We start from the raw sequence: 57,671 nt of genomic DNA, 5'->3' as shown, positions 1-57,671 counted from the left end.
ACCAACAGAATTAACTTATAACACAAAGTATTATTATACGGTTAATGCCTATAATGCTACGATTTCATCAACAGGATGTACAGAAAGAACATTTACTACACTTTCTATCTGTCCTGCACAGTCTGCGCCTGCAGCATCTGCCATTAATGTTCCGCTTACACCTACCTTTACATGGACGGCTTCTTCCTCGTCTGCAGTTACAGGCTACAAACTGAGAATAGGAACAACGCCGGGCGGAAATGATGTGCTTAATAATTTTGATGTAGGAAATGTAACCACATACACGTTGCCTACTTCTCTCAATTACAGTACGGTATATTATTGGTCCGTAGGAGCATATACGGCAACTCAAAACTCTTTAAACTGTACGGAAAGAAGTTTTACAACTGTTTGCCCGGCTGTAACCTCTCTTCCTGTGTCTGAAAATTTCGACACTACAGCTACGGGAAGCAGCAGCAATACAAATGCGCCTACCTGCTGGAGATATTTAGAACCGTCGTCTTGGGCGGGATATGGCTATGTAAATACATCGTATAATTCTTCTGCTCCAAATGGCTACTATTTATATAATGATACAGCTACTACAGCAGGAGGAATGTTGGTTTCACCACAAATTACACCCCTTTCAAACGGAGCAAACAGGGTTCGTTTCATGGCTGCGGGAGGATCTTCAGGCTATACGCTTCAGGTGGGAACGTTAAGCAATCCTGCTGATGCTTCTACTTTTACACAGATCAGTGCGGTTACTTTAACGTCAACTATGGCTCAGTATACGGTAAATATTCCGGCGGGAACAGATCAGTATCTTGCGTTTAGACACGGTGTAGGAGGAACTTACAGAGGAATCGGGATTGATGATATTAATATTCAGCCTATTCCAAGCTGCGATAATCCGACATTAATTACCGTAGCATCCACTTCAGCTAACGGAGCTGCGATTAGCTGGACTGCACCTTCTTCTACGGTTGGAGTAGGGTATGATGTTTATTACAGTACCACCAATACACCACCGACAGCGACAACTGTTTTAAATGCTTCAAATTCTGTAAGTACAAGTGGAACGGGTACAACTGCTAACCTGACAGGACTAACCAGTGATACCTTCTACTACGTATGGGCAAGAGCTAAATGTACCGCGACTGATAACAGTGCATGGGAAGGCGGAACAAGATTCTATACAAGCAATTACTGTACTCCGGTAACTTCCAATCAGAATTCATGGATCAGCTCATTTACATCCACGACAGCGAATACCAATATGGCTTACAGTTCTGCAACGGCAAACAGCGCAGCAACCTTTGGGTATAAGAATCTGATGAGCTCAAATAATATTTCCATTACAAAATCTACGTCTAATACGGTTATTCCTATTTCGATAACAGCGGGAGGACCTACGGTTGGGGTTGCTGTATGGGTAGATTTAAATCAGAATAATGTTTTTGATGCTTCCGAAAAGCTGTTTGCAACAACAAATTATACTACAACGACAAGCGGTGCAACACTTACCATCCCTGCAAATACATCTGTAGGAACTTACAGAATGAGGGTTCTGATCAATTACAACAACAGTGCACCAACGGATCCTTGTTTAGGTTTCTCAAGGGGAGAAATTATTGATTATTCATTCATTGTAACCGCTCCGCTTGCCACAAACGAATTATCCGGTACGAAGGACGAAATTAAAGTATATCCGAATCCTTTTACGGATATTTTGAATGTATCTGATATTTCTAATGTGAAAGCCGTTTATGTGACGGATGTTGCAGGAAGGTTAATTAAAACCATTGCTAATCCTGAATCATCGGTTAATCTAAATGAATTAAAGCAGGGAATGTATTTAATTACTTTAGATATGAAGGATGGATCTAAAAAGACTTTCAAAGCAATTAAAAAGTAAATTTTATTAACCATACTCAAAGCATGAATTATAGAGGCTGTCCCAATGGACAGCCTCTGTTTTTTGATAAATGTTTCATGAAAATTCTCTACTATGAAAACCTTATCGCAGCTCAAATTTTGAAATTGTCTAAAATTTTTTTCGTAAAATATACCTGAACAGAAAAACGCTTTCAATTTTTTTATAAATTAGCCCTTTAAAATTTTAAAATAACACAATGATTACAACCGCCAATCTGGAAAAATACCGTAACGGAGATTTTCTGCAATTCGTAAACAATGTACTGGAACTTTTGCCTCAAACTACTGCCGACCAATTAAATATTGGCAGCCAAAGAACAGTTTTGCAAACAGCGGCACAAAGTTTTAATAATGCTTATCTGCCTTATACGGGAAGCGATATTACACCGGAAATTCAGGCTCTGGATGCGCAGAGAGACAACGCTGTTATCGGGATCAAGATGATTTTGGAAGCATGGCAGTACCATTTCGATCCGGTCACCAAGAACAATGCCTTTGCACTTTTAGATATTCTCAACCGTTTTGGGGAGCGTATCTATAAGCTTCGGTATCAGTTGGAAACTGCAACTATTAACAGCATCGTAGCAGAATGGGAAGAAAAGCACAGCGATAAAATCTCCCAGCTTCAACTTGCTGACTGGGTAAACGAGCTGAAAACTTCTAACCAAAATTTTAACAACAAGTATATTGCCCGTACCGTACAGCTTTCGGAAGTAGAAACAGGTGTATTAGCCACTGCCAGAACAGCATCTACGGAAGCTTACCGAACGCTGAAGCAGCATATAGAAGCTCATGCCCTGCTTACCCCGAATGCAGAATACGATCAGTTGATGGCAAAGCTCAGCAGTCTGGTAAACCAATATAATCTTGCCGTTACCAAATACAGCAGTACGGAAGAAAGCGGGGGAGAAGATCAGAAACCTGAATCTCCGGAAACGCCTTCCTAGAGCCACCGCCGAAGGGAGGGAGCTGTCGGGAACAGCCGAAACCGTCCCGCCTAAAGGAGCAGACTTTCGGAACCCGCCGGGTGTATTCCGCCAAAAGGAAAACATTTTCGGGGAGTTCCGAAATTGTTTCGCCCAAAGGAATGTGTTTTCGGGAGCATCCGAAGATAAAATGCCTTAGGGAGCATATCATCTTTTATTGCTTCTTACAATGAAATTCATTTTGAATTATTAAAATAATTATTGTATAATTAATTACTTTTTTGAATATCCGTTAAACAACCTGTTACTATGCATTGATATGAAAATCAATTATTTATAACAGGTACTTCGACAAGCTCAGTGTGACACCTCTAATACTAAACGCTTGATTTCTAACGATGTCAAGCTGAGCCTGTCGAAGCTTTAGGTTAATAAACGGACAATCAATTTGCTTTTAGAAAAAACACAGATTCAATCTGTTTTAAATAATATAGCTTTGCTATTTATTGTTAGAGAAAATTGGTAATAAAAAATCGAATAGACAGTATAAAATATTTCAATGGCAGGACAATCCGAAAACCTGCCTTCTTAATTAAGAAGATAACATCTTCTTTTGAAAGTAAAGTCTGGAAATTACCTTTTTGGGATTCCGGATGAAATAAGTAGGGATTAAAAATTATTTAAAAAAAACATTTTATTATGAAAAAGAAACTTTTAATAGGTGCTTTAGGATTAGCATCTGTATTTACATTATCATCCGCAACAAGTAAAGGTGGGGATTCTTCTGAGACTGAGAGAAGATTTTGGGGAAGTGAAACAATTGGCAGTGGAAACTGTTCTCCTACAGGCGAAATTCAAGCAGATGGTACTGCAAAATGTGAATGTGAAGTATATCATGTATACTATGTAATGTGGATCGCTGTTGACACTTATACTACATCAGAATTTAGACCATGTTAATGTATAATTTTAAGAGTTATAATTATTGGAAAAGAGCATTGCTCTTTTCCTTTTTATTCTTTGTAACCATTTTCAAAAGTCAAATTTTTATTAGAAATTCAGATTATAAAACATTTGCAAATGTTATTGTAAAGCATCAAGGTAAAAACATAGAAATAAACAAGGCTAATTTTAAAAATATATCTTTTGAGCCTGATGATAAAATTGTTTATAACAACAGATTATTGGACTTTTCGGTAAGCCAAGACACGTTGTTTTTTTTTGATAAGGTAAAAGAGATAGAAGAAGTTCACATCTCAAACGATGAAAATGTTAATAGGAAAGAAAAGACAATTAAGAGTAACGAATTAAAGCGTTCTTCTGCATCTATTTTCCCTAATAATCTTAACGCTACTTTTATTAAAATAGAAGTATCCAAAAAAACATTTGTAAAATCTATTATTTTTTTTCCAAATCTTATTTCCTTTCCTCACGATATAAAAGGAAATATAGATATTCAAATTTTACCTAATATCAATGGATTTCCAGATATTGATAATCCAATTATGTCTTTCCAAAGAGATATTTCAGAGACAGTAAATAAAAAATGGGAAATTATCCTGCCAAAAATCATGAAATATCCAGATAACGGCTTTTTTGTATCATTTTATTATTTATCCAGAGATACTACAAAAACAGCTTTATTGAAAATGAATAAAGATACTTATATGTATTCTTATTTTCCACAGTATAAGGCATGGAAAAAGTCAACGATTAATGGTTACTTTTATAAGCTTAAGGTTTTACAGTAAACAATTAATACTTTAAAATGAAAAAATACGCAATCGTAGCATTTGTCTTTTTGCTTTCTTGCAAAGAAGAAAAGAAAGTGAAAAGTAATAACTTCAATCTTAAGAATAGTGATGAAATTTACAAAAGAGTCTCAAAAATTCCCGAAAATCAATTAACCAAAATAGAAATTCCTGAGTTTATAGATTTAGACACGATAGAAGGAGAAAGTAAAAAGATTGATATTACTATTAAAAACAGAGGGCAAAGGAATTTAAGATCCCTTATAGTAAAGCCTCCCTGTTCCTGTAATGAAATATCAAAGTATGATAGCATCATGCTGCCTAATCAATCACAAACGATCTCTGTAAACATGAAATTTGAAAAACTGGGTAATTTTTATCAGGGTATTACGGTTTATGGCAGTTTTTATCCGTATATCAAAAAGATATATATTGAAGGGTATAGAAGAAAATAAAAAGTTTAAAATTTTATTTACGTCAATCCGCCTTAGTTATGAGGTGGATTTTTATTAAACAAAGAATGAAAAAAATAGTTACAGCATTATTATTAATCATTTGTAATATCTTCTATGCTCAAATTATAAAAGGAATTGTTACAGATTCAATGACTAAGAAGCCAATACCTTATGCAAATATTGTTCTTATTAATGGAAAAGGTATTTATTCGGATGAAATAGGACAATTTGAATTAGATATAAGAAATAGTATTTATGATACATTGAAAGTATCTACATTAGGATATAAGCCAAAAAAAATTCCTCTATCCGGTTTTAAGAATAAAGAGAACGTCATTCTAAGTATACCGCTTGATATAAAAGTTTCCAATATTGAAGAGGTGGTGCTATCTCAAAAGAAAATTGACTACAATAAAAAGGAACTGCTTGGAGAAAGCAAAGAAGGTAATGTTGGAATGACTTCATTAATTGGATATGAAACTTGTGTATATATCGAAAACTCGGTTTCTGAGAAGAGCGGAAAAGTTAAAAGAGTGTATATTGATTTGAAAAGAAGAGATAATGTGGACTATGTAGCTATGTTTAATATTAAATTTTACAAATATGATGAGACTAATAATAAGCCCGGAGAAGAGCTATATAGTAAAAATGTATATGTGAATCCTAAAAACCAAAAATATAGGCTATGGATAGATGTAGAAGATTATAACATTAGGTTCCCCAAAAATGGGATTTGTATTGGTGTTGAATTGATTAATACACAAGGTAAAGTAGACAAGTATGCTCGATTCGGACCCATGTTTCGATACACTATAAGCAAAAAAAACAAACCTATAACCTGGTCTAATTATCATAACACAGGATGGAGGAATGGTTCAACAGGAAGCAATATGGGATTTGTTAATCCAATGATTGGTTTAGAAGTTTTGTTTCCATCTAATTAATTACATTTATGAAGAAAAAAAGTTTTATCATAATTATAGGCTTAATTTTAGTCATGTTAATAATAGCTTTAATAACACACAAAAGAGAAAAGTATTATTATATTGAGCTAAAAGGAAAAGCTGATATACCTGTCAGAGAATATGACTTTGGAAATATTACCTATCTAGATACTGTTAATTATAATTTTGTAATAAAAAATATTGGGGATGAACCTCTAATAATTAATAAAGTACTTCCAAACTGCAACTGCACCGTTGTTGATTATAAAAAAATTCCCATTTGCCTAATCAGCAAACTGAAATAAAGGCTCGTTTTATTCCTAAAAAAGCAGTTTTAGGAAAGAACTCTGCTACAATATTAGTCGAGGGTAATTTTAATGATGGAGTTACAGAGTTAACCTTGAAAGGGAATGTTACAGATATTAAATGAAAAAGAAAAGAAATTTAAGCTGAAGGTTACGATATTGAGGGGTATCGAAAGGAGTCAGTAATTTATTGGTATGTCAAAAGATTATTTGATAGGATAGGACTCACTAATTCTATGTAATATAGACTGTCTCAAAAGGACAGTCTATATTTTTTTATGTTAAGTTTTATATTATTGTAAATCAATTATTTGGGAGTAATTTTTAACTGTTTGATATACAGTTTCTTATGGGTTGTTATTTAATTGTGATAAGTTTAATTATTCAAATGATTGTTTAATAATAATGTATTTTATTTCATGTTTTATTATTAAATGTTAAATATTTGTGAAATTTTGGTTAATTAAATTAAAAATTATTTATACTTTTACAGTACCTAATTTTAATTTGCTAAAGAAATGAAAAAGCTCAATTTTCTGTTCTTGCTTTTGATGTGCTTGTTTGTATATCAAAGCTATGAGGGACAAAATTTTACTGTCACGACCTGTTCAACAGGGATTGGATCTAATACTTACGGACCAATGAACAGTACTACCACGACTAATAACAAAAACAGGACTGCTTTTATTCTTCCTGCTTCACAACTTGCAGCTATAAACGGAGGAACAATTACTGGAACTTATTTCAGAAGGATTGCTACTTCCGGTTCTCTTCCTGCAGGTACCAATTTTAAAATTTATCTGAAACTTACTACGGCGACTGATTTTGGCTCTGCTTCTCCGGACTGGGCTACTGAAATTTCAACTGCTACATTGGTTTACGATTCAGATCCTGCCGCCGCTGTTGGTTCTGCTGCTGGATTTAAGCAGTTTGCTCATACAACTAATTTTTCTTATACTTCCGGAAGTAATTTAGCAGTATATCTAGAGTACACTCAAACAACTGCTCCTTCTTCAAGTATTACATGGGATTATGAATATGGAACAACCTGTATCTCTACAACAAACAATAATACCACTAAGTATCTAAACACATCCAGTGCTTTTACAGCAACACTTGCCAGTTCGAACTACAGAAGACCTGTAATTGGATTTGATGTTACATTCCCTCCTGCTGTTGCAGCTCCTGCATGTACTACAATTTCTGCTCCTGCTGCCAATGCTACGGGTGTTTCTGTAACTCCTACTTTTACGTGGGCTGGTGTTTTAGGACAAAATGGCGCTACGAGTTATCTGATTAACTTAGGAACAAGTTCTGGAGGTACGGACGTTATGAATGGAGTAGATGTAGGAAATGTTACTACTTATACAGTGTCCTCAGGTACACCTCTCAACTTCAATCAGCAATATTATCTTACTGTAATACCTAAAAATTCAATAGGAAGTGCTACCGGATGCACCGAAAGATCTTTTACTACGGCAAACATTAGTTGTCCTTCTGTAAGTGCTCCTGCAGCTGCTGCAACGGGAGTTTCTACAACACCTACAATTACCTGGGCAGCTACTACCGGTGCTACAGGTTATAAAATATCTATGGGAACAACTTCCGGAGGAACTGATGTTTTAAATAATGTAGATGTAGGAAATGTTACTACTTATACATTAAGTACGGCACTAAATACTTCTACCACTTACTATTATACGGTAAATGCATATAATGGAGGAACGATTTCTTCTTCATGTACTATAAGAAACTTTACGACAGTTTGTGGTGCTTATACTCCAAGTTACACAAATAATTTTTCTACATTCCCTGGAGCATGCTGGTCTCGTTTAAATGGAGGATCACCGGCAACAGGACCGGGAACGGGTACTACCAACTACTGGATAGAAGATGGATTCTTAAATTCCGGTTCTACAGGTGCGGCAAGAATAAATCTGTATTCAACTGCTAGAAATGGTTGGTTGATTTCTCCTGCGTTTAATTTGTCTGCAGGGGGGTACAGAGTTAAATTTGATTATGGTTTAACAGCATATGGTGTTACGACTTCAAGTCCTATGGGATCTGACGATGTTTTACAGTTTGTAGTATCAACTGACGGTGGTACTACATGGACGGTTCTTCAGACTTGGAATGCTTCTAATGCTCCTGGTAATACTTTAAATACATATACTCTTAATTTAACAGCCTATAATGGGAATAATGTAATTTTTGCAGTGTATGGAAGTGATGGAACAGTAGATGATGCTCCTGATTATGATTTCTTTGTAGATAATTTTGTGGTAGAATCTATTCCTACATGTGATGTTCCTACAGGTTTAAATACGTCTGCGATTACGAGTTCAGGAGCAACATTGGCATGGACTTCTCCTGCGACAGCACCAGCTAATGGATATGAAATATACTATAGTACGTCAAACACGGCTCCTACTGGTGCAACCGTTCCTACTATTACTGGGGTTATGACAACGTCTCAGAATTTAGGAAGTCTTTCTGCAGCTACAACCTACTATGTATGGGTAAGATCAAAATGTAGTGCTTCAGATTTAAGTCAATGGTCAAGCTCTGCAGTATTCACAACTTTATGTAGCTCTTTCTCAGCACCGTTTACTGAAAACTTTAATTCAGGAGCTGCTCCGAATTGTTGGTCTACATCAAGCACAAATAACACGGGTTATGCACTTTGGCAATTTGGTAGTTCTACTCAGGACTATGGTACAACTTATAGTGCTGCGGGGCAGAATAATACTGCAGGACAGTTTGCTTATGTGGATGCGTCCAGCCCATATACAGGAGTTCATGATGTTACATTAATGACACCAATGGTTAATTTAACTGGATTAACAAATCCTGCGTTGGAGTTCAGATGGTTTAAGAATCATGGGACGGGAGTAAACCCTACCAGCCAGCCGGCTTATGACAATAATAAACTTACGGTTGATATCAAGGATGTTAATTCTTCTACTTGGGAAACTATTTTTGCAGACACGTCCAATGCATCGACTTGGAGAACAGTATCTTTAGTCTTGCCAGCTGCATATATTGGTAAGACTGTACAGGTAAGATTTGTGGTAGATAAAGATGTAGCGGGTAATGGATACTTCTATGATAATCTATTATTGGATGATATCAGCTTAAAAGAATCTACAATACTTGCAACAAATGAATTAAAAGATACCAAGAATTACATCAAAGTATATCCTAATCCATTTGCAGATGTATTAAACATTTCAAATATAGCGAATGTTAAAAATGTATTGGTTACAGATATCGCGGGAAGATTGGTGAAAACTATTGCAAATCCTATTTCAGAACTTCATTTGGGAGAGTTGAAACAAGGAATGTATTTAGTGACGCTTGAAATGAAGGATGGTTCTAGACAAACTATTAAAGCAATTAAAAAATAAATTTAATTATTTATAATTAATAGAGAATAATAGCGGCTAATTTATTAGTCGCTATTTTTTTTATAAAAATTTTATAAGTTATTCGAAAATAAATTATTATGTTAATTGTTGTAAATTAATTATTGTTACTAATTATTAACTTTTTGATAAACAGTTTATTATATTTAGTTTTAAAATTGTTATTTATTTAACTATTCAAATGATTGTTTAATAATTAGTTTAATAATGATTTGTTTTAGTATTAAATATGAATTATTTATAAAGTTTTGGTTAATTAAATTAAAATTTATTTTTACTTTTACATCACCTAATTTTATTTTTACTTAAACATGAAAAAATTTCTATTATCGTGCATGATGGCTCTTGGAATAGGAGCTTCAGCGCAAATTTCGTATACCTATGACTGGGAACCCACAGGTTTGGGCTCATGGACTACAAGTGGCTCTGGTTCTTTCAGTCGAAATACTACAACCCCATGTAATGGTACGGCAAGTGTAAGAGCAAACAACTATTATAACTTATCTTCTTATCTTGTTTCTCCAGCACTTACAGGAACAAACGGAGGAGATCTTACAGTTGGTTTTTCTTACAAAGTTACACAGTATTCAAGTAACACTACTGGAGCCAGTGCTGCAGATTTTGGTGTAATTAATCTACAATGGTCCACATCAGCTTCAGGTCCTTGGACGACAGCTTACAGTATTAATAGTGGAACACACGTTGTTTCTGCAACTTGTGCCACAAAGACAGCAACCATTACAGGTCTGCCTTCTTCGGGAAATGTTTATTTAAGATTTGAGGCAAAATCAGGACTGTCCACATCAGATAATTATGTTTATTTTGACGATGTTACGGTTTCTCAAGGAGCTGCACCTGCTTGTTTACCTCCTTCTGCACCTACGGTTTCAAATGTTGGTGTTTCAACGGCTGATATTACATGGGCTGCTCCTAGTTCGGCGCCGGCTTCTGGATACGAATATTATGTATCTACTTCTAATACTGCTCCTACGGCAGCGACTTCTGCAACAGGAACTTCTACAACAACAAGTAAAAGTTTAGGAAGTTTATCTTCTAACACAACTTATTACGTATGGGTGCGTTCTAATTGCGGTTCCGGATCTACAAGTTCTTGGGCAGGTCCTTTGAGCTTCACAACTGCATGTACATCTACAAGTGTTCCTTATGTTCAGGATTTTGAAAGTGTAACAACACCTGCATTACCTTCTTGTACTTCTTCAGAAAATGCAGGAACAGGAAATAACTGGACAACAAGTTCTCCGGCTGGTTATGGATTTACTACTAAAGCGCTTACTTATCTGTACAATTTTAGTAATGATGCAAATGCTTGGTTCTATACTCAGGGAATCAACTTAACAGCAGGAGTTTCTTACAGAATTAAGTATACATATGGAAATAACAGTACAACGTATGTTGAAAAACTAAAGGTTGCTTATGGTACTTCAGCAAGTAGTTCTAGTATGACAAATGCTTTAGCAGATCACCCAAGTATTAATACTGCAACTGCAGCAACTAACTTTGTAGACTTTACTCCTACTGCATCTGGAGTTTATTATTTTGGATTTAATGCATACTCAGTAAGTAATCAATATAATTTATACGTAGATGATATTAACATTAATATTACTCCTACATGTTCAGAGCCTTCAGCGGTTACAGTGCCTGCTGCAACTTTAACGTATAATTCTGCTGTTGTAAACTGGACTGCACCAAATCCTGTACCTGCGAATGGTTATGATGTGTATTATAGTACAACAAATACAGCTCCGACTGCTACTACAACGCCTACAATTTCTGGCTTAACTGCTACAACAACTACATTGCCTAACTTAGCATCTGCTACAGCCTATTATTTCTGGGTGAGATCTAGTTGTAGTGCTTCAGATCAGTCAATCTGGGTTCCTGTAACATTTACGACAAAGTTTTTCTGTCCTACTGTTACTGCACCTTCAGCTGCTGCAACAAATGTTTCTGTAACACCTACATTTACCTGGACTGCTGTAACCGGAGTTTCTGGTTATAAACTTTCTATCGGTACTTCAGCTGGTGCTACTGATATTATGAATGCTCAGGATTTAGGAAATGTAACATCGTATACACTTCCAACTGCATTAAGTTATAATACAACTTATTATTATACCTTAAATGCATATGATGCTATGTCTACATCTCAGGGATGCTCTGAAAGAAGCTTTACAACAGCACCTCCGCCTCCTGCAAATGATGACTGTTCTGGAGCAATTGCTTTAACGCTTGGTGGTACTTTTGCGCAAAATGCAATAAATGGTACAACTTCAGGTGCTACAAATACTTCAGCTTTAACAGCTAGCTGTCTTTTCACACCAACCAATGTTGCAGGAAATGTATGGTATAAATTTACTGTGCCAGCTTCTGGAAGTGTAACAATTGAAACTGACGCAGTAAGTGGTTCCTTATTAACTGATACAGTGTTATCTGTATTTGCAGATTGTAGTACCACAACTTCGATTGGATGTGATGATGATTCCGGTAACGGAGCATTTTCTAAATTAACGTTAACAGGTCAAACTCCAGGAGCTGTGTTATATGTAAGTGTTTGGAGGTATTCCAGTTCAGTTGATGGTGCATTCCAGATCTCTGCTTATGACGCATCATTAGTTTTAGCAACAAACGAAGTAAAAGATGCTAAAAATAAGATCAAAGTTTATCCTAATCCATTCTCAGATATATTGAATATTTCCGATGTAGCGAATGTTAAAAATGTATTGGTTACAGATATCGCGGGAAGATTGGTAAAAACTATTGCAAATCCTACTTCAGAACTTCATTTAGGAGAATTGAAACAAGGAATGTATTTAGTTACTCTGGAAATGAAAGATGGTTCTAAACAAACGATAAAAACTATTAAAAAATAATTTTTAATACGTTTTATAAATAATAATAGCGACTAATTTTTTTAGTCGCTATTTTTTTTATCAATAATATTTAAAATTAATGTTAAAATTTAAATATTATTATTAAATTAGTACTCAATCAACAAAATATAGATAGTTTATGACAAAATTTTTACTCTCATGCTTATTATTTTTAAGTATGACTTTTTCAGCCCAGATTACTTTGGGTTCAGGAAGTACAGATGTTGGGGTAGCTCCAATAAGTACGTATTACGGTTATTCTTATGTACAGCAGATTTTCACAAAGCAGGAAATTAACGCCAATGCAGCAGGGAATATTACAGGACTCAAGTTCTATATAGACCCTTCAATGTCAATTTCAAACTCTTCACAATGGGTAGTTTATCTAGGGCTCACCAACAAAACATCCTTCAGCTCCAATTCAGACTGGATTCCCGGAGCTCAGTTAACGCAGGTTTTTTCCGGAACTGTAAGCAATAACAACGGAGTTATCGAAGTAGTTTTTCCAACGCCTTTCGCTTACAATAATACTTCTAATCTTGTTATTGCGGCAGAGGAAAACTCTGCAGGTTATGATAATAATGATTATGATGAGGCAATGTATGTTTACAATGGAGCGCAAAATTCTACGATTTATTATAAAGATGATTATACAAATCCTGATCCGGCTTCACCACCTGCTACAGGAAACCTTGTAAATTATAAATCCGTTGTTACCTTTGAAGGACTGTCTTCCAACCCAGTTCCTGCTTGCCCGATTGTTACCTATCCGGCAAATAATGCTACATTTATTCCTTTAACTCCTACCATCACATGGAACAATACAGCAGGAGCAACGAGCTATAAAGTTTCTATCGGAACTTCTCCAGGAGGAACGAGTATAGCGAATCAGGTTTCTGTAACAACCAATAGTTATACACCTTCAGCAGCATTGGCTCCGAATACAACCCATTACGTTAAAATCGTAGCAGTAGGTTCGGGAGGAGAATCTTCAGGATGTACAGAGCAGATGTTTACTACTGCACCGCCGCCACCGGCTAATGATGAATGCGCCACAGCAATTACAATTCCTGTAAACCCGAATCTGAACTGCGGAACAGTAACTGCAGGGTATACAATTGGCGCAACAGATTCAGGAACTGCTCCAAGTCCGTGTTATGGACAAGCAGATGATGATGTTTGGTTTAAATTTGTAGCCACTGCTACAACTCATAAAATATCTCTTCTTAATATTACCTCTGTAGGAAGTACAGCGGGAGATACAGATACTTATTTTCAGGTATTCAGCGGAGGTTGTGGAGCACTATCAAGTATTTTGTGTTCAGATCCGCCTTCAGGAGTTGTATCGGGTCTTACGGTAGGAGAAACATATCTGGTGAGAGTGTACAGTTATTATGGTGCAGGAAGTAATCAAAGCTTTAATATCTGCGTAGGAACTTTCCCTCCGCCACCGGCAAATGATGCTTGTTCCGGAGCATTATCTGCTACTGCTTTCCCTTATACTTACGCGCAAAACGATGGAGCGGGAGCTACCAATAACTCGGGAATTGTAAGCGTATGTTCTAATGAAATGAATGACGGAACCTGGTTTACTTTTACAGGAGACGGAAGTACATTTAATATTAATGTAACGATGCCTGCAGGAAGTGATTTTGATCCTCAGATTGGAGTTTACAGCGGAAATTGTTCTGCATTAAACTGCGAAAGTACAGTAGATGATGGTGGACAGGGAGGCGCTGAAACAGTTTCTGTTCCTACACTTGCAGGAAATACCTATTATGTAAATGTTGGTCATTACAGTGGTTGGTCAGATGAGCCGGAAGGAGCATTTACCATTAACATTACGAAAAATAATTTAGCAACTTCCGAAGTGGCAGCCAATAAAAATACCATTAAAGTATTTCCAAATCCTTTCAGGGATGTTGTTAATATTTCTGATATAGCAAAAGTAAAATCAGTTTCTGTAACAGATGTTTCAGGAAGACTGATAAGAGTTATCGAAAATCCTACTTCTGAGATTCATTTGGGAGAATTGAAACAAGGGGTATATTTTCTGATGTTGGATATGAAAGACGGTTCTAAGCAGGTCGTAAAAACAATTAAAAAATAAAGAAAATTTAAGCATAATAAAAGGCGGTCTGTAAAGATCGCCTTTGTTATTTTAAATGAAAAAACTTTATTTATTGGGAACAGGCTGAATTTCACCCGTCGTCATGCTATCAAAAATAGCAGGGAAAAACATAACAAGGATAAAATAAACCACGATCACAAGTGCGATCAATGAAATAAGGATAATTACTAAGCTGTTCGGTTTGTTTTTATTAGGTTCCATGATTTTTGTGGTGTTTCGTTAATAGATCATTATATTTTTACTAAGCCAATTTCTTGCCACACTGTTTGCAATACCTTGCATCATCATCAATATCTTCATTTCCGCATCGGTCGCACACTTTTTCCAGATTCTGTCTTTTGTTTCTCATCTCGGCAGTTACAATTCCTGTAGGAACGGCAATAATAGAATAACCGGCAAGCATTAAAACCACGGCAAAAAATTTTCCCATCGGAGTAATCGGGGAAACGTCGCCATAACCAACCGTTGTAACAGTAACCACCGCCCAGTAAATCGCCTGTGGAATAGTTTCAAAGCCCTGTCTTCCGCCTTCCACCATAAACATCAGTGAGCCGACAATTACGGAGAAAATAATTAAAAATAAAAGGAAAATATAAATTTTTCTTGAACTGTTCTTTAATGCTCTCACAATCACGGAGCCGTCATTCATAAAATCTAATAAGTTGAAAACCCGGAAAACTCTAAGCATTCTCAACATTCTGAAAATCAGGAAATATTTGGTAACCGGAAAAATGAAGCTCAGATAAAAAGGAATTAAAGCAAGAAAATCAATAATTCCGAAAAAACTGAAAATATAGTTCCGTTTGTTTTTCACTACGGCAATTCTCGAAAAATATTCCGCCGAAAAAAATATGGAAATAATCCATTCCATAATAATGAATGTATAATGAAACCTTTTATCAAGCTTCGGTACACTTTCCATCATTATAATAGCGGTACTGATGAGGATCAGCAACAATAAAATAATATCAAAAAGCTTTCCGAGCTTTGTGTCGGAGCGGTATATGATGCGATAAAGGTGTCTTTTCCAGAGTGCATCTTCGGGAATAAGATTGTGCTCTTTTTCCATTTTTCGATGTTTTTTTTAAATTAACAAATAATCCCTATTTTCGTACCAAACATAGACAATAAAATGACAATAAGTAAGGTAATTGCCAAAATAGAAGAAAGAATTCCTTTGCAGCAGGCAGAAGATTTTGATAATGTAGGTTTGCTGTGTGGTGTTCCGGACAGAAATGTCTCCGGAATTCTGATATGCCATGATGCATTGGAAAATGTTGTGGATGAAGCCATTGAAAAGAACTGTAACTTAATTGTATGTTTTCATCCGATCATTTTTTCGGGACTGAAATCTTTAACAGGTAAAAACTATGTGGAAAGAGCTGTTTTAAAAGCTATTGAAAATAAAATTGCAATTTATGCCATTCATACGGCTTTCGATAATGATTTTTTTGGAGTAAACCGCGGAATCTGCGATCAGTTGGGATTAAAAAACATAAAAATTCTTCAGCCTAAAAAAAATAATCTGAAACAGCTTACGGTTTTCGTTCCGAAAGATTATTCTGAAAAAGTAAAGGAAGCATTATTTTCGGCAGGTGCAGGAAATATCGGATTTTATGACGAATGCAGTTTCAAAATCAACGGAAATGGAACGTTCCGACCGATTGAAGGTTCAAATCCGTTTTCGGGACAGCAGAACATCCGTGAGAATGCAGATGAGGATATGGTTTCTGTAATTTTTGAGGATTACAAACAGGGACAGATCGTTAATGCAATGAAAATGGCACATCCGTATGAGGAAGTTGCGCACCAGATTTACAGCCTGGAAAATACCAACCATTATTCAGGATTGGGAATGTATGGTGATCTTGATGAGCCGATGGATGAAAAAGATTTTCTGAAATTTGTAAAGGATAAATTCAGTCTGGAGATGATCCGTCATTCAGGATTCAATAATAAAAAAATTAAAAGAGTAGGAGTTCTGGGCGGTTCGGGCGCAAGCGGAATCCGTTCTGCAATTTCCAAAAAATGTGATGCTTATCTTACGGGAGATGTAAAATATCACGATTTTTTCCTTGCCGATTCGAAAATGATGATTTGTGATATCGGGCATTTTGAATCAGAACAATTTGTAACTCAACAATTATTTGAAATATTGTCACAAAAATTTAGTACATTTGCAATCTCAAAATCTATTGAGAAAACAAACCCGGTAAATTATTTCATTTAAAATATGGCAAAAACCAACGATATTTCAGTTGAAGAGAAGTTAAGAGCTTTATACGATTTGCAGATCATTGATTCTAGATTGGACGAAATCCGAAATACAAGAGGAGAATTGCCAATCGAAGTAGAGGATCTTGAGATTGAAATCGAAGGTCTTGAAAAAAGAGCTGAAAAATTTCATGCAGAAATCAAAGATCAGGACGACCAGATCAAAACAAAGCATGAAGTAATAAACCATGCAAAAACTTTAATTGAAAAATACAAATCTCAGCAGGATAATGTAAGAAACAATAAAGAGTTTGAAGCATTAGGTAAGGAGATTGAATATCAGGAGCTTGAAATCCAGCTTGCAGAGAAAAGAATTAAAGAATTCGGTGCTAAAATAGGTCACAAAAACGAAACGTTAAGCGAGTTGAATTCAAAAATTGATGAGCTTAAAAATCACCTGAAATTCAAAAAAGAAGAATTGGAAGGTCTTATCTCTGAAACTCAGAAAGAAGAAGAATATCTTATCGAGAAATCAAAAGAATTCTCTGAAAAAATTGATGAGAGATTATTGGCTTCATACAACAGAATCAGAACAAACTCTCCAAACGGTCTTGCTGTAGTAGGATTGGAAAGAGGCGCTCCGAAAGGATCATTCTTCACCATTCCACCGCAAAAGCAGATGGAAATTGCTCAGAGAAAGAAAATCATCATCGATGAGCATTCAGGAAAAATCCTTGTTGACGACGAGTTGGTAATGGAAGAAAACGAAAGAATGAAATCTGTAATTAAATTTTAATTACTTAGGATTTTAAAGATATAAAGCTGTTTCAAATTTGGAACAGCTTTTTTTTTGGCTTTAAACACTAATTGCGCAAATGTTTCGCAGATAGCACAATTTAATATTGAAGTTTTTTAAAGTAAAAGAGCTTTGCTCCTTTAGGAGCGGAATCTGTGTAGAAATAAGAGCAAGTCTATCAATCAATCCGCAGGGTTGATATCTATAATAGGATAAATGTTCTAAAGATAGCGTTCCTACGGAACGCCGAACGTCCTTCTAATATCATGTCTACACAGATAAAACTCTATAGAGTTTTTAAAAAATAAATATAAACCACATGATAGTAGTGATTATAAAGAAAAAGAATATTTAAAAACATTTATTCAATGGAAAACTTAAATAGCTTTATTTTGAAATAATTAGATAGAGTCATTCGTGAAAATATTTGTGCAATTTGTGTTAAAAATAAAACCGCCTCAAAAAGAAACGGTTTATATTATTATTCCTTATGCTCATACATCTTATTGTAAAGATCGATGAATTTCTCTTTAATCGCTTTTCTTTTCAGCTTTAAAGTTGGCGTTAAAAGACCGGCATCAATGCTCCAGATTTCCGGGGTAAGCTCAATTTTTTTGATCTGTTCCCAGTTTCCTAAATGTTGGTTGATATCGTCAATCTCTTTTTTAATTCTTTCTTTTAATTCCGCACTTTTGGCAATTTCCTGTGGAGTGGAACCTACATTCAGATTGTTTCTGGATGCCCAGCTTTTTGCAAATTCAAAATCTGGCTGTACCAATGCGCAAGGCATTTTTTCGCCGTCTCCGACAACCATGATCTGCTCGATAAACTTTGAAGCTTTTGCTAAATTTTCTATGGTCTGCGGAGCAATATATTTTCCTCCCGAAGTCTTGAACATCTCCTTTTTACGGTCGGTGATCTGTAAAAACCCGTCGTTGTCGATATGTCCGATGTCACCCGTTCTGAAATAGCCATCTTCTGTAAAGACTTCTTTCGTCATTTCTTCATTTTTAAAATAGCCTTTAAAAATAGAAGGACCTTTTACCGTAATTTCTCCGTCTGCCTGGATTTTAACATTCAGATTGTCAAGAGGTAAACCTACGGTTCCGATTTTCATTTTGCTGAAAGAATTTACCGAAATTACAGGTGAAGTTTCCGTTAATCCATATCCTTCCAGAATAGGAATTCCTGCATTCTGGAACATTAAATTCAGTCTTGTAGATAAAGCTGCAGAACCGGAAACCAAAGTAATGATTTCACCGCCTAAACCTTCTCTCCACTTTTTAAACACCAGTTTGTCGGCAATAATTTCCTTTAATCCGGATGGTTTTGAAACACTTTTCTTTTTAGAAATCAGATCCAGTGCCCAGAAAAAGATTTTCTGTTTCAGTCCTCCCGCGGAAGAACCTGTGGCGTAGATTTTATCATACACTTTTTCCACCAGTCTTGGTACCACGCTCATGTAGTGAGGTTTTACTTCTTTTACGTTTTCTCCCATCTTTTCGATGCTTTCTGCGAAATAAATCGAAAAACCGTTGTACTGGAAAAGATAAAAAAGCATTCTTTCAAAAATATGGCAGATCGGAAGGAAACTCAGAACCCTTGTATCTTTATAATCCAGACTTTTCTTTTTAGGGATTCTCGGGATCGAACCCAACACGTTGGAAACGATATTATGGTGAGTCAGCATTACTCCTTTCGGTTTTCCTGTTGTTCCCGAAGTATAAATAATTGTTGCCAGATCTTCAGAATTAATAGTATTGGAAAGATCTTCCACTTCAATCTGGGTAGAATCGTCTTCCCCAAGATCCAGAATTTCTCTCCAGTTGGCAGCTCCTGCGATAGTATCGAATGTAAAAACACCCTGTAACGAAGGAATATTGTGTTTTACCTTTACCACTTTGTTCAGAAGATCCTTATCCGACACAAAACAGTACTTAATTTCTGCGTTGGTAAAGATAAATTCATAATCTTCGGGAGAAATACTTGGATAAACGGGAACGGAAACCACCCCGATCTGCGAAAGTCCGAGATCCATAATTGCCCATTCTGTTCGGGAATTGGTGGTGATTAATGCAATTTTGTCACCGGGTTTTATCCCAAGTTTTAAAAGTCCTCGTGATATCTTATTGGCTTCATTGATAAACTCTTGCGTGGAAGTTTTCTTCCATTCACCATGATATTTGGTTACAAACATATCCGACTTGGGATACGTTTTCAGTGCATATTGAGGAATATCAAATAATCTTTTGATTGTCATGATTTTTTAAGTAATTGTTAAAGGATTTTAAATATAAGCATTTTTTTTAATTGTGGAAATTGGAAGTGATTATTTAGAAATTAATAAAATGTATGCCATAATATATTTAATAATTCAAACTTAATATATATATGATGAAAATTTAAAAATTGAGATATTTCGTTGTTTTTATCTAATTTATGATTCTATTTTCAGATTTGCCCAAAAAGTGTAAATTAGCGACCATCTAATTATTCAATGTTATGGACTTTAATTTATCAGAAGAACAGCTGATGATTCAGCAGGCAGCAAGAGATTTTGCGCAAAGCGAGCTTTTACCGGAAGTAATCGAAAGAGACCGCGACCAGAAGTTTCCTGCAGAACAGGTAAAGAAAATGGGGGAAATGGGACTTATGGGGATGATGGTGGATCCTAAATACGGCGGTGCCGGAATGGACAGCGTTTCTTACGTTCTTGCAATGGAAGAAATTGCAAAAATAGATGCTTCTGCGGCTGTGGTAATGTCTGTAAACAACTCATTGGTTTGTGCAGGTCTTGAGAAATTTGCTTCTGAAGAGCAGAAAGTAAAATATCTTACCCCTTTGGCAAGCGGACAGGTAATCGGAGCTTTTGCTTTGTCTGAGCCTGAAGCAGGTTCTGATGCGACTTCCCAGAAAACAACTGCGGAAGATAAAGGAGATTATTACCTGTTAAATGGTATTAAAAACTGGATTACAAACGGTGGAACAGCATCTTACTATATTGTAATTGCACAGACAGATCCTGAGAAAAAACATAAAGGAATCAACGCTTTCATCGTAGAAAGAGGTTGGGAAGGTTTCGAGATCGGTCCGAAAGAAGATAAACTGGGAATCAGAGGAAGCGATACGCATTCTTTGATCTTCAATAACGTAAAAGTACCGAAGGAAAACAGAATCGGGGAAGACGGTTTCGGGTTCAATTTCGCGATGGCTGTTCTGAACGGTGGTAGAATCGGGATTGCTTCTCAGGCTTTAGGAATTGCTTCCGGAGCTTACGAACTGGCTTTAAAATATGCTAAAACAAGAAAAGCGTTTAAAACAGAAATCATCAATCATCAGGCGATTGCGTTTAAACTGGCAGATATGGCAACTCAGATCACAGCAGCAAGAATGCTTTGCTTCAAGGCGGCTGTAGAAAAAGATGCTGGAAAAGACATCTCTGAAAGCGGAGCAATGGCAAAATTATACGCTTCTCAGGTGGCAATGGATACTACCATTGAAGCTGTACAGATCCACGGTGGATACGGATATGTGAAAGAATATCACGTAGAAAGAATGATGAGAGATGCCAAAATCACTCAGATCTACGAAGGAACTTCTGAAATCCAGAAGATCGTTATTTCAAGAAGCATTGCAAAGTAATTGCTTAATTATACATGAAATAGTAAAAGGCTTCCGAATTTGGAAGCCTTTTTACATTCACACGAACCACAAAATATAATATATAAAATTTTTTATCTGCTTTTATTTATCTTTTTGATGGAAATTTGAGGCTAAAGTTAAATTTTACAAGCTTTTTTCCTTTCTTAATGACTTATCAAAAATATCAATAACATCGGTTAAAAATCAATTTATCCCATTAAAATAATATTAAAATAAAAATCCATCACAAAGGATGGACTTTCGAAATTAATGGGCATCATGATTGGTTGTGTTTTTACCCCTCTTTTTATAAAAATAATATCCGATTCCGGCAATTAAAAACAATGGCCAAAGCGGCAGAATAAATAGGAAAATAGAAGTAATGACACTCCATCCTGAGGAAACGGCGGCTAAAGACTTTTCACCAAAAGTTTCCGGAGCTTTATGAGTGTTATCCAAAAGAGAGATCCTGATCTCACAAAGCGTATTGTTATAATAGTCATTTCCTTTTACTTCTATGTTTTTGCTTTCAATATTGCCGATATTGCTGCTTAAATCATCCATCAGTTGGTCAAAATTCTGCAGAGGAACTTTAATCTGAAGATAATATGCTTTTTGATCCGCTATTTCCGAAGATCTGTCATCGGAAGGTTCTGCTGCAACATAAGTGAGCTCTTCTTTTGTCACTGCGCCGTTGTTTCTAACCGTTTCCTTTCGTATAATTTCCCTTACAATTTCCGCATTGTCTGCATTCATGGTTAAATAGCCCGATTTTACCATTTTATTTTTCAGAACATTAAGTTCGTAATTTTCATTCTTCGGTTTGTCTTTATAAACGATTTTGGTTTCTTTAATCACTTTCGGAGCCGGAACATTCACCACAATTTTTTCTTCTTTTTTAGCCGAATCTTTTTTCTCGGTTTTCGATTCCAGTCTTACGGAAGAAATTTTCTCAGATAAAGAATCTACCATTTTGGAAGTATTTTCAATTTTATCTTTTACTTCATTTTTAGTGTTTTCAAAATCTTTAATTTTTACATTGGCAGAATCCAGTGCAGCATTGGCTTTTTCGCTTACATCATTAATTTTTTCAGAGGTCGCAGAAATCGTACTGTCTGCTGATTGTACTGCGTCTTCAATTTTAGATGTTGCCGCTTCTCCTTTTTTACACATGATAAACGTGCTTGATACAGCAACGAGTAAGATCAACTTTTTCATAACATTAATTTTTTCGATGAGGTAAAATTAGGAGGGAAGTTTTTGTAAAGATTGTAAAGGAATTGTTTTGCTTATGTAAATTGATAAGGGGTTGAATTTTAGTGTTTTGTAAAATAAAAAAATCCTGTTTTACAAAGTTTTTTTAATCTTTGATTTCTTTTTTCTTAATTAAATCTTATCTGAACTTAATTTTCAGCACTGTCATTTTGAGCGAAACAAAGTGGAGCCGAAAATCTAAGATACCCTCAAGATTCTTGATGTTATAAAAGTTTCATTTAATTTCATAAAAAAATCCGCAGAAAAATTTCCGCGGATTATCTATTTAAAGCTGATTTATTTCAATTAAGCATTCTTAAACTCACTGATGAAATGAAGTTTCACATTCGGGAATTTCTCCTGCGTCATATGAATCGTGAAAGAAGAATCAGCAAGGAAAACCAACTGGTTGTATTTGTCTCTCGCTAAAAATCTCTGTTTCAGTCTTGCAAATTCCTTGAATTCGTCTGACTTTTCATCCGCTTCTATCCAACATGCTTTATGCATAGAAAGAGGTTCGTAAGTACATTTTGCCCCATATTCATGCTCCAGACGATACTGGATAACCTCATACTGAAGCGCACCCACTGTTCCGATGATCTTTCTGCCGTTCATTTCCAGTGTAAATAACTGTGCAACCCCTTCATCCATCAACTGATCGATCCCTTTTGCCAGTTGTTTTGCTTTCAACGGATCGTTGTTGTTAATATATCTGAAATGTTCAGGAGAGAAGCTCGGAATTCCTTTGAAATTCAGTTTTTCGCCGCCTGTTAACGTATCTCCGATTCTGAAACTTCCCGTATCATGAAGACCTACAATATCTCCCGGAAAACTTTCATCAACCACCTCTTTTTTATCTGCGAAGAAAGCATTTGGTGAAGAGAACTTCATTTTTTTGCCTTCTCTTACCAAAAGATAATTTTCATTTCTCCTGAAAGTTCCCGAAACAATTTTTACGAAAGCCAATCTGTCCCTGTGTTTCGGATCCATATTCGCGTGGATCTTGAAAACGAATCCTGTAAAACCATTTTCTTCAGGCTTTACAATACGCGTATCACTTTCCTTCGGTTGTGGCATCGGTGCAATATCAATAAAAGCATCCAGCAACTCACGAACCCCGAAATTATTCAAAGCCGAACCAAAGAAAACAGGCTGCAAATCGCCCTTCATATAATCTTCACGGTTGAATTCCGGATAAACCGACTGAACCAGATCCAGTTCCTCTCTTAAAGTAGCGGCAGCTTTTTCGCCAATCACTTCATCAATTGAAGGATCATTAATATTGTCAAACTTTATCGCTTCACCCACCTTCTGTTTCTTCTCTTCCAAAAACAACTGGATATTGTTTTCCCAGATATTGTAAATTCCCTGAAAGTCAGCTCCCATCCCGATTGGCAAAGAAAGCGGACAAACTGTTAATCCTAACTTCTGTTCCACCTCATCCAGCAAATCGAAAGCATCCTTACCTTCACGGTCAAGCTTATTAATGAAAACCAGCATCGGAATATTTCTCATTCTACAAACCTGAACAAGCTTTTCCGTCTGTTCCTCAACCCCTTTTGCAACGTCGATTACCACAATTACAGAATCAACCGCCGTTAAAGTTCTGTACGTATCTTCTGCAAAATCCTTGTGACCGGGAGTATCCAGAATGTTGATTTTGTGGTTTCTGTATTCAAAAGCCAATACCGAAGTTGCCACGGAAATCCCTCTCTGTCTTTCAATTTCCATGAAATCGGAGGTCGCTCCCTTTTTTATTTTGTTGGATTTTACCGCACCCGCTTCCTGAATTGCACCCCCGAAAAGCAAAAGCTTTTCCGTAAGAGTGGTTTTTCCGGCATCCGGGTGAGAGATAATTCCGAAGGTTTTTCTTTTTTCTATTTCTTTGATTAAGTCTGACATATCGTATTTTGAAGTTGCAAAAATCGGGAATTTTGTCGAATCCTGAAAATTTTGTTTGAACACAAATTTTTACACGAAAAGCATGAATTTTATTTAACCGAAATCTCACAAAAGATTATAACACATTCGCAACTTAAGGTTAAATTCTTTGTACGTAAAAGAACCCATTAGTTTAAAAATCTTTGATTTTTTATTTTGAAGTTGTTTGAAGTAAGAGAGTTTGCTCCTTTAGGAGCAGAATCTGTGTAGAAATAAGAATAAATCCGCAAATCAATCCGTAGGATTGATATCTATAAATATGAGAAATTTTTTAAAGATAGCGTTCCTACGGAACGCAAAATGCATTGTGAATAAGGTGTCTACACAGATAAAACTCTATAGAGTTTTCTACCGTTTTACTTTAAACAACTTTTTTTGTTTGCTTTTGCCAAACTAAAAATAGGCTAAAAAAAAATCAAATTCGTGGAATTTGTGAAAACCATTTGTGTTATTCGTGTTTAAAAGATCTACGATAAGTTTAAATTTTATTGGAAAAACGCTAAGGCGCAAGATTTAAATAAGAGTTTTCCAGTCTTAAGACGCAAGGATAAAATCAAAGATTTTATTTTATAATTCTGATGATCAATTTTATCAAAGATAAAATCCTTGCGCCTTAAAAATTTAAGACTAGTAAAAATCCTGCGTCTTTGCGAAAACCAACCTGAGTCGTGTTAATTCTTGTAAAAATTAGTGCTATTTGTGTTTAAGCTTAAGCAAATAAGCCAGTCCCAATCCCACAAAAACCATCGCCGCACTGAAAGGAAAAATATAGCTCATCCCGTAAAGATCGGCAATTCCGCCAATCAGCGGTCCTGCAACACCAAGAGAAAGATCAATAAAAAGACCATATCCCGCCAAAGCGGAACCCTGATTGGATGAAGGCACACTTTTAATCGCCACCACACCCAAAGCCGGAAAAATTAATGAAAACCCAAGTCCTGTAACGCCGGCTCCTACAAGAGCCATTTGTGAATTCGTGGCAAATGAAATAATTAAAAGCCCGATAGTTTCCACCAAAAGACAGGCAATGGCGACTTTAATTCCTCCGTAATTATTGATTACATTATTGAAAACGAGTCTGCCTGCAACAAACAGTACCCCGAAAACACTCAGACATAAAGCGCCGTTATTCCAGTGAAAATAGTTGTAATATAAAGTGATAAAAGTAGAAATACTCGCAAAACCAAGTCCTCCTAAAGCCAGACAAACGCCGAAAGGAGCCACTTTTCCCAAAACTTTCCAGAAAGACTGCGATTCCTTTATATTTGTATTGGTTTTATTGTCTTTGGTTTTTGCAAAAAGAAACCCTAAAATTCCAAGAATAATCGAAAGAATTCCGATTCCGTATAAGCTGAATTCATGCTCAATCGTTACACCCAGAGAAGCTCCGATTGCCAAAGCACCGTAACAGGCAACGCCGTTGTAGGAAATAATTTTTGCCGTATGTTTTTCTCCGACTGCCATAATTGCCCAGTTAATCGGACTTGCACCGATCATTCCTTCCGCGCAGCCTGTAAGAAGACGCGTGATGACCAAAAATGTTAAACTTAACCACGGAGAAAACTTGAAATAATAAGCAATGATCAGGAAAATTCCCGTCAGCGAAAAACTGATCATGCTGAATAAAACGGCAGGTTTCGGACCTTTTCCGTCAATGATTTTTCCGGAATAAGCTCTCAGAAAAAATGTAGAAACATATTGCAGACTGATGACCAAACCTGCAATTACCAGACTGAATCCAAGACTTTTATTAATGAAAATAGGAAGTACCGAAAGCGATAATCCGATAACGAAATACCCTATAAAGGTAAAACTTACATAACTGATTAAAGACAGATTAACATTCTCCGACTTTTTTACCAAACCCTGCATGTGAAAATATTAAGCTGCAAAGTTACTTCATTAAAACAGTATGAAAGAGAAATTTAACTTAAAATCTGTTTAACCTTTTTTATTTAACCGCAAAAGTTATAAAAGATAAGCTGAAATTTTATTCAAATTAAATAACGAAAAATGAAAAAGGCAACAACAGCTTTAAAAATCTTCGATTTTTAGTCTTTTGAGAACTTTGATTATTCTAATTATTGCGGAATAATGTTCTTTTGCAACTTTTGTGGTTAATTTTGAAATTTGTTTAAACATTTTAAAAAAACATAAATGTAACCATGTATTTTAAGGTTAAACTTCTCTGCGATTCTCTTTTCTCATAATTTGAATTATCTTTGTTTCTCAATAAATTCTTAGATTCTATGGAAAAAAGTAAATATCCAAATTTCAAGTTTACATGGATTGGCGGTCTTGTTTTACTGGCAGGATTGTTTTTCGGAACAATGGTGGTTTCGTCTTTTAATGTTTTCTGGATGTTTACTTTCAAAGAAAACCTGCAGTATAGAGACTGGTTTTTTATTATTACCAATGCCGCAGGATTTCTTACGGCGATTGCTTTTTTTGATTTTTTCATTGTGAGAAGAACAACAGGAATGAAGCTGAATTTCAATTTTTCTCCCACTAATTTTTCTACCTATCTCCTGATTTTTCCAATGATGATCGGGATGATGTTTATTGCAGAATTTATTACCGCCCAAATTCCTACAACGGGACCTTTTTTCGGAAAGTATTACGATTTTTTTACTCAGATGATGGAAAAACTTACCGATGATCCGGTTGTGATGATCATTACTGCCGTTATCTGTGCGCCTATTTTTGAAGAAATTATTTTCAGGGGAATTATCCAGAAAGGATTGATTAATAAAGGCGTTGAACCAAAAATGGCAATTGTTTTTGCTTCCGTAATCTTCGGAGCGGTTCACGGAAATCCGTGGCAGTTTGTGGGAGCGGTTCTGTTAGGATGCGTTTTGGGATTGGTATATTACAAAACAAAATCTCTGCTTTTGCCGATGCTTTTGCATGGTTTTAATAATTTATGTTCCACCTTATTAATCACTTATGTAAAAACTGAAAGCTTCGCAGATGCTTTTAAAGTTTCGGAATGGATCATACTGACGATAGGAATTGCACTTTTCTCCTTGTTTTATTTTCTTTTCATGAAAAAATACAAAGTGCATTATTCTGAAATTTAAATCTTAACACGAATGACACTAAATTTTTAAACACTAATTTCACTAATATCATTGGCGTTATTTGTGATGATGATTTGAGATTTAAACAAAATAGAAATTAAATAAATGAAATTGAATATGGAATTACTGGTTGCAACGCATAACATACATAAGAAAGAAGAAATTCAGCAGATTTTAGGCGATGATTTTGTGGTAAAAAGCCTTGCCGATTACGATCTTCATGAAGAAATCGTAGAAGACGGAGATTCTTTCAATGCCAATGCGTTAATTAAGGCGAAATACTGCTTCGAAAAAACAGGAATTCCAAGTTTGGGCGATGACAGCGGACTGGTTGTAGAATCTCTGGACGGAAGACCGGGAATTTTTTCCGCGCGTTATGCAGGAGATCACGATTTTGCCAAAAATATCGAAAAAGTTTTGAGCGAAATGGAAGGTATTGAAAACAGAAAAGCGTATTTTATTACTGTTTTATGCTACTATGACGAAAACGGAGCCAAATATTTCGACGGAAGGGCTCATGGAAATTTACTGAAAGAAAATAAAGGTTTCAAAGGGTTTGGCTACGATCCGATCTTCGTTCCGGAAGGGTACGAAATGACTTTTGCTGAAATGGAACCGCAGGATAAAAACAAAATCAGCCACAGAAAACAGGCTTTGGATCTATTTTTGGATTTTCTGAAAGGGAAAGAGTAGTTTAAGGTTGAGGTTAAGATGTATGGTAAAAACAGAAACAGGAATTTAGATATTTAAATTGGTTTCCACTAAGTAATTTTAATCTCAGCCTAAATCTTAGTCTTAACCTAAATCCGTACATTTGTCACCTTAATAAACCATCGATTTGAGTACTTATTTAACGATATTAGGCTTTAATTCAGCAATTCCTACGGTGAATTCTTCTCCTACCGCGCAGTTTCTGGAGATGGAAGAACGGTCTTTCCTCATCGATTGCGGGGAAGGAACGCAGGTACAGTTGAGAAAAGCCAAAGCAAAATTTTCGAAGATCAATCATATATTTATTTCACATCTTCACGGAGATCACTGTTTTGGTTTACCGGGGCTTATTGCTTCCTTCAGGCTTTTGGGAAGAGAAACGCCGCTTCACGTTTACGGTCCGAAAGGAATTAAGAAAATGCTGGAAACTATTTTCACGATTACAGAGACGCACCGTGGTTTTGAAGTGGTTTATCATGAATTGGATAAAGATTATTCAGAGAAAATTTACGAAGACAGCAGGGTAGAAGTGTACACCATTCCTTTGGATCACAGAATATACTGCAACGGTTATCTGTTTAAAGAAAAATCGAAAGACAGGCATCTAAACATGAAGGAAATCGCGAAGTACAACGAAATAGAAACCTGTGATTATCACAATATAAAAGCCGGAAAAGATTTTGTTTTAAGCGATGGATATGTTCTTAAAAATGAAATTCTTACGATAGAACCTGCTCCTTCTGTATCTTACGCCTTTTGCAGCGATACGAGATATCTGGAAAGTGTGATCCCGATCATTAAAAATGTAACTGTGCTTTATCATGAATCCACATTTCTTCACGATTTGAAGGAAATGGCAGATTATACAGGACATACAACTGCTCTGGAAGCCGCAACGGTAGCCAGAAAAGCAGAAGTCGGAAAACTGATCTTAGGACATTTTTCCAACCGTTATGGAGATCTTACCGTATTTACCGATGAAGCAAGAACTGTTTTTCCCAATACTTTCTTACCGAAAGCACTGGAACCTGTAAAAATTTAAAAAATAATGTTGAAGTTTGAAGAACTGAAAATCTTCTTAGATGAAAAGGCAGATCAGTACAATGATCCTGAATTTATAGAAAATGATCCGATCCAGATTCCGCATCGTTTTTCTCTGAAACAGGATATTGAAATTGCAGGATTTCTGGCGGCGACAATTTCATGGGGAAACAGAAAAGCGATCATTAAATCGGCAGAAAAAATGCTCGATATTATGGGAAATTCCCCCTATGATTTTGTTTTGAATCACTCGGAAAAGGATTTGAAATTTCTTGAAGGCAAAAGTGTCCACAGAACGTTTAACGGAGAAGATTTTGCTTATTTTATTAAGCAGTTTAACAGGATTTATACGGAGAATGAAAGTCTGGAAGATTTATTCAGGGTAAATGATTCTGAAGTTAATTTTTCTCATGCGATTGAACGTTTCAGAACACAGTTTCTGGGAACGGAAAAGCACAGAACGCACAAACATGTAAGTTCGCCGTATAAAAATTCTTCCACCAAAAGAATTATCATGTTTCTGCGCTGGATGGTACGTAACGACAGGCGTGGTGTAGATTTTGGTCTTTGGGAAAATACAGATCCGAAACACCTGTCGATTCCTTTGGATGTACATACCGGAAATATTTCAAGGAAACTCGGTTTGATTACGAGAACGCAGAACGACTGGAAAACGGTGGAAGAATTAGATCTTATCATCCGTACATTTGATGAAAAAGATCCTGCAAAATATGATTTTGCACTGTTTGGATTAGGAGTTACCAAGGAATTAATTTAAAATTGAAACGCAATGAAAAAGAACGAAGAAAAAATTGAAGTATTAGAAAGAATTGCCAACGGAATTACATGGTGGATCGGTTCTATTCCGTCGCTCATTGCGCATACCCTGTTTTTTTTGATTTCTTTTCTTCTGCCGGTTCTTCATATTGTAGAATTTGATAAAATGCTTCTGATTCTTACCACAGTGGTTTCTTTAGAGGCAATTTATCTTGCGATCTTCATCCAGATGTCGGTGAATAAAAGTCATGAAAAGATTGAAGACATTCAGGAAGATATCGAGGAGATCAGTGAAGATATTGAAGATATTCAGGAAGATATAGAAGAAATCAGCGAAGACATTGAGGAAATCAGCGAGGATATCGAAGAAATTAATGAAGATATTGAGGATATTCAGGAAGATATTGAAGAAATTAATGAGGAAGAAGATGAAGAAGACCATAATGAGCGCGCCAAAAATGTAATGCTGAAAAGCAATGTAAGTTCCAACAAAAATGAAATTAAAGCACTGAAAGATAAGATCTCAGAATTGCAGAATATGATTGATGAACTGAAAAAAGATTAGTTATCAACAGATAAAATTGTTGAAATAGTAAAATTCCACACAAAAAGACTGATAATTTTATCAGTCTTTTTTATTAATTCAGATAGAATATCTGTTATTTCTATAATTTTAAAATATTTTAGGTTATTTGTAGTATAATGCTTGTTTTTTGTTCTGATTTTAAGTAATAATTTAGTATTTTTGAACAAACAACAACAAAATGTTAAATTATAGATTAAAAAACTACTATTTCCTTTTAGTGTTGCTTCTGGTTTCGGGTTCCGTTTTTGCCCAAAAAGCATCAAGAAAACCAATCAAAGAAAAGCATACTAATTCGAGTTTAAAGTCGGGTGCATTTATAGATGTTAATGTCGCTTCCTATACGCCATCATCTTATAATATAGAACAGCTTGTTAAAAATATCCTTATTACAGGCGGTTCAAGTTGTGCTGTTGCCAATGTTACCAACGTCACTGTTTCTCCCAATCAGCCCGCAACAGACACCGAAAGAGCTTGGGGATATTTTCATAAAGGAACTACTGCCTTTCCGTTTACGGATGGTGTTGTATTGGTAACTGGAAAAGCCCGAAGAGCAGGAAATGTTTTGGAAACAGGATTAGGTGACACTGTTCCCGGATCCACCGTTAGTGATCCTGATCTTGTTACGGCAATTAATCCTCTGGCTCCGTTAAAAGATGCCGTTTTTATTGAATTCGACTTCGTTCCCAACAATACTCAGGTAAAATTCAATTATATTTTTGCTTCAGAAGAATATACCTCAGATTTCCCTTGTGGAGTTTATTCCGATGGTTTTGCTTTATTACTGAAAAAAGTAGGGGATCCTACTTATACCAATATGGCAATTTTACCCGGAACAGCGGGACCTGTAAGCGTTACCAATATTGTTCCTTCCGGTAACGGGTTCTCATGCGGACCTATTAACGAAGCTTACTTCGGAGGAATGAACACTTCAAATATCGAAACGAATTTCAATGGAAGAACAATTCCTTTAACGGCAACCGCAACGGTAATTCCGGGGCAGACCTATCATTTTAAAATGGTTTTGGCTGATGCTTCCGACAGTGGTTTTGATTCTGCCGTTTTTCTTCAGGGAGGATCTTTTGATATCGGTATGACCATTGTAGACGGCAGCGGAAATCCTTTAACGACGGTGAATATGTGTGACAATACGCCACAAACTCTTACTGCACAAATTGCTGCTGTTCCGGGAATGACCTTCCAATGGTACAAAGACGGTGTTGCAATTGCAGGAGCAACCAATGCGACCTATATCGCTACATCACCCGGTGTGTATGAGGTAAGAACATTTGTGGGCGGAACCAACTGCCAGACAGCTACCGTTACCATTGTAGGCGGAACAACGCCACCTGCACAGAATGCTACTTTAAAACTCTGTACAACACCATCTTTGGCAACATTTAATTTAAATGATGCAACGCCGCAGATTACAACTTCCACTACGGCCATCGTTCGTTATTATGTAAATCAGGCAGATGCTGTTGCTCAGAATAACAATTATCTTACTGCTGCACAAATGGCAAGTTATAACGGAACAGACGGACAGGTTTTGTATGTCGTGGTTTCCAACGGAGCTTTCTGTAGCAAAACAGTAACTTTAACTTTAAGAAAAGAAGTAACGCCTGTTGCACAGCTTACGGCAACAAAAGTAAGAATCTGCTTAGGCGAATCTACAACCTTAACAGCTTCTAACGGAGCAACCTATCAATGGACGAATTTATCGGGAACCGGAGCTACACAAACAGTTTCTCCAACCCAGACTACAACATATTCTGTTTACGCGATCGGAACACAGGGATGTAAATCTCTACAGCCTGCATCCGTTACTATAGAAGTTGTTCCGGCTATTAAATCAACACTTTCCGGTGGGATGATCTGTCAGGGAGATGTTATTAATTTAGATGCAGGAGCAGGACCGAACTATACATATCTGTGGAGTAATGGAGCAACATCTCAGACGATTTCTGTAGGAACGCCGGGAACATACAGTGTAACTATTACCAATGGAGTGTGTTCAAAAGTCTTTACAACACAGGTTATTCAGGCGGTTATTCCGGAAGTTATTAATGTTAACTATAACGAAAACGGAACCATGATTATTACGGCAAGTAATCCAAGCAACGGTGTTTTGGAATATTCTGTTGATAATGGTTTAACATGGCAAGATTCAAATACATTTACCAATGTACCGAGAAATACAGTTATTGCCATTAGAGTAAGAGTGAAGAATACAAGCTGTGTAGGCTTCCTTGAATATTTTACATTCGTGATGCAGAACGTTATTACGCCAAACGGAGATAACATTAATGATATTATTGATTTCCGAATCGTGAATAAAAACAAAGACTTTAAAGCCTCTATTTTCGACCGTTACGGAAGAGAGGTTTACAGAGAAAGCAGCTTACAGCCTTATTGGGACGGATATTTCCAGGGTAAACGACTAAACACTTCATCCTACTGGTATCAGGTAAGTTTTGAAGATCCTGCAAGTAAAAAGCCTGTCGTAAAAACAGGATGGATTTTATTGAAAAATTTTGAATAATTTAATCGCAATAGAAAAGGCCAACAATTTGTTGGTCTTTTTTTCGTTTCAGAGATAATTGAAATTACTTTTTTTACAGGATATTTAATTATATAAGTGATAATGTAATTAGTACCGAATTGAAATTCAATTGAAAAAAATAGTATTTTTGTTTAAAATAATATAAAATGTTAAATAGGAGGACAAAAAATTTATTTTTGGCTTTGCTTTTGGTTTTTGTAGGGAATTTCGTTAATGCACAGAAAGGCAGAGACGGAAAAGGAGTTGTGAGCAGACAAACCCCTGAAAACATGAAAGCCGGAGCTTTTATAGATGTAAATACAGCCGCTTATCCGGAATCTTCATACAGTATCACACAATTGGTAAAAGATGTCCTCATTAGTGGAGGATCTGCATGTTCTGCTGCGAATGTAACGAATGTGTCTGTTTCTCCAAATTTAGCAGTGACAGACCAAAACAGAAGCTGGGGATATTTTAATAAAGCAACCACCAATTTCCCTTTTGCAAAAGGAATTGTTCTTACAACAGGATATGCGAGAAAAGCTGGAAATGATCTTCAAGGAACTTTAAGTGACGGTTTAGGTTCCGGAGGAGATGCAGATTTGGCGGCGGCTCTTGGAGTTCCTAACAATCAGCTTAACGATGCGACTTACATCGAATTCGATTTTGTTCCGGCTTCTACGAAAGTTACTTTCAGATATTTATTCGCTTCAAAAGAATACCAGACTAATTTCCCTTGTACCATCAGCGATGGTTTTGCGCTTTTATTAAGAAAAGTAGGGGATCCTTATACCAATCTTGCCGTTTTACCGGGAGGAGCAGGTCCTGTAAGTGTTACCAATATTCACCCTTCCACACAATATCAGACGGGTGCTCCATTGGCTTGCGGAGCTGCAAACGTATCGTATTTCGGAGGATATAATATTCCTCAGATCGAAACGAACTTTAACGGACGTACTGTTCCGTTAACGGCAACAGCGACAGTAATTCCGGGTCAGACTTATCATTTCAAAATGGTTTTGGCAGATTATCAGGATGCCAATTTTGATTCTGCGGTATTTCTTGAAGCAGGATCTTTCGATATTGGTGTGCAGTTATTAGATCCGGCGGGAGTTACGCTTCCTTCATCAGTTAATGTTTGTGATAACGCTCCGCAGACATTTACGGCATCAGTTCAGGGAGGCGGAGCTACATATCAATGGTATTTAGGGACAAACCCTATTCCGGGAGCAACCAATGCATCTTACACAGCTACACAGCCGGGAGTATATTCAGTTCAGGTGTTTTTGCCTGGTAATACCTGTCCGGGAACGGCTTCCATCACTGTGGTGGGAGGAACTTCACCTACAGTTCAGAATGCGTCTCTCATTTCATGTTACACGCAGGGAAATGCCACATTTAATTTAACATCGGCACAATCTTCAATCAGTACAACACCGGGAGCTACATTTGCCTATTATGTAAATCAGGCAGATGCGGTTGCAGGAAACGGAAATACGATTGCGAATCCGACCGCCTTTTCAAGTCCGGGACAGACAGTTTATGTTTCGGTTAAAAACGGATTTTGTTCCAAAGTTGCAGAATTGCAATTGATAAAAGCACCTCAGATTACGGCAACGATTGCTACACCGGGAGTTTTAACATGTACGAATTCACAGGTTACGTTAAATGCTTCAAGTTCAGTATATCCCACAGGTTCTACATTTAGCTGGACAACAACAAACGGAAATATTGTTTCGGGAGCAAATACTTTAAATCCGGTGGTAAATACCGCGGGAACTTATACTTTAACCATATCTAATGTTTATCAGCCGGGAAATGTTAGCTGTACCGGAACAGCGAGTGTAACCGTTACGGGAGACAGCGCGCCGCCAACTACAGGATTAACGGCTTCGAAAATTTTAATCTGTTCAGGAGAATCGGTAACTTTAACGGCTTCCGGTGGAGCTACTTACAATTGGGTAGGACTTCCGGGAAATGGAGCAACACAAACTGTTTCTCCTGCAACGACGACCACTTATACAGTAACTGCGGTGGGAGCGAACGGATGCGTTTCTGCTACTCCTGCAACGATTACGATACAGGTGACTCAGCCAATTACCGTTCAGAATGCAACTTTATTAAAATGTTATCAGAACGGAGGAATTAATTATAATTTAACGGAAGCACAGCCACAGATCACAACAGCACCGGGAGTTACTTTTGCCTATTATCTGAATGTTGCGGATGCCAATGCCGGAAATACAAATACCATTGCCAATCCGGGATCTTTTAACAGTGCGGGAGGACAGACGATATATGTTTTAGTAACAAACGGAGGGTGTAAAAATGTGGTAACCTTACAGCTTTTATCTACGCCTCAAACAACTTTAACCATTAATCCGCCACAGCAGATTACCTGTACCACTCCTCAGGTTACATTGAATGCTTCTGCTTCTGTAATTCCTGCAGGATCTACCATTACATGGACCGCAACCGGTGGAGGAAATATTGTTTCTGGAGCTAATACATTAACTCCGGTGGTAAACGCGGGTGGAGTATATACTTTAACGGTAACCAATATCAACCAGCCCGGAAATGTAAACTGTACGTATACTTCAAACGTTACGGTAACACAAAATACAACTGCTCCTGTAACTACTGTAACTTCTACGGCATTACAGATATGTTCCGGAGAGTCTGTTACTTTAACGGCTTCCGGAGGTGCAACCTACAATTGGACAGGTCTTACAGGAAATGGAAATACACAGGTAGTTTCGCCTACTTCTACAACTACATACACTGTTTTTGCTGTAGGAGCAAATGGATGTGTTTCAGCGACTCCTGCTACCATTACAATAATCGTGGCTCCTCCTGTAGCAGTTTTAACTGCTTCCCAAATGAAAATATGCGCGGGTGAATCTGTAACTTTAACAGCAACCGGTGGCGTTACTTACGAATGGGTAGGTTTACCGGGTAACGGAAGTACACAGATTGTATCTCCAACAGCTACAACTACCTATTCTGTCTTTGCTTTAGGTGGAAACGGATGTAAAGTGGCTAATCCTACTTCAATTACCATTCAGGTTGTCCCTGCGATTGTTTCTACTCTGAAAGATGTTAATGTTTGTGCGGGAGATTCAGGAATTTTAGATGCAGGTTCAGGAACAAATTATACGTATGTATGGAATACAGGAGCAACAACACAAACGATCTCTGTAAGTACACCGGGAACTTATACGGTAACGATAAGTAATGGGGTTTGTTCTAAGGTATTTTCTGCACAGCTTATCAATCCTACATTGCCGCAGTTTACAAATATTTCGTACGAGAACCATATTTTAACTCTGTCTACGACAAATCCGACAGGCGGAACTTTAGAATATTCTGCAGATAATGGTTTTAGCTGGCAGACGTCCAATGTATTTACTAATATTTTGGATAATACGAATTATAATCTTCAGGTAAGGGTGAAAGATGCGAAATGCAGCACTTCAATATCTTTCTTTACTTTCGTTGTTATTAATGCCATTACTCCGAATTCTGACGGTAAAAACGATATTGTAGATTTTACAGGTATCAGCAGTTATAACAATTTTTCAGCCTCTATTTTCGACAGATACGGACAGGAAGTATTTAAAGCATCCAAGAATCAGACTTTCTGGAACGGAATGTTGAGAGGAAGTTTGGTCCTTCCGACTGCTACTTACTGGTACAGAGTACAATGGGAAAATCCCGCCAGTAAAAAATTAGAGCAGAGAAGCGGATGGATTTTACTGAAAAACAGAAATTAAAAGATATTAAAATTGAAAACCTTTCTTATGAAAGGTTTTTTTGCTTTTTTAGCATAAAAATGCCAAATAAATGTGTGGTATATTCAAAAAAAAATTAAATTTGTTAAAACAAAAATATTATGAAGAGATATCTACTATTGTTTTCTTTATTCGCGGTCTCCTCATCGAGTCTCTTTTATTCACAAAAAAATACAAACAGAAAGCCTCAGCAAGAAAAGGCTTCCTCTCTTACAATGAAAGCGGGTTCTTTTATTGATGTGAATACTCCTACATATCCTGCATCAGCTTATACCCCTTTGCAGCTGGTAAAAGATGTGTTGATTTCATCAGGAACCAATTCCTGTGTTACACCTAACGTATCCAACGTTCAGGTGAGCCCGAACCTTCCGGCAACAAATGCAAACAGATCCTGGGGATATTTCAACAGAGGAACAACCAGCTTTCCTTTCAAGGATGGTATTGTTCTTTCTACAGGATATGCTCAAAAAGCCGGAAACAGCTATATTAGCTCTACTTTAGGAGATGATTTGCCAACGGGTAGTGATCCGGATCTTGTTGCAGCAACGAATCCTTCTGCAACACTTAATGATGCCGTTATTCTGGAGTTTGATTTCGTGCCTACTTCCAGTCAGGTGAAATTTAATTACCTTTTTGCTTCCGAAGAATATACAGGAACTTTCCCTTGTAGCTTCTCAGATGCATTTGCTTTATTATTAAAACCTGTAGCCGGCGGACCTTATGTTAACATGGCTGTATTACCGGCTCCGGGAACAGGACCGGTGAGTGTAACCAATATTCACCCGCAAAACAGTTTTGCGGGAACCAATATGGGATGCGGTGCTCCAAACGTTGCCTTTTTTGGAGGGTACAATACTGCTAATATAGAAACCAACTTTAACGGAAGAACTGTTCCTTTACAGGCAACCGCTACAGTAGTTCCAGGACAGGCATACCACTTTAAAATGGTTTTGGCAGATGCTATAGACAGCAGCTATGATTCTGCAGTATTTTTAGATGGTGGATCTTTCAATATTGGAGTAGAATTATTAGATCCTTCCGGAGCAACATTGCCGGAGCAAATTAATGTATGCGACAATGTTCCTCAGGTGATCACAGCATCGGTTAGTGATCCGAATATGACGTATCAGTGGTTCTTCAACGGAGTTGCAATTCCGGGAGCTACCTCTCCTACGATTACAGCAACACAGCCGGGGAATTACGAAATTCAGGTTTCATTCCCTGGAAGTCCTTGTCCGGGTAAAGCCAATATCAAAATAAACGGAGGAACAACACCAGCCGCAGTAGATGCAACATTACTGCTCTGTACAACTCCGGATGTCACCTGGTTTGATCTTACCAATTCAATGGCGTCAATCAGTACAACGCCGGGTGCAGTATTCTATTTTTATGTAAATCAGGCAGATGCAATTGCCCAGAACAATAATTACATTCAGGATATTCTTCACTACAATGGTAATGATGGACAGATTCTTTATGTTGTGGTATCGAATGGAGGTTTCTGTAGTAAAATGGTAAAATTAACATTATCAAAAGAAGCGACTCCTGTTGCAAGTGTTGTGGCATCGAAAATTAAAGTCTGTCCGGGAACTGTAGTAGATCTTACGGCAACCGGCGGAGTAACTTATCAATGGGCAAACTTCTCAGGAACAGGCAATACCCAAAGTGCAACAGTATACAATACAACAACGTTCTCTGTATACGCATTGGGAACAAAAGGATGTAAATCTTTACAGCCTGCAAAAATCACCGTTGAGGTAGTTCCGGAAATCACTTCGACATTAATGGATGTGGAAATGTGTCAGGGAGACAGAGTAACTTTGGACGCAGGAGCAGGACCGAATTACACTTATCTGTGGAGTACAGGTGCGGTGACCAGAACAATAGAAGTAGACCAGTTGGGTATTTATTCTGTAACCATTAAAAACGGATTTTGTCAGGAAACTTTCACTGCAAAAGTGATGGCAGCAGCTTCTCCGTTTGTTTCTAATATTGATTACAGCAACAATACGTTAACAATTACTGCGCAGGTTCCTATGATCAATAATATTCCTCAGACAGCGGAATATTCTGTGGACGGTGGTATTTCATGGCAGCAGTCTAATGTATTTACAGGACTTTCCAACAATACCCACTACGACATTCAGGTAAGAACTGTAGGAACACATTGTGTAGGAGCTTTAGAATTCTTCACACTGAATATTGCAAATATGATTACTCCAAATCAGGATGGTGTTAATGATACACTGGATCTTACTGCTCTTGGAAACTTTAATAACTTCACAGGTTCTGTGTATGACAGATATGGTTCAGAATTATTCAGATTCTCGAAAGAAAACCCAATCTGGAACGGAACTTTAGGAGGCAAAAAGCTGCCAACTGCAACGTACTGGTATAAATTTAACTTCCAGTATCCGAAATCAAAAACAAGCATGAGCCAGTCTGGCTGGATTATGTTGAAAAACAGAGAATAAAAAATCAATCGATAATGCAAAATGAAAGCCCTTCAAGAAATTGAGGGGCTTTTTTTAGGACAAATTAAGTTATAGCTCTTCTTAACTTTTTTACTAAACACTTTCTTTCCAGAGCTGTGTAAATGAGATGAAATCTGCCACGCTAAGTTCTTCTGCTCTTTTATCCATAAATTCATGGGTTTTTAAAGCTTCCGGAATATTTAAAATTTTTAAGGCATTCGACAGCTTTTTTCTTCTCTGGTTAAAACCTGCCTTTACGATTTGTTTAAACAATACCTCATTTCCTGCCAAACCTTCTTTAGGATTCCTGGTGATTCTGATAACACCGGATTTTACTTTTGGCGGCGGATTGAAGACGTTTTCATGAACGGTAAATAAATACGAAGTATCATAATAAGCCTGAATCAGGACAGAGAGAATTCCGTAGTCTTTAGTTCTTGGAACGGCGGCTGTTCTCTCCGCTACTTCTTTCTGAAACATTCCCACCATTTCCGGGATCAGCTCATAATGATCGATAATCTGGAACAAGATCTGGGAAGAAATGTTGTAAGGAAAATTTCCGATGATGGCAATCTGCTCTCCGTTGGTAAACTGAAAATCCTGCTTCAGAAAATCTCCCACAAAAGTTTCTTCGGTTACTTTAGAATAGTTTTCCTTTAAATATTCTATGGATTCTTTATCAATTTCTGCAAGGTAAATCTGCTGTTCTTTTTCCAGCAGATATTTGGTGAGAACTCCCATTCCGGGACCCACTTCCATTACCTTATTGTAGCCCTCAAAACTCAGACTTTCTACGATTTTTCTTGCGATGTTTTCATCCGTCAGAAAGTGCTGACCAAGATGCTTTTTTGCTTTTACACTCAATGTTTTTATGATTTTATTAACAGTGATTTTCTCTTTTTCGTTCCCAAATTTCGGAAGATTTTTTCTATTTTAGCCAAAAATTTTAATATTAATGGCTAAATCTGTAGATGAATTTAATAAGAAAAGGCTTAGGTCTAGCAATATTACAGTAGTAATAAGTATTGCCTTAGTGTTATTTTTGTTGGGATTAATGGGACTTATTTTAATCAATGCCCAGAAATATTCCGATTATATCAAGGAGCAACTTGTGGTAAATGCTTACTTTGATGAAAACTATGATGCAAAGGATTCTGTAAAAATTGCGAAAATGGAAGCTGAGGTTTTCAAAGAAATTCAGACACTGGCTCCGGTAAAGAAAGCAACGTATATTACCAGAGAAATGGCTTCCAAAGAAGCTAAAAAAGCAATGGGAATTGATACGGATGCGCTTTTCGAAGAAAATATTTTCCCTTCATCTGTAGAAATTGCCCTAAAACCGGAATATGTAGATCCGGCAAAGATCGATGAAGCCATTAAAGCCATTAAGGCTGTTCCGGGAATTATCGATGTAAAGAACGACAGTACTCTGATGGTGGATGTTTACAATAACCTGAGCAGAATTCTGAAATGGATTTTAGGATTTTCCATCCTGTTTTTAATTCTGGCGGTTGTATTAATTAACAATTCCATCCGTCTGAAAATATTCTCCAAGAGATTTATTATTAAAACCATGCAGCTTGTAGGAGCGAAGAGAAGATTCATCCTGAAACCTTTCATCATCGAAGCGGTAGTTTTAGGGGCAATTGGTTCTGCAATCGGACTTCTGGTTCTTTTCGGAGCATGGTATTACTTTACAAGCCAGATCGGATCTGCCTTTGTACAGGACAACAACCAATACTTCTGGCTGGTTCTGCTGGTATTCGGAGTAGGAATTTTTATTACGGTTTTAAGTACGATTGTAGCTACCTGGAGATTCTTAAGATCAAACGTTGACGACCTATATTACTCTTAAAAATGAGCAAAAAAACAAATAAATTTTCCGCAGATAATTTCGGGAAAGAAACAACCGAAGTTCCAAAGGAGAACACTTTTTACTTCGGAAAAGAAAACTTTAAATGGATGTTGATCGGCTTGGCATTCATCGTGGTAGGGTTTCTTCTGATGATGGGAGCCGATGCCAATACCGTAGACGGAAAATACGATCCGAACTCATGGAATGAAGATATTTTTTCTATCCGAAGAATCAGGATTGCACCATTATTTGTGGTGATTGGTTTCGGAATCGAAGTTTACGCGATTTTAAAAAGAAAGTAGAAATAAATTTTATTTGAAGATTAAGAAATTCGGAAATTTAGATCAGTCTAAATCTCTTGGTTTCTTAATCTTTTAATTTTGGATAAATTATGGATTTAATCAAAGCAATTATTATTGCGATCATTGAAGGCTTAACAGAGTATCTGCCCATTTCGTCAACTGCACATATGGGCTTTACGGCAAATTTGCTGGGACTTGAAGAAACCGAATTTTTAAAAATGTTTCAGGTTTCCATACAGTTTGGGGCAATCCTTTCTGTGGTTGTGGCATACTGGAAAAAGTTTTTTGATCTGAAAAATTTGCAGTTTTACTTTAAACTGGCTTTTGCAGTGGTTCCGGCTTTGGTTTTAGGGTATTTATTTGATGATAAAATTGAAGCGGTTTTAGGAAATCAGATCGCTATTTCTTCAGTTCTGGTTCTTGGAGGTGTTGTTTTACTGTTTGCCGATACATGGTTCAAAAATCCAAAAATCGATGATGAAAAAGGCATTACCATTAAAAAAGCGGTAACGATTGGTTTTTGGCAGTGTCTTGCAATGATGCCGGGAACGAGCAGAAGTGCAGCTTCCATTATCGGAGGTATGACACAGGGATTGACAAGAAAAGCAGCGGCAGAATTTTCATTCTTTTTGGCGGTTCCTACCATGTTGGCGGTAACGGTATATTCGGTTTTTGTAAAAACATGGGGCAAAGAAACACCTAATCCGCAGAAAGGTTATGAAATGATTATGGAATCTCAGGATCACATCATGATTTTCATCGTAGGAAATGTTGTTGCATTTATCGTTGCATTAATCGCCATCAAAGCATTCATCGGAGTTTTGAATAAATATGGTTTCAAACCTTGGGGATGGTATCGTATTTTCGTAGGAATTGCCTTGCTGATTTATTTTTATTTCTTTAAATAATTTAAGCTAAAAAAATATAAAAATTACTCATTACCAATTACTCATTACTCATATTCATGACCGCTGAAGATCTACAATCTGGACATATATTTTTATTAGACAAACCCTTGGACTGGACTTCTTTTCAGGCGGTCAATAAAATGAAATACAAACTCAAAAGAGAGTTTGATTTACCTAAGAAATTCAAAATTGGTCATGCAGGAACTTTAGATCCGCGTGCAACGGGATTATTGATTGTCTGCTGTGGTAAATTCACCAAAAAAATTCCTGAAATTCAGGATGCCCCAAAAGAATACTGGACCGAAATAAAAATCGGCGTTCAGACAGAATCATACGATACTGAAAAACCAGAAATTCTGCATCAGGATATTTCGGAAATTACAGAAGAGCAGATAAAAACGGCATTGGAAAAATTTGTCGGAGAAATAGATCAGACTCCGCCTGTTTTTTCGGCAATAAAAATTGAAGGAAAAAGAGCGTATGATCTTGCAAGAGCAGGAGAGGAGGTGGAAATGAAATCTCGTAAAACCACAATTTTTTATATTGATAATGTAAAGATTGATCTTCCTCTCGTAAGTTTCACGGTGGGTTGCTCGAAAGGGACTTACATTCGCAGTTTAGCTCATGATATCGGACAGGAGTTGGGTGTGGGAGCGTATTTAACGCAATTGAGAAGGACAAAAATCGGAGAATACAAAATAGAAGATGCAACGTCCGACTTTTTGGAAAATGATTTTAGATTTAACGAATCATAAAAAGAAATTGCTTTTATTGATGAATGCAGTCTGAAAATAGTATGGAAAAAACAAGAATTAACAAATATTTATCAGAAGTAGGATACTGCTCGAGAAGAGCAGCAGACAAACTTTTGGAGGAAGGAAGAATCACCATTAACGGTAAAGTTCCGAAAATGGGAACAAAAGTTTCCGATGAAGACGTGATTAAAGTAGACGGAAAACCAATCCGTGAGCCGGAAGAAAACCATGTTTATATTGCCTTTAATAAACCTGTAGGAATCGTTTGTACCACTGATACAAAACGTGAGAAAAATAATATCATCGATTATATTAATCATCCCAAAAGAATTTTTCCGATCGGAAGACTGGATAAACCTAGCGAAGGATTGATTCTTTTAACCAGCGATGGCGATATTGTAAATAAAATTCTAAGATCCCGAAACAACCACGGAAAAGAATATATTGTACGAGTTGATAAACCGATTACGCCCAAATTTCTGGATAAAATGCGAAACGGAGTTCCGATTTTAGATACCGTCACTAAAAAATGCGAGGTCGAAAAAATTGATGAAATGAATTTCCGTATCGTCCTTACACAAGGTCTGAACCGACAGATCCGAAGAATGTGCGAATATTTAGGCTACGAAGTAAAGAAACTGAAACGGATCAGGGTTTTAAATATCAAACTCGATCTTCCCATCGGAAAGTGGAGAGATCTTACGGAGGAAGAACTTTCTGCTTTACAAAAACTGGTTGAAGGTTCCAGTAAAACATACGATTAAAAAATAACAGAGATGCCGGATTGGACATCTCTTTTTTGTATACCTTAGACTTTTATCATATTCATATACAGTATTTTTGTTATTCTGACGAGAGAATAATCTCAAAAAGTTTTTTTATCTCCCGCAGATTTTACAGATTGCGCAGATTTTTTTCCAATTTAAAATTGTTTTTACTTTCTCAAAAGTATTTACAGCTTTTTGTCATCCTGAAAGGATCTAAGCAAATAACTTGAAAGAACAGCGAAGAGTAAAACGTTTAGAACCCTTCGACAAGCTCAGGTGACATTGCGAATACTTCCTATAATACTTAAAACAATGAAGGATTGTTAAAAAAATATTTTGACAAAAAAATTAACGCTGCATTGTCATTCTGACAGAGGAAGAATCTCAAAAAGTTTTATTTTATCTCGCGCAGATTGAGCGGATTAGGCAGATTTAATTAATAAATTTAAGTTGATTTATGTTGTTAATTTTAAATACAATATTTTAATGTTCTGCTTCTTTTGCGGTTCAATAAAAATGTAAAAATTGCATCCTACTTCAAATACCATTTCATCCGCACTTCATACTCTGGTTTCAGTTTCAGCATCTTCCAGATTTTCTTTTCATCTTTTTCGGAGATTCGGTAAAAAATAATTTTTTCTGCAGAATATTTAAAATAGGGATGATTTTTCAGCCATTCTTCCGGAGCTTCATGCAACGTATATTTCTGAACATTCGAAGTTGTAAGGGGTGCGGTTGAAAGTAATTTTTTCGTCAGTTCCGGATCAATATTGTAAGTAGAAAGAATCTGTTCTTTATTCACGAATCCACCCAATTTATTTCGAAAACCGATCATCGAACCGGCTGCTTTTCCGTCAAATCCAAATTCTATAAGCTGTTTGTAGGTTATTGCGTTTAAATCTACCTTGGTGAAATCCGTTTTTTCTTGCTGCTTAGTTTCAGATTTGTCATTTTTACTCACCACAATTGTTTCTGTATTCAATTTAATGAACGGTTTCATTTCCTCAAACTTCTCAGAAGAAATAACGAAACATTTCTGAATGTCTTCCAGACTTTTAAAACTTCCTTTTAAATTCCTGTCACGGTAATTGATAATAATTTGTGCCTGTTTGTCTGAAAAGCCAAAAGATTTCCATCCTTCAAAATCCAATGCATTCGGATCGAAAGAATGATATTGAATTTTCTTTTTATCGACATTGAAATTTTTAGCAGCTCTGTAATTTTCCGGTGTTTTCTCCGGCAGAATAAGATAAGGATCGATTTTCTGAAAATTCTCTTCACTGATGATAAAGCACTCCCTGAATTTTTCCTTGCTCACAAAACTTCCGCCCAGATAACTTTTGTATTTTAAAATGGCTTCTGCCTGCTTTTCACTAAAGCCCATTTTAGTCCAGTCGGCTGCTGAATAAAGATCGGGGTTAAATTTCCCTCTAACCGTTATTGATTTTTTTTCAAAACTTTTGAATGCATCTGATTTTGCTTCTTTACTGGTTTCCGGAAGTAAAATATAGTGGTTCAGCTCAGAAAATTTTTCCTCAGAAATAGCAAAGCATTTTCTTAGTTGTTCCTTTGATACAAATTTTCCTCCGACTACTTTCTTATAGTTTAAAATCGTTGCCGTTTGTTTTTCTGTGAAACCTAAATTCTGCCATTGCTTTTCATCCAGTTCATTGGGATCAAACTCAGTAAAGCTGAGAGAAACGGAAGGTTGTGTAATAAACTGAACATCGGGAAATTCTTCCTTTTCCTTACTTGTATATTTCTGGAAGGCAAATAAAATGATCAGCAATATTCCCATCAATGCCAATCTCCGGTAGTCGTTTTTTTTCATCGCTGTAAACTTAATTAATTTATTAAGCATTCGCAATGAGGGAATTGCAATTGGATTATTTTAGAATATAAATTCTGTTATTCGGCTTTAAAAAATGAATTGAAATAAAATTATGAATGAAAGATTTCAATTATTCTTCATCCCTCTCCGCCAAAGACTCCTTCAGTTTCAGCAATTCAGCCTTTACAAATTCCAGCCTGTCGATGATGGTGATGGTTTCGGAGATCTTGCTGTTGGTGGTTAATGCGATTTTAGCACCGTCCAGAGTGTAGCCTTTTTCTTTTACGAGATGATAAATGATCTGAAGATTTTTGATGTCTTCCGGAGTGAAATACCGGTTGCCTTTTTTGTTCTTTTTAGGCTTAATGATAGGGAATTCCTGTTCCCAATAACGTATTAATGAAGTATTTACATCAAAAGCTTTCGCTACTTCTCCTATTGAATAATACAGTTTATCAGGTAAATTTATCTTCATTTTTAGAATCGTAATGGTCAAAGATAAAAATTTTTTAAATCCCACAGCAAATTAAGAGGGCAAAAAGTTCATTCTCCGCTTTGTAAATCAGGGTTCAATGTGAATTTTAAGATGAGGAAATGTAATTCTTTTTGTTATTTTTGATGATGAAAAACCTATAAAAAAGTGAATTCTATTTCTGTTCTGCATATCAATCTTTTTCAGCCGGGTAAAAACACTTCGGATTTTTATTTTAACCGAATGAAAGAGCATCTGGTTTTGGGACACAGACATATTGAAAAACCGCACCGTCATGATTTTTATGCCACAATTCTCTTTACAAAAGGAAGCGGAACGCATGAAATCGACTTTCAGAAATATGACGTTTCGGCGGGAAGCTTATTTTTTATGTCTCCGGGACAGATCCACAGTTGGGAACTTTCTGAGGATATTGACGGATATATTTTTTTCTGCTCACAGGATTTTTACGAAATGCATTACGTCAATCAGAAGCTTAGAAGTTTTCCCTTTTTCGGATCGGTTAATTTCCCAAGAAAATTACAGCTTACTGCAACGGAACTAAGGGAAAATAATCCCCTTTTTGCAGCACTGGAAAAAGAATATCTGCTTCAAAACGTGATGAAAAATGGTTTTATCCTTTCACTGATGTCACAAATTTTCATTCAGGCAACACGGTCTTTTTCAAAAGAGCTGGGAAAAGAAAATTCTGAGGTTAACATTTCTTATTTTAAACACTATCAACAGTTTGAAAATCTTATTGAAGAGCATTTTGCAAAAGAAAAATCCGTTGCCTTTTATGCTTCTCTGCTGGAAATTTCATCCAAACATTTAAACAGAATTACCAGAACTATCGTTCAGAAAACAGCGACTGACGTTATTACAGAAAGGATAATTCTGGAAGCCAAAAGAATGCTTATGTATCTCGATGAAAGCCTTACGGAAATTGCGTTCCGTCTTGGTTTCGAAGAATATTCCTATTTCGTGAGAGTCTTCCGTAAAACTTCCGGCATGACTCCCACGCAATTTATTAAAAAATATAAAGCTTAATTTTTGTTGATGGTATGAAATTAACTCCAACAAACTTCTCTCTAAAACACTCAAACACTCAAACTCAATACCTACAATACCAATTGAAAAGGTCCTTCAAATATCGTTTCGAAAGAATCTACCAGATTTCCCTTTTCATCAAACACGCCGATCGTCATATTCTGCTTAGAGAACCGGATCTCTTTTTCAGGGAAAGAAATGTTGATATTTCCTTTTAAGATCTGATCTCCTTTCAAGATGATTTTTTCATTGCCGAAGAAATTAATTTCCGCATTCTTAGGATTCAAGACTTTTATTGTGAGTGTTTTCTTTTCGTTGGATTTGTTTAAAAGCGTATAAATAAAAGTATTCGTAATTTTTCCGTTTTTAATGAAAAATGTTGATCCTGCCGGTTTTATGAATTTCGCTTCCATGGAACCTCTGTCGTACATCAGAAATCCTAAAAACCCGATCAGTAAAGTTAAAATTACCGTTGTTGCCTTCATTCTTCCGGTAAATTTGAATTTCTCCTGATTTTCAATTTCTGCTTCTGTGGCATAACGGATCAGTCCTTTCGGAAGACCTACTTTTACCATAATTTCGTCACACGCATCAATACATGCGGTGCAGTTTACGCATTCCAGCTGCTGTCCGTTTCGGATGTCAATTCCTGTAGGACAGACAACAACACATTGATTACAGTCTATACAATCTCCTTTTCCGACGGCTTTTCGGTCTTCGTCTTTTTTCCATTTGGAGCGGTTTTCACCTCTTTTAAAATCATAATAAACGTTGATGGTCTGTTTGTCGATTAAAACGCCCTGTAATCTTCCGTACGGACAAACCAAAGTACAAACCTGCTCTCTCAGCCATGAAAAAACAAAATAGAAAGCAGAAGTGAAACAGATCATCGCAAGAAACTTCAGCGGATTTTCTGCGGGATCTTCGGTAATGATTCTGAAAACTTCTTCATAACCGACAATATACATGAACATGAAATTCGTAATCACCACAGAAAGAACGGCGTAAACAGACCATTTGGTGAGTCTTTTTCTTATTTTTTCGCTGTTCCATTCCTGTCGGTCGAGCTTCATCTGTTTATTACGGTCGCCCTCGATCCAGTATTCTATTTTCCGGAAAACCCCTTCCATAAAAATGGTCTGCGGACAAAGCCAGCCACAGAAAATCCTTCCGAAAACAACGGTGAAAAGCATCACAAAAATAACAGAAGTAACGGCTCCAAGTGCTAAAATGAAAAAATCCTGTAGATAAAACGGCTGTCCGAAAATAAAAAATTTCCTGTCGATAACATTCAATAAAAGAAAAGGATTGTGGTTGATTTTCACAAAAGGTAAAGTGAAAAATATCGCTAAAAGCAAATAAGTTACATAATCTCTGTAGTTGGTAAATTTTCCTTTGGGTTTTCTCGGATAGACCCATTTTCTTTTTCCGGTTTCGTCCATTGTTCCTACGGAATTCCGGAAGCTTTCCTCATAAAGTTCCGGAGCCTGAAAATTGCTGTTCTGTGTGTTCATCGTTTCGGTATTATCTGAAAATTCGGGTGAGAAACATTTAAAACCTGTTAAATGCTCATTTCAAATATTTTTTACTTGAATCCTGTAGTGTTTTTCACTGATGCAAAGCTCTGCAATAATTGTTTCCGAAACTAATATGATCTGCTTCTGAAATAGTACAATTCGGACATTTTAGGTTTTATTTTTATTTGATCAAAAAGAGAAAATAAGCTTTGAATCTTGTTCTGCATATCGTAAATTGCTGACTTTAAATTGTGCGGAATGAAAAATATTTTAAAAACCGGCTCGCTTGGTTTGATTTTAGCAGTATATAGCTGTCAATCAGTAAATACCACTAAAATGTTTTATGAAGATGTAAAGCCCGAGAAAGTTTCGGATCAATTCAGTTTTACCGAAGGTCCTTCCTCGGATAAAGAAGGAAACGTGTACTTCACGGATCAGCCGAATGATAAGATTTATTATTGGGACTGGAAAACCAATAAAGTGATCGAGTTCATGAATAAAACAGGAAGAGCGAACGGAACGCATTTCGATAAAGACGATAATTTAATCACCTGTTCCGATGATCAGGGCGAAATCTGGAAAATTTCAAAAGATAAAAAAGTACAGGTTCTGCTGAAAGGTTTTGAAGGCAAAAGACTGAACGGACCGAATGATGTCTGGAATGACGAGTTTGGCGGAATGTATTTTACCGATCCTCTGTATGTAAGAGATTACTGGGTGAATTTTAAGCAGGAAACTCCGCACAAAAGTTTATACTACAGAAATAAAGACGGACAGATTTCCAAACTTGAAACCTTTACACAGCCGAATGGAGTGGTAGGAAGCGAAAAATTCAGAAAACTGTATGTTTCGGATATTGATGCCGGAAAAACGTATGTTTATGATATTTTGGGCGAAGGAAAATTATCCGAGAAAAAACTTTTCTGCGAAATGGGTTCCGACGGAATGACTTTAGACAAGCACGGAAATCTTTATTTGACAGGAAAGGGAGTTCATGTATTCAACAGAGAAGGAAAGAAGATTTATCATATTCCCATCGAAGAAGACTGGACTTCCAACGTGACTTTCGGAGGGAAAAATAACGAAGTTCTGTTCATCACCGCTTCAAAATCTGTTTATACTTTACCGACACGGGTAAGAGGAGTGAGATAAATTTTAAGGTTGAGGTTGAGGTTAAGATTAAGGCTGAGATTAAAACATAACGCTTATCTAAACCTTAGCCTTAACCTCAATCTTAATACGCCACTTCCATTTTCACTTTCTTGCCCTTTAGTTTTTCATTGGCAAGTTTTTTCAGCAGCGCATTCACTTTATTTCTCGATACAGCAACATAAGAAGTTGTGTCTTTTACTTCGATCAAGCCGACATCTTCTTTCTGGAGTTCTCCTTTTTTCAGCAGATAACCAACAATATCCACTTTATTCACTTTGTCTTTTTTTCCGGCACTGATGTATACTGTCTGAAAAGGCGTTTTTTCCGGAACTTTGGTAAATCCGGCAACGCTGTCTTCCGGCGTATTGCTTTTAATGAAAGGGAAATTTTCATCTTCCGTCATAATAAGATAGGCAAAACCTTTCGCGTTCATTCTTGCTGTACGTCCGTTTCTGTGGATAAAAGCATCCTCTTTCGGCGGTAACTGATAATGTACGATCGATTCTACTTCCGGAACATCTAAACCTCTTGCAGCCAGATCGGTAGTGATTAAAATTCTTGCAGAATCGTTTCTGAATTTCAGCAGGGCGCGTTCTCTTTCATCCTGTTCCATTCCTCCGTGGAAGGTTTCTCTGTCGATTCCTTTTTGGCGGAGAAGCTCGGAAATCCGGTCAACCGCTTCTCTGTGATTGCAGAAAATTAAAGTTCTTTTGTTCCCGATTTTACAGATTAAATTAAATAACGTGTCCAGTTTTTCTTCCGGCGTAGTCATTACTTTTTTAAACTGAATGTCGGGTTTTGCTTCGCTCAGCTTTAAAAAATCAATAATCTTTTCATCTTTTAATCCTGTAAAAGCAGGAATTTTGTCCATTGCCGTTGCGGAAGTTAAAATTCTCTGAGACAGTCCTTTTAATGAATTGGAAATAAACTCCATATCATCATGAAAACCAAGCTCAAGAGCCTTATCAAACTCGTCCAGAACCAGCGTTTGGATGGTTTTCGGATCAAAATTATTATTTCTCAAATGATAAACCACTCTTCCCGGTGTTCCGATTAATACAGCCGGAGCTTCAATCAGGTTGTTTACCTCAATTTTTTTGTCGTGACCGCCATAACACACGGAAACTTTAAAATCGGTTCCCATCGCTTTAAAAACCTGCTCGATCTGTAAAGCCAGTTCTCGCACCGGAACCAGAATAAGAGCCTGAATTCCAGAACAGTTTTTCTTTAAATTTCGCAGTACAGGAAACAAAAAAGCCAGTGTTTTCCCCGAACCGGTAGGAGAGAGCAGAACAACATCCTGATTGTTTTCTGTTGCTTTGTATGTAGATTTCTGCATCTGATTCATGTCCTGAATCTGCAGTTTTTCGTAGATAGATTCTAATTCCATGGTGCAAAGATAGTTATTTCGCGGATGAAGAATATTGCTGTTTGATGATGGTTTGATATTTTAGGATATTTTTCTTAATAATAAAAGATTTGGAGAAAATTCAGAAGCTTAAAATGATATTTCAAACTTATTGGAATTACGGAAATCCGTAATGTGGAAGCTTAAGGAGATGATAAATTTGGCTCAATAAATTAATCAACATGAAACTCTATCAAACTCTTGAAAATCAAATTAAAAAGGAGCCTAATTACGTTTCCGACAACGGAGAAGTTAAAAAATGGGTCGTTCTCAGCAAAGCGCAGAATCTGGATGAAGAATTAATTGAACTGCTTCTGCAAGATTCGGATCTGAAGGAAAGTTTTTTCATTAAGGTAAAAGATGTTCTGGTCTTTAAGCAAAGTCTGTTTATCCAGTTTCTGGAGCAGAAAAATTATCTTAACGACAGCTACACCCAGTTTAAAAACAAAGTGGGACTCACCATTGGAAATCAATACCTAAAGCAGCTGAATGAAGTGTCCTTAGTTTGGCCTTTTAAGGATTGTGTTCTGGAAGGCGGACAAAGCAGGGAAGAGGATAAAAGGGAAGAAATCTTTTTCAATGAAACATTGGCGCAGGACGAAATTACCGAATTGTTCGATCCCAAAGTCTTAACCAACGCCAAAAGAATTGACCAAAACGGTGAAAATAATTTTGATGAATTCAATCGCAATGAAAACGGAACCATTACGGATAATCTGATTATCAAAGGAAATAATCTTTTAGCACTTCATTCCCTGAAAAAAGAATTTGCCGGTAAAGTAAAGCTGATTTATATTGATCCGCCTTACAATACGGGGAATGACGGATTTAAATATAATGATAGATTCAATCATTCTACCTGGCTGACTTTTATGAGGAACAGATTAACAATAGCAAAGGAATTGTTAAGAAATGATGGGGTAATTTTCATCAGCTTAGATGATAGAGAAGCTCATTATGCAAAAGTTATGTGTGATGAAGTTTTTGATGTTGAAAATTTTTTATCTGATATTATATGGAACTCTACAAAATCTGTTACGAATACAGCAATTATATCTAATTCCCATACTCATACTTTAGTTTATTTTAAAAACAAGAATTATTATGTAAAGAATCGAATGGAGTTTAGATTAAAAGAAAATGGAGTAGGTTTTTCAAATCCAGATAATGATCCGAGAGGAGTATGGAAAGCTGATCCGTTTCAAGTTGGAGGTTGGCGACCTAACCAACAATATGAAATAAAAAATCCCAATACAGGAGTTATCTATAAGCCTAATGCAGGATGTAGCTGGAAGAATGATTTTGCCAAATTTCAAGAATTGTTAGCTGATAAAAAGATTGTTTTTGGAGTAGATGGAAATGCTGGACCTCAAAGAAAACGCTTTTTATCTGAAGCTATGGAAAGAGGGAAGGTTGCAAAAACAATTTGGGATGATATTGAAACTACTACTAATGGAACTCAACATTTAAAAAAATTATTCAATAATCAAATTTTTTCTAATCCTAAACCTGAAGGATTTATTAAAAGAATTATTGAACTTGTAACACAAGAAAAAGATATCGTTCTCGATTATCATCTAGGTAGCGGAACAACAACATCAACAGCTCATAAAATGAACCGTCAATATATCGGAATCGAGCAGATGGATTATATAGAAACGGTTGCTAAAGAACGTTTGAAAAAAGTTATTGAAGGAGAACAGGGCGGCATTTCCAAATCCGTCAACTGGCAAGGCGGCGGTTCCTTCATTTATCTTGAATTAAAAAAATACAACCAGATTTTTATTGAAAAAATAGAAGCTGCGGAAGACACAGCAGAACTTCTTCAGATTTGGGAAGAAATGAAATCCAGATCCTTTCTTAATTATAATGTGGATCTCAAAAAGCAGGAGCAGCACATCGATGATTTTAAAGCATTAAGCCTGAAAGAACAGAAACAGCATCTTTGCGAACTGTTGGATAAAAACCAGCTCTACGTTAATCTTTCTTCTTTGAATGATGAAAATTTCAAATGTACTGAAGAGGAGAAAATAGTGACTCAAGATTTCTATAAAATTAAAAACTAAAGCCATGGAATTTTTACACGAGATCTTCAATAATCCTATTGCAAAAAAGTCTTTATCGCAGGTTGTTATTCCCAACGAAATAACAGACAATTTAAAATTTAAAGTTCGTCCGTATCAGGAAGAGGCATTCAGGCGGCATCTGTATATTGAACAGGAGAATTTTGAAGGAAAACCCAGCAAACCGATTCATCTGCTGTACAATATGGCAACCGGAAGCGGAAAAACGATGGTGATGGCGGGTCTTATACTTCATCTATTTGAAAAAGGCTACCGTAATTTTCTGTTTTTCGTGAACAGCAATAACATCATTCAGAAAACGAAAGATAATTTTCTTAATTCACAGACTTCCAAATATTTATTCACAGATAAAATTATCATCAATGGAAAAGAGGTTTTACTGAAAGAGATTGACAATTTTGATGAATCGGATCAGGAAAATATCAATATTAAATTTACGACGATCCAACAGCTTCATACGGATTTAAATAATACCAGAGAAAACAGCGTTACGTATGAAGATTTTAAAGATAAAAAGATTGTTCTGATTGCTGATGAAGCCCATCATCTCAACAGCGGAACCAAAAGCGGAAATCTTTTTGGAAGTTGGGAAGAAACCGTTTTGCAGATCCTGAATCAGAATTATGAAAATATTCTGCTCGAATTTACGGCAACTCTGGATTATGAAAGCCGGGAAATTATGAATAAATACAGGGATAAGGTTCTTTACAAATATGATCTTGCACAGTTCAGAAAAGATAAATTTTCCAAAGAAATTAATCTTGTGCGCTCAATGTACAATGAAAAAGAAAGGATTATTCAGGCACTGATTCTCAATCTTTACCGTCAGGAACTGGCTGCAAAACATGGTATTAATATAAAGCCGGTGATACTTTTCAAAGCGAAAAAAACAATTAAAGAATCTGAACAGAACAAAGAAAATTTCCACAAGCTCATCGATGAATTTTCTGAAACGATGGTAACCAGCATCAGGAAAACTTCGTCCGTCTCGGTTATACAGAAAGCTTTTCAGTTTTTTGAGTTAAGAAATATCTCGGAAAATGATATTGCACAGAGAGTAAAATCCAGTTTTCGGGAAGAAAACTGTCTGAGTGCAAACAATGATTCGGAAGCGGAGAAAAACCAGATCCTTCTGAATACACTCGAAGATGAAAATAACCCGATCCGTGCCATATTTGCCGTTCAGAAGCTGAATGAAGGATGGGATGTTTTAAATTTATTTGATATTGTACGTTTGTATGAAGACCGTGACGGAAAAGACGGAAATCCCGGTAAAACCACACTTTCGGAAGCGCAGTTGATCGGTCGCGGTGCGAGATATTATCCTTTTGCACTGAATGAAGGTGAAGACAAGTTCACCAGAAAATACGATGATGACATTTCAAATGATCTTAAAATTCTGGAAGAACTTTATTACCATACAAAAGAAGACAGCCGCTATATTTCCGAACTAAAAAAAGCACTGGTAGAATCCGGAATTTATGAGGATGAAGCCCATCTCGAAACAAAACAGTTAAAGCTGAAGCCTCTATTTAAAACTTCGAAATTATATCAGAAAGGAGTCGTTTTTTCCAATAAAAAAGTACCGAAAAATTTTGATAATATTAAATCTTTTGCAGATTTGGGAGTGAAGAAAACAAATTACCGTTATCAGCTTTCTTCGGGCTTCGGAAAAATCTCTAATGTCTTTTCAGAAAATGAAAAAGAAATATCCGGTGAGGAAAAGATAAAATCAAAAGATATAAAGATTACGGAAATACAGAATCATGTGGTAAGATATGCGCTCAGCAGAAATCCGTTTTACTGTTTTAATCGTCTTTCTCATTATTTTCCCAATCTCGTTTCCATTTTTGAATTTATTGAAAATGAGCAATATCTTGGAGGTTTGGAAATCACTTTTACAGGAAGCAGAAACCGTCTAGATGAAATTTCTCATTTTGATTATCTTCAGGCGCTCAATGGTTTATTGCAGGACATCGAAACAGAGATCAAAAAGAATTCTACAGAATATGAAGGCTCGGAATTTTATGCACGGCCTGTTCAGGATGTATTTAAGGATAAAGAAATCAGAGTAAATAAAGACAGCATAAGAGCAAAAGGGCAGGAAGAGCTTGTTCTGGATGAACCATGGTATGCTTATAATGCCAATTACGGAACCGAAGAGGAAAAAAAGTTTGTTGAACTGTTTGCGAGACGTTTTGAAGGACTCAATAAAAAATATCAGAACATTCACCTGATCCGGAATGAAAGGGAAATTAAAGTTTTTGATCAATTGGGACGGGCTTTTGAACCGGATTTTATTCTTTTCTGCACCCGCCGTGAAGAAGAGGAACTTACTTTTCAGGTATTTATAGAACCAAAAGGAAAACATTTAACAGGACATGATAAATGGAAGGAAGATTTTCTCAAACAGATCGGAAATCAGCAGAAATCTGTGAAGATTCATACAGACAATTATTTAATTACCGCTGTACCTTTTTACAATTACAGCAATGAGAATGAGTTTAAAGAAACCTTAGAAAAGACTTTAATGGAGTAAAAAGTTATTTTGATTAAATTAAATGGTTTGAATTTCAGTTGTTTATGTTGGATTTTTTGACCTTTGAAATAATTGTTTGTTTCAAATAAATTTCATATCTTTGCACCCACTTTTGTGGCGAAAAGGTTTGAAGAGTAAATAACTAAAAATTAATTACTTCCGTATTTTTCAATTCACATTTATTCAGACCGTTGAAAGAGAAGGAATACAAATTTAATTAGAATTATGTCAAAAGAGACAAATTCAGCTGAATTATTATTAAATCAAAACGTAGCACCTGAACAATTTGACTGGGATTCTTTCGAATCTGGTCTTGATGCTGATGCTAGAAAAGAGAAAAGCGATTTAGAAGAAATCTACAACGGATCTTTAAACAACTTAGACGATAACGACGTTCTAATTGGTAAAGTGGTAAGATTAACTGATAAAGAAGCTATCGTAGACATCAACTTCAAGTCTGAAGGTGTTATTTCTCTTAACGAATTCCGTTACAACCAAGGTCTTAAAGTAGGAGACGAGGTAGAAGTAATGGTAGACAGAAGAGAGGACAAAACAGGACAGTTACAGTTATCTCACAGAAAAGCAAGAACGCTTAAAGCTTGGGATAAAGTAAACGAACTTCACGAAACAGGTGAAATCGTTAACGGTTTTGTTAAGTCTAGAACTAAAGGAGGTATGATCGTTGACGTACACGGAATCGAAGCATTCTTACCTGGTTCTCAGATCGACGTTAAGCCAATTAAAGATTACGATCAGTTCGTAGGAAAAACTATGGAATTCAAAGTTGTGAAAATCAACCCTGAGTTCAAAAACGTAGTAGTATCTCACAAAGCATTGATCGAAGCAGATATCGAAGGTCAGAAAAAAGAAATCATCGCTCAGTTAGAAAAAGGACAGGTTCTTGAAGGTACTGTTAAGAATATTACTTCTTACGGTGTGTTCATCGACTTAGGAGGTGTAGATGGATTGATCCACATTACAGACCTTTCTTGGTCTAGAGTGAACCACCCATCTGAAATCCTTGAGGACGGACAGACTGTAAAAGTGGTTATCCTTGATTTTGATGATGAGAAAACAAGAATCCAGTTAGGTATGAAGCAATTAGAAGCTCATCCTTGGGATGCTCTTTCTGCTGACTTAAAAGTTGGAGATAAAGTAAAAGGAAAAGTTGTAGTTCTTGCTGACTATGGTGCATTCGTAGAAATCGCTCCGGGAGTAGAAGGATTAATCCACGTTTCTGAAATGTCTTGGTCTACTCACTTGAGATCTGCAGGAGACTTCGTAAAAGTAGGTGATGAGGTAGAAGCTGAAGTACTTACTTTAGACAGAGAAGACAGAAAAATTTCTTTAGGTATCAAGCAATTAAGCAAAGATCCATGGGAAAATATCGAAGCTAAGTATCCTGTAGGATCTAAGCACGTAGGAACTGTAAGAAAC

42 protein-coding genes (2 of these 42 cut by a window edge) are annotated in these 57,671 nt (G+C 36.5%); 31 read left to right on the top strand and 11 right to left on the bottom strand.

Translation table 11 applies throughout. The annotated features are described in order from the left end of the window. The 10 genes from H6W53_RS08960 to H6W53_RS08915 all read left to right on the top strand — a co-directional run. Positions 1-1,897: the 3' portion of a GEVED domain-containing protein gene (locus H6W53_RS08960; RefSeq protein ID WP_185206210.1), read on the top strand. 1,760 nt of this gene lie to the left of the window's left edge; only the last 1,897 of its 3,657 coding nucleotides appear in the window; its start codon lies off the left edge, out of view; it ends in the stop codon at positions 1,895-1,897. A gap of 217 nt (positions 1,898-2,114) precedes the next feature. Beyond that, positions 2,115-2,864 carry a DUF6261 family protein gene (locus H6W53_RS08955; protein ID WP_185206207.1) on the top strand — a complete coding sequence of 250 codons (750 nt, stop codon included), beginning with the start codon at positions 2,115-2,117 and terminating at the stop codon, positions 2,862-2,864. Between the two features lie 678 nt (positions 2,865-3,542). Next, positions 3,543-3,803 carry a hypothetical protein gene (locus tag H6W53_RS08950; RefSeq protein ID WP_185206205.1) on the top strand — a complete coding sequence of 87 codons (261 nt, stop codon included), beginning with the start codon at positions 3,543-3,545 and terminating at the stop codon, positions 3,801-3,803. Further along, positions 3,797-4,594 carry a hypothetical protein gene (locus H6W53_RS08945; RefSeq protein WP_185206203.1) on the top strand — a complete coding sequence of 266 codons (798 nt, stop codon included), beginning with the start codon at positions 3,797-3,799 and terminating at the stop codon, positions 4,592-4,594. Before H6W53_RS08950 ends, H6W53_RS08945 begins: the two co-directional genes overlap by 7 nt. A gap of 17 nt (positions 4,595-4,611) precedes the next feature. Next, positions 4,612-5,049 (top strand): DUF1573 domain-containing protein, encoded by a 438-nt coding sequence (locus H6W53_RS08940; protein WP_185206201.1) that lies wholly within the window; start codon positions 4,612-4,614, stop codon positions 5,047-5,049. A gap of 65 nt (positions 5,050-5,114) precedes the next feature. Further along, positions 5,115-5,993: a carboxypeptidase-like regulatory domain-containing protein gene (locus H6W53_RS08935; protein ID WP_185206199.1), complete on the top strand. Its 879-nt coding sequence runs from the start codon at positions 5,115-5,117 to the stop codon at positions 5,991-5,993. Between the two features lie 8 nt (positions 5,994-6,001). Beyond that, complete coding sequence (locus tag H6W53_RS08930) at positions 6,002-6,298, top strand: DUF1573 domain-containing protein (RefSeq protein ID WP_185206197.1); 297 nt, start codon at positions 6,002-6,004, stop codon at positions 6,296-6,298. A gap of 641 nt (positions 6,299-6,939) precedes the next feature. Continuing rightward, entirely contained in the window at positions 6,940-9,705 is a 2,766-nt protein-coding gene (locus H6W53_RS08925; protein WP_185206195.1) for a fibronectin type III domain-containing protein, read from the top strand. A gap of 329 nt (positions 9,706-10,034) precedes the next feature. Next, positions 10,035-12,617: a fibronectin type III domain-containing protein gene (locus tag H6W53_RS08920; RefSeq protein WP_185206193.1), complete on the top strand. Its 2,583-nt coding sequence runs from the start codon at positions 10,035-10,037 to the stop codon at positions 12,615-12,617. Between the two features lie 178 nt (positions 12,618-12,795). Next, a complete protein-coding gene (locus H6W53_RS08915) occupies positions 12,796-14,727 on the top strand; it encodes a T9SS type A sorting domain-containing protein (RefSeq protein WP_185206190.1) in 1,932 nt (643 codons plus the stop codon). Between the two features lie 66 nt (positions 14,728-14,793). On the opposite strand, the gene H6W53_RS08910 is transcribed toward H6W53_RS08915, so the two are convergent. Both H6W53_RS08910 and H6W53_RS08905 read right to left on the bottom strand, forming a co-directional pair. After that, on the bottom strand, positions 14,794-14,949 hold the full coding sequence (locus H6W53_RS08910) for a hypothetical protein (RefSeq protein WP_165762959.1): 156 nt from the start codon (positions 14,947-14,949) through the stop codon (positions 14,794-14,796). 40 nt (positions 14,950-14,989) lie between these two features. After that, the gene (locus H6W53_RS08905; protein WP_116099333.1) at positions 14,990-15,817 is read right to left on the bottom strand and encodes an ion transporter; all 828 of its coding nucleotides are present in this window, start codon (positions 15,815-15,817) and stop codon (positions 14,990-14,992) included. A 63-nt stretch (positions 15,818-15,880) separates the two neighbouring features. Between H6W53_RS08905 and H6W53_RS08900 the strand changes: the two genes are divergently transcribed. Together H6W53_RS08900 and H6W53_RS08895 are read left to right on the top strand one after the other, a co-directional pair. Next, positions 15,881-16,978, top strand: a complete 1,098-nt coding sequence (locus H6W53_RS08900) for a Nif3-like dinuclear metal center hexameric protein (protein WP_185206188.1) — start codon at positions 15,881-15,883, stop codon at positions 16,976-16,978. 3 nt (positions 16,979-16,981) lie between these two features. Then, complete coding sequence (locus tag H6W53_RS08895) at positions 16,982-17,758, top strand: zinc ribbon domain-containing protein (RefSeq protein WP_076392508.1); 777 nt, start codon at positions 16,982-16,984, stop codon at positions 17,756-17,758. A gap of 481 nt (positions 17,759-18,239) precedes the next feature. Here H6W53_RS08895 and H6W53_RS08890 read toward each other — a convergent pair whose 3' ends face one another. Further along, complete coding sequence (locus H6W53_RS08890) at positions 18,240-20,018, bottom strand: AMP-dependent synthetase/ligase (RefSeq protein ID WP_185206186.1); 1,779 nt, start codon at positions 20,016-20,018, stop codon at positions 18,240-18,242. 242 nt (positions 20,019-20,260) lie between these two features. On the opposite strand from H6W53_RS08890, the gene H6W53_RS08885 reads away from it, so the two are divergent. Continuing rightward, positions 20,261-21,400, top strand: a complete 1,140-nt coding sequence (locus H6W53_RS08885) for an acyl-CoA dehydrogenase family protein (RefSeq protein ID WP_076392514.1) — start codon at positions 20,261-20,263, stop codon at positions 21,398-21,400. A gap of 267 nt (positions 21,401-21,667) precedes the next feature. Here H6W53_RS08885 and H6W53_RS08880 read toward each other — a convergent pair whose 3' ends face one another. The 3 genes from H6W53_RS08880 to H6W53_RS08870 all read right to left on the bottom strand — a co-directional run bounded on the left by H6W53_RS08880 (position 21,668) and on the right by H6W53_RS08870 (position 26,467). Then, positions 21,668-22,618 (bottom strand): hypothetical protein, encoded by a 951-nt coding sequence (locus H6W53_RS08880; protein ID WP_185206184.1) that lies wholly within the window; start codon positions 22,616-22,618, stop codon positions 21,668-21,670. A 342-nt stretch (positions 22,619-22,960) separates the two neighbouring features. Beyond that, the gene (locus H6W53_RS08875; RefSeq protein WP_185206181.1) at positions 22,961-24,556 is read right to left on the bottom strand and encodes a peptide chain release factor 3; all 1,596 of its coding nucleotides are present in this window, start codon (positions 24,554-24,556) and stop codon (positions 22,961-22,963) included. Positions 24,557-25,288: 732 nt separating this feature from the next. Then, positions 25,289-26,467 carry an MFS transporter gene (locus H6W53_RS08870; RefSeq protein ID WP_185206179.1) on the bottom strand — a complete coding sequence of 393 codons (1,179 nt, stop codon included), beginning with the start codon at positions 26,465-26,467 and terminating at the stop codon, positions 25,289-25,291. A gap of 377 nt (positions 26,468-26,844) precedes the next feature. Here H6W53_RS08870 and H6W53_RS08865 point away from each other — a divergent pair, with 377 nt between their 5' ends. The 8 genes from H6W53_RS08865 to H6W53_RS08830 all read left to right on the top strand — a co-directional run bounded on the left by H6W53_RS08865 (position 26,845) and on the right by H6W53_RS08830 (position 39,594). Continuing rightward, a complete protein-coding gene (locus H6W53_RS08865; RefSeq protein ID WP_185206177.1) occupies positions 26,845-27,675 on the top strand; it encodes a CPBP family intramembrane glutamic endopeptidase in 831 nt (276 codons plus the stop codon). A gap of 105 nt (positions 27,676-27,780) precedes the next feature. Beyond that, complete coding sequence (gene rdgB, locus H6W53_RS08860; protein WP_410500682.1) at positions 27,781-28,368, top strand: RdgB/HAM1 family non-canonical purine NTP pyrophosphatase; 588 nt, start codon at positions 27,781-27,783, stop codon at positions 28,366-28,368. Between the two features lie 145 nt (positions 28,369-28,513). Then, positions 28,514-29,428, top strand: coding sequence for a ribonuclease Z (locus H6W53_RS08855; protein ID WP_185206175.1), 915 nt, complete (start codon positions 28,514-28,516; stop codon positions 29,426-29,428). 6 nt (positions 29,429-29,434) lie between these two features. After that, the gene (locus H6W53_RS08850) at positions 29,435-30,205 is read left to right on the top strand and encodes a TIGR02757 family protein (RefSeq protein ID WP_410500681.1); all 771 of its coding nucleotides are present in this window, start codon (positions 29,435-29,437) and stop codon (positions 30,203-30,205) included. 12 nt (positions 30,206-30,217) lie between these two features. Next, entirely contained in the window at positions 30,218-30,769 is a 552-nt protein-coding gene (locus tag H6W53_RS08845) for a DUF1003 domain-containing protein (protein WP_087708064.1), read from the top strand. A 199-nt stretch (positions 30,770-30,968) separates the two neighbouring features. Continuing rightward, the gene (locus H6W53_RS08840) at positions 30,969-33,329 is read left to right on the top strand and encodes a choice-of-anchor L domain-containing protein (protein WP_185206173.1); all 2,361 of its coding nucleotides are present in this window, start codon (positions 30,969-30,971) and stop codon (positions 33,327-33,329) included. Positions 33,330-33,496: 167 nt separating this feature from the next. Next, positions 33,497-37,102 carry a choice-of-anchor L domain-containing protein gene (locus tag H6W53_RS08835; RefSeq protein WP_185206171.1) on the top strand — a complete coding sequence of 1,202 codons (3,606 nt, stop codon included), beginning with the start codon at positions 33,497-33,499 and terminating at the stop codon, positions 37,100-37,102. 119 nt (positions 37,103-37,221) lie between these two features. Continuing rightward, positions 37,222-39,594, top strand: coding sequence for a choice-of-anchor L domain-containing protein (locus tag H6W53_RS08830; protein ID WP_185206169.1), 2,373 nt, complete (start codon positions 37,222-37,224; stop codon positions 39,592-39,594). Positions 39,595-39,687: 93 nt separating this feature from the next. On the opposite strand, the gene rsmA is transcribed toward H6W53_RS08830, so the two are convergent. Beyond that, positions 39,688-40,458 carry a 16S rRNA (adenine(1518)-N(6)/adenine(1519)-N(6))-dimethyltransferase RsmA gene (rsmA, locus tag H6W53_RS08825; protein WP_087708070.1) on the bottom strand — a complete coding sequence of 257 codons (771 nt, stop codon included), beginning with the start codon at positions 40,456-40,458 and terminating at the stop codon, positions 39,688-39,690. A 91-nt stretch (positions 40,459-40,549) separates the two neighbouring features. Between rsmA and H6W53_RS08820 the strand changes: the two genes are divergently transcribed. From H6W53_RS08820 to rluF, 5 genes are all read left to right on the top strand, one after another. Beyond that, complete coding sequence (locus H6W53_RS08820) at positions 40,550-41,449, top strand: cell division protein FtsX (protein ID WP_087708071.1); 900 nt, start codon at positions 40,550-40,552, stop codon at positions 41,447-41,449. A 2-nt stretch (positions 41,450-41,451) separates the two neighbouring features. Then, positions 41,452-41,751 (top strand): DUF3098 domain-containing protein, encoded by a 300-nt coding sequence (locus H6W53_RS08815; protein WP_087708074.1) that lies wholly within the window; start codon positions 41,452-41,454, stop codon positions 41,749-41,751. Positions 41,752-41,840: 89 nt separating this feature from the next. Next, a complete protein-coding gene (locus H6W53_RS08810; RefSeq protein ID WP_087708076.1) occupies positions 41,841-42,659 on the top strand; it encodes an undecaprenyl-diphosphate phosphatase in 819 nt (272 codons plus the stop codon). Between the two features lie 56 nt (positions 42,660-42,715). Then, entirely contained in the window at positions 42,716-43,414 is a 699-nt protein-coding gene (truB, locus tag H6W53_RS08805) for a tRNA pseudouridine(55) synthase TruB (protein WP_185206167.1), read from the top strand. Positions 43,415-43,455: 41 nt separating this feature from the next. Then, positions 43,456-44,178 (top strand): 23S rRNA pseudouridine(2604) synthase RluF, encoded by a 723-nt coding sequence (rluF, locus tag H6W53_RS08800; RefSeq protein ID WP_185206165.1) that lies wholly within the window; start codon positions 43,456-43,458, stop codon positions 44,176-44,178. A gap of 535 nt (positions 44,179-44,713) precedes the next feature. Here rluF and H6W53_RS08795 read toward each other — a convergent pair. Further along, a complete protein-coding gene (locus H6W53_RS08795) occupies positions 44,714-46,012 on the bottom strand; it encodes a helix-hairpin-helix domain-containing protein (protein WP_185206163.1) in 1,299 nt (432 codons plus the stop codon). A 130-nt stretch (positions 46,013-46,142) separates the two neighbouring features. Further along, positions 46,143-46,487: a MerR family transcriptional regulator gene (locus tag H6W53_RS08790; protein WP_076392608.1), complete on the bottom strand. Its 345-nt coding sequence runs from the start codon at positions 46,485-46,487 to the stop codon at positions 46,143-46,145. Between the two features lie 165 nt (positions 46,488-46,652). Between H6W53_RS08790 and H6W53_RS08785 the strand changes: the two genes are divergently transcribed. After that, entirely contained in the window at positions 46,653-47,534 is an 882-nt protein-coding gene (locus H6W53_RS08785) for an AraC family transcriptional regulator (protein ID WP_185206161.1), read from the top strand. A gap of 71 nt (positions 47,535-47,605) precedes the next feature. On the opposite strand, the gene ccoG is transcribed toward H6W53_RS08785, so the two are convergent. Beyond that, entirely contained in the window at positions 47,606-49,048 is a 1,443-nt protein-coding gene (ccoG, locus tag H6W53_RS08780) for a cytochrome c oxidase accessory protein CcoG (RefSeq protein WP_185206159.1), read from the bottom strand. A gap of 261 nt (positions 49,049-49,309) precedes the next feature. On the opposite strand from ccoG, the gene H6W53_RS08775 reads away from it, so the two are divergent. Beyond that, on the top strand, positions 49,310-50,203 hold the full coding sequence (locus H6W53_RS08775) for an SMP-30/gluconolactonase/LRE family protein (protein WP_076392558.1): 894 nt from the start codon (positions 49,310-49,312) through the stop codon (positions 50,201-50,203). A gap of 82 nt (positions 50,204-50,285) precedes the next feature. Here the strand turns inward: H6W53_RS08775 and H6W53_RS08770 are convergent, their stop codons facing one another. Next, on the bottom strand, positions 50,286-51,593 hold the full coding sequence (locus tag H6W53_RS08770; protein WP_185206157.1) for a DEAD/DEAH box helicase: 1,308 nt from the start codon (positions 51,591-51,593) through the stop codon (positions 50,286-50,288). A 200-nt stretch (positions 51,594-51,793) separates the two neighbouring features. On the opposite strand from H6W53_RS08770, the gene H6W53_RS08765 reads away from it, so the two are divergent. The 3 genes from H6W53_RS08765 to rpsA form a co-directional block, all read left to right on the top strand. After that, a complete protein-coding gene (locus tag H6W53_RS08765; protein ID WP_185206155.1) occupies positions 51,794-53,677 on the top strand; it encodes a site-specific DNA-methyltransferase in 1,884 nt (627 codons plus the stop codon). 4 nt (positions 53,678-53,681) lie between these two features. Beyond that, a complete protein-coding gene (locus tag H6W53_RS08760; RefSeq protein ID WP_185206153.1) occupies positions 53,682-56,234 on the top strand; it encodes a DEAD/DEAH box helicase family protein in 2,553 nt (850 codons plus the stop codon). Between the two features lie 225 nt (positions 56,235-56,459). Continuing rightward, positions 56,460-57,671 carry the 5' portion of a 30S ribosomal protein S1 gene (gene rpsA / locus H6W53_RS08755; protein ID WP_087711103.1) on the top strand. The gene runs 585 nt beyond the window's last position, so the window shows 1,212 of its 1,797 coding nt (coding positions 1-1,212); its start codon is at positions 56,460-56,462; its stop codon lies off the right edge, out of view.

Source organism: Chryseobacterium sp. C3 (assembly GCF_014218905.1).
GTDB classification, from domain to species: Bacteria; Bacteroidota; Bacteroidia; order Flavobacteriales; family Weeksellaceae; genus Chryseobacterium; species Chryseobacterium mucoviscidosis.
This window is presented reverse-complemented; position numbering and strand designations above follow the sequence as displayed.

Excerpts from the sequence above, each read along its gene's own strand:
- H6W53_RS08955 (WP_185206207.1), top strand. The coding sequence starts at position 2,115 with ATGATTACAACCGCCAATCTGGAAAAATACCGTAACGGAGATTTTCTG.
- H6W53_RS08950 (WP_185206205.1), top strand. The coding sequence starts at position 3,543 with ATGAAAAAGAAACTTTTAATAGGTGCTTTAGGATTAGCATCTGTATTT.
- H6W53_RS08945 (WP_185206203.1), top strand. The coding sequence starts at position 3,797 with ATGTTAATGTATAATTTTAAGAGTTATAATTATTGGAAAAGAGCATTG.
- H6W53_RS08940 (WP_185206201.1), top strand. The coding sequence starts at position 4,612 with ATGAAAAAATACGCAATCGTAGCATTTGTCTTTTTGCTTTCTTGCAAA.
- H6W53_RS08935 (WP_185206199.1), top strand. The coding sequence starts at position 5,115 with ATGAAAAAAATAGTTACAGCATTATTATTAATCATTTGTAATATCTTC.
- H6W53_RS08930 (WP_185206197.1), top strand. The coding sequence starts at position 6,002 with ATGAAGAAAAAAAGTTTTATCATAATTATAGGCTTAATTTTAGTCATG.
- H6W53_RS08925 (WP_185206195.1), top strand. The coding sequence starts at position 6,940 with ATGAACAGTACTACCACGACTAATAACAAAAACAGGACTGCTTTTATT.
- H6W53_RS08920 (WP_185206193.1), top strand. The coding sequence starts at position 10,035 with ATGAAAAAATTTCTATTATCGTGCATGATGGCTCTTGGAATAGGAGCT.
- H6W53_RS08915 (WP_185206190.1), top strand. The coding sequence starts at position 12,796 with ATGACTTTTTCAGCCCAGATTACTTTGGGTTCAGGAAGTACAGATGTT.
- H6W53_RS08910 (WP_165762959.1), bottom strand. The coding sequence starts at position 14,949 with ATGGAACCTAATAAAAACAAACCGAACAGCTTAGTAATTATCCTTATT.
- H6W53_RS08905 (WP_116099333.1), bottom strand. The coding sequence starts at position 15,817 with ATGGAAAAAGAGCACAATCTTATTCCCGAAGATGCACTCTGGAAAAGA.
- H6W53_RS08900 (WP_185206188.1), top strand. The coding sequence starts at position 15,881 with ATGACAATAAGTAAGGTAATTGCCAAAATAGAAGAAAGAATTCCTTTG.
- H6W53_RS08895 (WP_076392508.1), top strand. The coding sequence starts at position 16,982 with ATGGCAAAAACCAACGATATTTCAGTTGAAGAGAAGTTAAGAGCTTTA.
- H6W53_RS08890 (WP_185206186.1), bottom strand. The coding sequence starts at position 20,018 with ATGACAATCAAAAGATTATTTGATATTCCTCAATATGCACTGAAAACG.
- H6W53_RS08885 (WP_076392514.1), top strand. The coding sequence starts at position 20,261 with ATGGACTTTAATTTATCAGAAGAACAGCTGATGATTCAGCAGGCAGCA.
- H6W53_RS08880 (WP_185206184.1), bottom strand. The coding sequence starts at position 22,618 with ATGAAAAAGTTGATCTTACTCGTTGCTGTATCAAGCACGTTTATCATG.
- H6W53_RS08875 (WP_185206181.1), bottom strand. The coding sequence starts at position 24,556 with ATGTCAGACTTAATCAAAGAAATAGAAAAAAGAAAAACCTTCGGAATT.
- H6W53_RS08870 (WP_185206179.1), bottom strand. The coding sequence starts at position 26,467 with ATGCAGGGTTTGGTAAAAAAGTCGGAGAATGTTAATCTGTCTTTAATC.
- H6W53_RS08865 (WP_185206177.1), top strand. The coding sequence starts at position 26,845 with ATGGAAAAAAGTAAATATCCAAATTTCAAGTTTACATGGATTGGCGGT.
- rdgB (WP_410500682.1), top strand. The coding sequence starts at position 27,781 with ATGAAATTGAATATGGAATTACTGGTTGCAACGCATAACATACATAAG.
- H6W53_RS08850 (WP_410500681.1), top strand. The coding sequence starts at position 29,435 with ATGTTGAAGTTTGAAGAACTGAAAATCTTCTTAGATGAAAAGGCAGAT.
- H6W53_RS08845 (WP_087708064.1), top strand. The coding sequence starts at position 30,218 with ATGAAAAAGAACGAAGAAAAAATTGAAGTATTAGAAAGAATTGCCAAC.
- H6W53_RS08840 (WP_185206173.1), top strand. The coding sequence starts at position 30,969 with ATGTTAAATTATAGATTAAAAAACTACTATTTCCTTTTAGTGTTGCTT.
- H6W53_RS08835 (WP_185206171.1), top strand. The coding sequence starts at position 33,497 with ATGTTAAATAGGAGGACAAAAAATTTATTTTTGGCTTTGCTTTTGGTT.
- H6W53_RS08830 (WP_185206169.1), top strand. The coding sequence starts at position 37,222 with ATGAAGAGATATCTACTATTGTTTTCTTTATTCGCGGTCTCCTCATCG.
- H6W53_RS08820 (WP_087708071.1), top strand. The coding sequence starts at position 40,550 with ATGGCTAAATCTGTAGATGAATTTAATAAGAAAAGGCTTAGGTCTAGC.
- H6W53_RS08815 (WP_087708074.1), top strand. The coding sequence starts at position 41,452 with ATGAGCAAAAAAACAAATAAATTTTCCGCAGATAATTTCGGGAAAGAA.
- H6W53_RS08810 (WP_087708076.1), top strand. The coding sequence starts at position 41,841 with ATGGATTTAATCAAAGCAATTATTATTGCGATCATTGAAGGCTTAACA.
- truB (WP_185206167.1), top strand. The coding sequence starts at position 42,716 with ATGACCGCTGAAGATCTACAATCTGGACATATATTTTTATTAGACAAA.
- rluF (WP_185206165.1), top strand. The coding sequence starts at position 43,456 with ATGGAAAAAACAAGAATTAACAAATATTTATCAGAAGTAGGATACTGC.
- H6W53_RS08795 (WP_185206163.1), bottom strand. The coding sequence starts at position 46,012 with ATGAAAAAAAACGACTACCGGAGATTGGCATTGATGGGAATATTGCTG.
- H6W53_RS08790 (WP_076392608.1), bottom strand. The coding sequence starts at position 46,487 with ATGAAGATAAATTTACCTGATAAACTGTATTATTCAATAGGAGAAGTA.
- ccoG (WP_185206159.1), bottom strand. The coding sequence starts at position 49,048 with ATGAACACACAGAACAGCAATTTTCAGGCTCCGGAACTTTATGAGGAA.
- H6W53_RS08775 (WP_076392558.1), top strand. The coding sequence starts at position 49,310 with ATGAAAAATATTTTAAAAACCGGCTCGCTTGGTTTGATTTTAGCAGTA.
- H6W53_RS08770 (WP_185206157.1), bottom strand. The coding sequence starts at position 51,593 with ATGGAATTAGAATCTATCTACGAAAAACTGCAGATTCAGGACATGAAT.
- H6W53_RS08765 (WP_185206155.1), top strand. The coding sequence starts at position 51,794 with ATGAAACTCTATCAAACTCTTGAAAATCAAATTAAAAAGGAGCCTAAT.
- H6W53_RS08760 (WP_185206153.1), top strand. The coding sequence starts at position 53,682 with ATGGAATTTTTACACGAGATCTTCAATAATCCTATTGCAAAAAAGTCT.